This is a genomic window from Streptomyces sp. NPDC001858 (genome assembly GCF_053594615.1).
In genome coordinates this window covers 286553-344223 of the sequence record NZ_JBSFEV010000003.1, presented here as the reverse complement: position 1 = coordinate 344223, position 57671 = coordinate 286553, and the positions used below count along the sequence as shown (strand labels likewise).

Genomic DNA, 57671 nt, shown 5'->3' with positions numbered 1-57671 from the left:
AACGAGGAGATCCAGGCGACCTCGCCGTACTCCGCGAACACCACCAAGGAGACGGCCCTGGCCGACGACAGCATCTACGACGACGGCGGCGCGTCCTCCGGGCTGCTCACCCTGACCGCCCTCGGCTCCAGCGTGTCCGACGGCTACAAGGCGACCCTGACCGTGGGCGTCGACTCCGCCTGACGCCTGACCGGCACGCGCGAACCCCCGCGGCGCGAACCCCCGCGGTGCGAGCCGCCGCTTCACGAGAGCGGCGGCCCGCACCTCGGCTGGGTCGTTCGGCTGCTGCGCCGTCGTGGCTGGTCGCGCAGTTCCCCGCGCCCCTAAAAACGCCTAGGGGTTCTCCCAGGCCGCGGGTTCCGCTGCCAGGTCCTTCACCGGGGTCGGCAGGGCGTCCGCGGCGATGTCGGCGATCGTGACGCCCTCCAGGACGCGGCGCACGTTCGCCCGCAACGCGATCCACAGCGGCAGCAGGGGCTGCGCGGAGCCCGTGTACGTCAGGCCCGTGGGACGTTCGCCGCGTACGGACACGATCGGGCCGTCCACCGCCCTGATCACGTCCGCCACGGTGATCGCCGCCGGATCACGGGCCAGCCGGTAGCCGCCTCCGCCGCCGCGTCGGCTGTCGACGATCCCGCCGCGCCGCAGATCGCCGAGGATCCCCTCCAGGAACTTGTGCGGAATGTCCTGCTCGGAGGCGATCTGCTCCGCCTTCACCGGGTCGCCGCCGCCCTGCCGCACGGCGAGCTCCAGCACCGCCCGCACCGCGTAGTCCGCCCTTGCCGAGATCCTCATGCCCCCTATTGTGAGGTCATCCCCGCACCGGATCCCGTCAGGCCAGCCTGATCACGTTCCAGGACAGCGGCTCCAGCGTCGCCGTCAGCCGGCCGTCCGTCAGCGCGGTTCCCTCCGCCGGGTGCGGGGCGACGCGGTCGGGGTCGGCGAGCGTGTTGCGCGCGTCCGGGTCGGCGTCCGCGAGCACGCTGTGCTCGACGACCGTCGTCAGGTCCAGCCCGTTCAGCCCGACCTGGAGGGGCAGCGCCTCGGTGCGGCTGCGGTTGACGGCGAAGACGGTGACCGTGCCGTCCTCGGCGCGGACGGCGGTCGCGTGCAGCAGGTCCGCCTCGCCGTACTTCGCCGTCTCGTACGTCGGCGAGTCCACCCGCACGTCGAGGACCGTGCCGCGGCCGTACTTCGAGGCCTGCGCGAACGGGAAGAACGTCGTCTGCCGCCAGGCCGGGCCGCCCGGCTCGGTGAGGATCGGCGCGATCACGTTGACGAGCTGGGCGAGACAGGCGACCGTCACCCGGTCGGCGTGCCGGAGCAACGCGATGAGGAGCGAGCCGAAGACGACCGCGTCCATGACGCTGTAGTTGTCCTCCAGGAGGCGGGGAGCCTCCTCCCAGTCGCGCGCGCCGGAGTTCTCGATCGCGTGCCACCCCGAGATGTACCAGACGTTCCACTCGTCGAAGGAGAGGTTGATCTTCTTCTTCGACTTGAGCTTCGCGCCGATGTGGTCGCAGGTCGCGACGACGTTCTCGATGAACGACTCCATGTCCACGGCGGAGGCCAGGAAGGAGTCGACGTCGCCGTCCTGCGGCTCGTAGTAGGCGTGCAGGGAGATGTAGTCGACCAAGTCGTACGTCTCGGCGAGGACCTTCGCCTCCCACTCGGCGAAGGTCGGCATGGACTGGCTGGAGGAGCCGCAGGCGACGAGTTCCACTGACGGGTCCAGCTGGCGCATGGCGCGAGCGGTCTCGGCGGCGATGCGGCCGTATTCCTCGGCGGTCTTGTGGCCGGTCTGCCAGGGGCCGTCCATCTCGTTGCCCAGACACCACAGCTTGATCCCGAAGGGGTCCTTGTCGCCGTGGTCGGCGCGCAGTTCCGAGAGCGCCGTGCCGGCCGGGTGGTTGGCGTACTCCTGGAGTTCCAGGGCCTCCGCCACGCCCCGCGTGCCGAGGTTGATCGCCATCATGGGCTCGGCCTGCGGGCCGACCTTCTTCAGGAAGGCGATGTACTCGGAGAGTCCGAAGCGGTTCGTCTCCGTCGAGCGCCAGGCGAGGTCCAGGCGGCGCGGGCGGCTCTCCACCGGGCCCACCGAGTCCTCCCACTTGTAGCCGGAGACGAAGTTGCCGCCGGGGTAGCGGATGGCCGTGACGCCGAGTTCGCGGACGAGCTCCAGGACGTCCTGGCGCAGGCCGGCCTCGTCGGCGGTGGGGTGGTCCGGTTCGAAGAGGCCCGTGTACACACAGCGGCCGAGGTGTTCCACGAAGCTGCCGAAGAGCCGGGGGTTCACTTCGCCGATGGTGAACGCGGGGTCGAGGGTGAAGTGGGCGGTGTGCATGTGCGCCTTTCGTTCTGTTTCCAGTCGGCAAGATTGTTCGACATTTCGGATCACGCTCGTGGCCTCGAACGGACCGTAAATTTCGAAGCGCTTGCACGTCAATGCTTTCGACAGGATCTCTGATAGCGCTTTCTACCGTGGAGTCCTCGACGACTTCTCGTGACGGGGACACGACCAGCCGCGTAGTCTCGAACAGGCCGCCGTACAGCGGTCGAGAAGGGGGAGCGATGGACGTCGCGGGCGCGCGCGGGAAGGCGGCCCGGATCGCCTCGGTACTGCGGCGCGCGAGGACCGGACCCGCCATGCGCGAGCTGACCGGCGTTCTCTCCGCCGCGTTGCGGGCGCGCCCCTGCCGGCCCTGCGGTGTACGGGACGTCTGCCGGGCCCTGTGCGAGGAGATGGCCGCGCTGCGCGGCGGACGGCCCGTCGAACTGCGCTTCGAGCGCTTCCCCGACGCCTTCGAGGTGACCGGGCTGTGGGTGGAGTTCCAGGACTTCGACCTGGTCATCGTCGAGGAGCGGGCCGAGGACGTGCAGCAGCTGGTCATCCTCGGCCATGAGCTGTGGCATCTGCACGCCGGGCACCGGCATCACCACCACGGCGTCGGCACGGCCGCGGCGGGCGTCCTGGCCGACCGGATCGCCGACCGCTCCGACTGGGCCTCCATCGCGCTGACCGTCGCCGCCCGCAACGGCTCCCGGGCGGACGACGAGGCCGAGGCCGACGACTTCGGGCACCGGCTCGCCGCCCGCGTCCGGCGCTACCTGACCGACTCCCCGGCGACGGTCTCCGGGCCCGCCCGATCCGCGGGACACACCGGACCGGCAGGGTCGGCAGGGTCGATAGGACCGTCGGGCTCCGCCGACCTCGCCGCCGAGACCTCCGCGGTCCAGCGGACCCTCGGCTACCGCGGACGCCGGGGTGCGACACGGTGAGCCACGGGATGTACATCTCGTTCTGGCTGCCGACCGTGGTCCTGGGCGCGGCCCTCGCCATCAAGCTGCCCAGCATCCTCAAGCTCTGGCGGGACCCGCTGCTGCGCGCCGTCGGCGGTCTGCTGGTGTTCGCCTGCGCGGTGTTCGTGTTCGCGGCCCCGAAGACCATCGCCTGGACCAACCGGGTCACCGGCGTGCCGAACATCGCGGCCCCCTGGGTGTACTCCCTGCTCACCGCGCTGTCCGCGTCCTGGCTGCTGCTGATCATCGCCTGGCGCAACGGCCGCACCGAGCGCTCCGCCCAGACCCGGCGCGCGACCCGCTGGGTGGTCTCCGTCTACGCGGGCGTGGTGGTCGCGCTGTGGGTGCTGTTCGCGCTCGCCGACGTCCCCGTGGAGCAGATCCAGGACCTGGACACCTACTACGCCAACACGCCGTTCATGCGCGAGGAGATCCTGCTCTACCTGCTCGCGCACACGGTGGCCTGCTCGGTCACCGCCCGGCTCGTGTGGAACTGGAGCCGCACCGACGGCCTCGACGCCTGGCTGCGCTGGGGCCTGAGGTTCCTGGGGGCCGGCTATGTGACGAACCTGGTGTTCAGCGCGGCGAAGCTGACGGCCGTCGCGGCCCGTTGGACCGGACACGACCTGGACTGGCTGAACACCAGCATCGCGCCGTCGGCGGCCTGTATCGCCGCCACGCTGGTCGCGATCGGCTTCATCGTCCCGCACGCCGGGCAGTACCTCCAGGAGCGGTGGCGGATCCGCCGCCGGTACCGCAGCCTCAAGCCGCTGTCCCGGCTGATCCGGTCCGTCGCGGGCGGGCGCGAGCCGTTCGACCTGCGCGCCACCCCGGAACTGCGGCTGATCCGCCGCGAGACGTTCATCCGCGACACCCTCCTCCAACTGGCCCGGCACCTCGACGACGACCTGCGCGCCCGGTCCTACGAAGCCGCCGTCGCCCTCGGCTTCGAGCGCGGCGTCGCCCAGACGCTGGCCGCCGCGGTGACGCTCCTGGACGCCGTCGAGGCGAGGGAGCAGCAGTCCCGGCCGCCCGCACAGCCGCCCGCGCAACTGCCCGTACAGCCGCAGCCGCCCGCGTCCGTGCGGAAGCCCGTGCCGGAGCGCCCCGCCTCCACGGCCGCCGCTCCCTCCCCCCTCTCCACCTCACCCTCCCCCTCCCCCTCCGCCGCTTCCCCGTCCTCCCCGCCCTGCGCCGACACCACCTACCTCCTGCGGGAGATCCAGGCCGTGTCCCTCGCCCTGCGCCATCCCGACGACATCCAGGCGGTGCGCGCCCGCGCGAACGCCCCGGCAGAGAGCTTGTCCACGCATGAGTGAACCCTCCAACCCCGCCAGAACCGCCGTAGTCCTGGGGGGATCCCATGCGGGCATGCTCGCGGCACGCGCCCTGACGGGCCTCGCCGACCGGGTCGTCGTCGTCGAGCGGGACGTGCTGCCCGACGGCCCCGCGCCCCGCAAGGGCCTGCCGCAGGCCCGCCACGCCCACATGCTGTGGTCGGGCGGGGTGCGGGCGGTGGCGGAGCTGCTGCCGGACGTCGTCGAGGCGCTGCAGGCCGCCGGGGCGCGCCGGTCGCCGGTGACGACGGACATGGTCGTGCTGGGCCCGCGCGGCTGGTTCCGCCGCTGGCCCGAGTCCCACCATGTGATCCTGGCCGGCCGTGACCTCCTGGACGCGACGATCCGCGCGCAGGTCGTCGCGGACGACCGGGTCGAACTGCTGTCCGGAACCGAGGCGGTGGGGCTCGTGGGCGACGCGGGGGCGGTCACCGGGGTGCGGGCGCAGGAACGATCCGGCGTGGAGCGGGTGATCCCGGCCGGGTTCGTCGTCGACGCGACCGGGCGGGGATCGCGGGCCGAGGGGTGGCTGGGGAAGCTCGGGCTGCCGCCGGCGGAGCGGCGCGAGGTGGACTCCGGGCTGGCGTATGCGAGTCGGCTCTATCTCGCGCCCGAGCAGGCGCGGTCCGGGTACCCGATCGTCAACGTGCAGCCCGACCCGCGGGACGGCCGGCCCGGGCGGGCGGGGTTTCTGCTGCCCATCGAGGACGGCCGCTGGATCGTCACCCTGAACGGCACCCGGGGCGGCGAACCCTCCGCCGCGAACGACGACTTCGTCCGCTTCGCCCGTGAGGAACTGCGCCACCCCGTCATCGGGCAGCTCCTGGAACAGGCCGAGCCGCTGTCCGACGTGTCGTACACCCGGACCACCGTCAACCGCCGGCACTTCTACGAGCGGATGCGGGCCTGGCCGGAGAACTTCGCCGTCCTCGGGGACGCGCTCGCCGCGTACAACCCGCTCTACGGCCACGGTCTCGCGGTCGCCGCGCAGAGCGCGGTGGCCCTGCGGGACGTCGTCCGGCGGCACGGGTGGGGTTCGCCCGGGCTGGCCCGTCGCGTCCAGAAGGCGGTGGCCCGGCCGGCCCGGGCCGCGTGGGACCTCGCGGTCGGCCAGGACGTGTTCTACCCGGGCGCGACCGAGAACGGGCCGACGCTGCAGGACCGGCTCCAGTCGGCGTACGTCGGCCGCCTGATGCACACGGCCACCGGCAGCGGCCGGATCGCCCGCCGGGTGACGGACGTGACCTCGCTGGAGCGCGGCCCGCAGGTGCTGTTGACTCCGTCGGTCCTGGTGGCCGCCGCCGTGGGGTCGCTGAAGCCCGCGTTGAGCGGACCGCCGCTGTCGGGAGACGAACTGAAGCGGGCGGGGTTGCAGTAGCGCGTGCCGCCGGGGCCGGCGTGTGCCGGGTGCCGACCTCGGTGGGTCGGAAGCCGCCCCGGCGGCACGACTGGCCGTGGCCGCGGGGTGTCAGCCTTGACGGGGATGCGGTACCGCGGTCCGCCAGGACACCGGGGAGAGCCCGCGGGCCGGCGCGTGCCGGTGCCGACCTCGGTGGGGCGGCTTCCGCCCCGGCGGCACGACTGGCCGCAGTCACGAGCTGTCAGCCTTGACGGGGATGCGGTACCGCGGTCCGCCAGGGCACCGGGGAGGGCCCGCGGGCCGGCGCGTGCCGGTGCCGACCTCGGTGGGTCGGAAGCCGCCCCGGCGGCACGACTGGCCGTGGCCGCGGGCTGTCAGCCTTGACGGGGATGCGGTACCGCGGTCCGCCAGGGCACCGGGGAGGGCCCGCGGGCCGGTGCCGACCTCGGTGGGGCGGAAGCCGCCCCGGCGGCACGACTGGCCGTGGCCGCGGGCTGTCAGCCTTGACGGGGCTGCGGTAGCGCGGTCCGCCAGGGTGCGCGGGCCGGCGATTGCCGGGGGCCGCCGCGCCCTCGCTCCCCCCGCTCTCGGCTTCGCCCGAACAGGGGGACCCCATCGCCCCGGCGGCACGGCGGTCTGTGGCTGCGGGGTGTCAGCCGTTGAACGGGGGCTGGGCCACGCCCTTTCCCGCTCCCGGGATCACCAGGAGGGAGCCCGCCACCGGGTGGGGGGCGGTCAGGCCCACCCGGGCCGTGGTGATGTACAGGTCCGTCAGGTCCGGGCCGCCGAACGCGCAGGCCGTGACGCGGGGCGTCGGCAGGGCGATCACGCGGTCCAGTGCGCCGTCCGGGGTGTAGCGGCGGACCGCCGCCCCGTCCCACAGCGCCACCCACACACAGCCGTCGGCGTCGACGGTCAGGCCGTCGGGGAAGCCCGCGCCGTCCTCGATCTCGACCAGGGGACGGCGGCCGGACACCCGTCCGTCCGGCGCGCGGTCGAAGACGTCCACGCGGCGGGTCGGCGAGTCGATGTAGTACATCAGCGTGCCGTCCGGGCTCCAGCCCGTCCCGTTGCTCACCGCCACGTCGTCGAGGATCGGCTCGACCGCGCCGTCCCCCGTGAACCGGGACAGGGTGCCGCCGCCGGGCGCCTCGTCGTAGCGCATGGTGCCGGCCCACAGGGAGCCGTCGGGGGCCACGGCCGCGTCGTTGGCGCGGCGGCCGGGGACCGGCTCGTGGTGCAGCCAGCGGAAGCCGCCGTCGGCGTCGAGCAGGCCCACGCCGTCCCGCAGATTGAGGACCAGGCCGCCGCCGGCGCGGGGCTTGGCCGCGCCCACGTGCTGGTCGGTCACCCGGACCGTGCGGCGGCCGGTCGCGGGGTCGTAGGTGTGCAGCCGGGAGCCGAGTATGTCGAGCCAGAGCAGCCGGCCGGCGGACGGGTCCCAGGTCGGGCCCTCGCCGAGGGTCGCCTCGGCCCGGACCGCGACCTCGTAGGACGTGCGGGTCGTCGTCATGCCACGCTCCGGTAGCCCAGGAGCTCGGAGAGCTCGGCCGCGCCCTTCATGGCGAGCTGCTCCAGCTCGACGCGGCGCTCGTCGCTCCAGCGGATCATCGGCACCGAGATGGACAGGGCGGCGACGACCTGACCCGTGCGGTCGCGCACCGGGGCCGCGACACAGCTGACGTCCGGATTGGACTCGCGGCTCTCGACGGCGACCCCTCGCTCGCGGATCTCCGCCAGGGCCGCGCGCAGGGCGTCGGGCTCGGTGATGCTGTTGGGGGTCATCCGGACGAGGTCGGCGTCGGCCGGGATGCGCGCGCTGAACTCCGGCTCGGAGAGCGAGGCCAGCAGCATCTTGCCGACGGAGGTGCAGTGGGCGGGCAGCCGGCGGCCCGCGGCCGAGACCATCCGCACCGCGTGCGTCGAGTCGACCTTGGCGATGTAGATGACGTCGGCGCCCTCGAGGATCGCCACGTGGACTGTCTCGTCACACGTTTCAGCGACGGTGCGCGCGACCTGCTGACCCTCGGCGGCGAGGTCGAGCTGCTCCGCGTAGCGGCTGCCGAGCTGGTACGGGCGGACGCCCAGTCGGTACCGTCCGGGCTGTCCGGGCACCGGAACGATGTACGACCGCGCCGAGAGCGTGGTCACGAGTTCGTGCACGGTGGTGCGCGGAAGCTGGAGCTTGCGCACTATGTCGGGGGCGGAGAGCGAACCGTCCCCGTCGAGGAAGAGCTCGAGAATGTCGAGCGCTCGGGTCACGGCAGGTACGAGGCGTCCCATGTCCGGCCCCCTCCCTTAGCTGGTGGTCTCAGGGCCTGTGTTCGAGATTTCAACAGGCGATCGGCATGACGAACACAGGCTGTCATATGGCTTTCCGCTGGGCAATGGTCGTGAAACGCGCGGGTGGGCCAGGATGGGGGGCATGCCGACCCAGAAGCGCCTTGCCGGCTCTTTCGCAGCGTTCGACTTCCAACTCGTTCTACTCCGCCGCATGAACGACCACAACCCGGAAATGGTGGACACGGCACGCCGCGGACTCGGCGTCTCCCTCACCCAGATGCGGGAAGCCAACCACCGTTGGCAGTCCATGACCCACTCCCCGCACTCCCGGGGCGCGCCGGCCCGCTACCGCACCGTCCTCGGCGAACCGGTGTCCAGAACCCCCCGCCGGATCGGCGACCTCGACTGCGAGGCCTGGCGCTGGCCGGTCCAGCTCTGGCCCGAGCTGCAGTTCGAGTTGCTGATCGCACCGAACGGCACGGCCTGGAACGAGTGGCTGGTCCGCGCCCCGCAGGCCGAACCGCCCACCCTGACCAGCCTCGCCGACCTCACCCCCTGGTCCTGCACGATCGACGAGGTCGCCGCGGCCTTCCCCCCGGCCCACCCGCTGGAGGGCACCGCCCCCACCCGCTCGGGCCTCGCCTACACCGCACCGGACGGCCGGGGCGTGCGGCGGGACGTCATCTCCGAGTTCACCTGGGGCCTGCTGCAACGGACGACGCTCAGGCAGTGACGGCCGCCGCCAGGATCGCCGCCGCCACGGCCGACACCGACTCCGGGTGCAGGAACAGGAAGAGGTTCGGCTCGACCAGCTCCAGCTCCATCACGCGCGGTTCGCCGTCGTCGCCGTCCACCAGGTCGACCCGCGCGTAGAGCAGCTCGGGCGCGTCCGGCACGGCGGCCAGGGCGCGCTCGGCGACGGCGAGCTCGGCCCGTGTCGGGGTCCAGGGCTCCAGGCCGGGGTGGGCGACCTTGTCCGCGTCGAAGGCGGTGCCGGGAGCCAGCACCGCCTGCTTGCGGCTGGCGTGCAGGAAGCGTCCGCCGAAGAACTGCAGGGCCCGCTCGCCGCCGGTGTCGATGGCGCGCAGATACGGCTGCACCATCGCCGTCAGCCCCTCCGCGTGCATCCGCGCGAGGTGCCGTACGGCCGTCTCGTGCTGCTCGGGCGTGTACCGGGCGGCGTAGCGGGCGCCGGCCCCCGACGCGGGCTTGACGACGTACTCGTGGTCGCCGGGCAGTCCGTCGGGGCCGGCTGAGCCGTCGAGGCCGACGGGCTCGCCCGGGGCGAGGTAGCGCGTGGGGACCGTGGGCACCCCGGCCGACGCGAGCTCGCCGAGGTAGCGCTTGTCGCTGTTCCAGCGCACGACGGCGGCCGGATTCGCCAGCCGCGTCAACTTGCCGCACCGCTCCGCCCACGTCGTGAACTCGTCCGCACGCCAGCTGTAGTCCCAGGTCGAACGGATGACGGCGAGGTCGTAGGAGGCCCAGTCGACCTCGGCGTCGTCCCAGACCACGGTGTCGGCGTCGGCCCCGGCCGCCTCCAGCGCGGCTCGCAGCACCGGAAGATCGCGGTCCTTGCTCGGCTCCGGCCGGGGGTCATAGGTGACGAGGGCGACTCGGGGCACGGCGGGACTCCGTTCCAGTGCTTCAGCACGTCTGTACATGTGTACGCCTTTCGCGCACCCGTGCAGGGTACGCGTCCGCTGGAAGTGCCGGGATGGGCCGTCGTTTTGCTGCGGCGCCGTCGTGGCTGGTCGCTCCCCCACTCTCGGCTGCGCTCGAGCGGGGGGACCCCCATCGCGGCGGAGCCGCATATGTCAGCGCCCCGCGCCCCTAAAGGGGCGCTGCCGACTCGCCCCGTGGTGGTGTGGCCGGTGGCGGTCGTGCCAGGGTTCGGGTAGGCCCGGCCGCCGAAAGGCAGCAGGCGCAGGCGCAGGCAGCGACAGCTAAGGAGCACGACGCGTGTCCTCTCTCTTCCCGGCCCTGACGGACGCCTCGGCGGGGCGGGCCGCCCTGAGGTTCGGCGACCGCTCCCTGACGTACGCGGAGCTGGCCGCCGCGACCGGCGCGCTGGCCGGCCGCCTCGCGGGCCACGACCGGGTGGCCGTCTGGGCGACGCCGGAACTGGAGACCGCGGTGGCCGTGGTGGCGGCGCTGGAGGCGGGCGTCGCCGCCGTGCCGCTGAACCCGAAGTCCGGGGAGAAGGAGCTCGGGCACATCCTGAACGACAGTGCGCCGACCCTGGTGCTGGTCGCGCCGGGCACCGAACTTCCCTCTCCGGTACGGGACTTGGCACGGGTCGAGGTCGACGCGCACGGCACGGGCGGCGGCGCTCCCGGGAGTGGGGCGTCGGCCGAGGCCCCCGCCCTCGTCGTCTACACCTCCGGCACCACCGGCCCGCCGAAGGGCGCCGTCATTCCGCGCCGGGCGGTCGCCACGACCCTGGACGCGCTGGCCGACGCCTGGCAGTGGACCGACGAGGACGTGCTGGTGCACGGCCTGCCCCTGTTCCACGTCCACGGCCTGGTCCTGGGCGTTCTCGGCCCGCTGCGGCGCGGCGGCTCGGTCCGTCACCTCGGCCGGTTCACCACCGAGGGCGTGGCCCGGGAACTGAACGCCGGCGCGACCATGTTGTTCGGCGTCCCGACGATGTACCACCGGATCGCCCAGGACCTCCCCGAGCAGCCGGAGCTGGCCGCGGCGCTGGGCGGGGCCCGGCTCCTGGTGTCCGGTTCGGCCGCCCTGCCGGTGCACGACCACGAGCGGATCCGGGCGGCGACCGGACGGCGGGTGATCGAGCGGTACGGCATGACGGAGACGCTGATGAACACCAGCGTCCGGGCGGACGGGGAGGCGCGGGCGGGGACCGTCGGGGTGCCGCTGCCGGGCGTCGAGCTGCGGCTCGTGGAGGAGGACGGGACCGTCGTGACGGCGTACGACGGGGAGAGCGTCGGGGAGATCCAGGTGCGCGGGCCGAACCTGTTCACCGAGTACCTCAACCGTCCCGACGCGACCGCCGCCGCCTTCACCGCCGACGGCTGGTTCCGCACCGGGGACGTGGCCGTGCGCGATCCCGACGGGTATGTCCGGATCGTGGGGCGCAAGGCCACCGATCTGATCAAGAGCGGCGGGTACAAGATCGGGGCCGGTGAGATCGAGAACGCGCTGCTGGAGCATCCGGGGGTGCGCGAGGCCGCCGTCACCGGGGAGCCGGACGCGGATCTCGGGGAGCGGATCGTCGCCTGGATCGTGCCGTCGGATCCGCAGTCGCCGCCGGACGAACGGGAGTTGGCCGATCACGTGGCCCGTCGGCTCGCGCCGCACAAGCGGCCCCGCGTGGTCCGGTATCTCGACGCGCTGCCCCGCAACGACATGGGGAAGATCATGAAGCGGGCGCTGCCGTCATGACGACGCGGCAGCGGGCGAGCGCCCGGGAGATCATCGCCCTCGTCGCCGACGACTTCCGTGAACTCCCCCACGAGGAGCGGGACTTCGGCCCCGACGGACCTCTGGCCTGGCCCGGGTACGACGACGCGCGGGCCCGCGCCGCCCGGCGCACCGGCGAGTCGGAGTCCGTGGTCTGCGGCGTCGGACGCGTCGAGGGCGCGCAAGCCGTGCTGATCGCCTTCGAGTTCGGCTTCCTGGGCGGTTCGCTGGGCGAGCGCACCGGCGACCGGCTGGAGGCCGCGTACGCGTACGCCCGTGAACACCGGCTGCCGGTCGTGCCGTTGGTGGCCACCGGCGGCAGCCGGATGCAGGAGGGCATGCTCGCTCTCGCCCAACTCCAGCGGGTGGCCCGGCAGTCGGCGCTGACCCGGGAAGCCGGGCTGGCCCAGATCGCGGTCCTGCGGGATCCGACGACCGGCGGCGGCTGGGCCACCCTGGGCGCGGGCGCCGACGTGGTGCTGGCGCTGCCGGGCGCGCAGGTCGGCTTCGCGGGGTCGCGGGTCCGGCCGGCGGACGCGGACCCGGCCGCCTACACGGCCGAGGCGCAGGTCGCGGCGGGGTCGGCGGACGCGGTCGTCCAGCCGCAGGAGCTGCGGGCGACGCTGGGGCGCTGGCTGCGGCTGCTGACGGGCGTCTCGACCGACCCGGCTCCGGTGCCCGAGGCCCTCGGGGCGACGGACCTCCCGGCCTCCGGCTGGGATGCCGTGGCCCGGGCCCGTTCGCCGCAACGCCCGGGTGCCGCCCGTTACTTGGACGCCTACTTCACCGAGCGGCTCGCGATCTCCGGCGACCGGTGCGGCGGCGCGGACCCCGCCGGCATGCTGTGCGGCTTCGGCGCCCACCGGGGCCGTACGGTCGCGTACGCCGCGCAGACCGGGGCGGCGACCCGGCCCGCCGGTTACCGCACGGCCGCCCGGCTGATCCGGCTCGCGGACCGGCTCGGCATCCCGGTGCTCACCCTGGTGGACACCCCGGGCGCGGCCAACGACGCCGAGGCGGAGCGGCAGGGGGCGGGCGCGGCGATCGCGGAGCTGTTCGGCGTGGTCGCCGGGGCCCGCACCCCGCTCACCACGCTGGTGATCGGCGAGGGCGGCTCAGGCGGCGCGCTGGCGCTGGCCGCTCCCGGCCGCACCTGGGCCACGCCGGACAGCTACTTCTCGGTGATCGCCCCGGAGCTCGCCGCCGCGATCCTCAAGCGCCCGGAGGCGGAAGTGGAACTGACGGCGGACCAACTGCGCATCCGGCCGCAGGACTTGGCGGAGCTGGGAGTGATCCGTCGCACGCCGCCGCACTGAACGCGGGACAATCCCGAGTACCGTCCGTGACAATGGATGCGCGCAGAGCCGCAGGGCGGCAGAGCGCCGGGAGCGGTACGGGAACGGCATGGGAACGGAAAGGGGCTACGGGGGCGTAGTGGAAGAACTGGTGGAGTTCAGGACCGACAGCGGCGCGGTGGTCGCCGTCGAGGCGGTCACCCAGGCGCGGCCCGGTTCGCGGCTGGTGGCCCGGGGCGACGGCACCGTCCAGGCGGCCCGCACCTTCGAGGGCGCCCTGGAGGGCGTGCGCGCGGCCGCCGAGTCCGCGCTGCGGGTGTTCCGGGACGGGGCGCTGAAGCCGGACGGGGTGGAGATCGAGTTCGGGGTGAAGCTGTCGGCGGAGACGGGCGCGATCATCGCCAAGGGCACGGCGGAGGGGCATCTCGTGGTGAAGCTGACCTGGTCGCCGTCCTCCGTGGAGGAGCCGGGGCCCGCCGCCGTCTCATGAACAGCGCCGAGTGGCACGCCCGGATCGAGAGCGCCGGCGAGGTGGCCGGGGCGGGCTTCCTGATCACCCCGCGCAAGGTGCTGACCTGCGCCCATGTCGTCCACCGGGCCGCCGCGGGCGCGCTGACGGTGACGTTCACCGAGCGCCCCGGCGCGCCGGCCGTGCCGGCCCGGGTGGTGGCCGACGGCGGCTGGGGCGGCTCGTCGACCGACCTGGGCGACCTGGCCGTCCTGGAGCTGGCCCACGAGGTCCCGGTGGCCCCGGCCGCGCTGGCCCCCGTCGGCGACGCCCACGCCCACCGGTCCGACCGGCCGCGCAAGCTCGTCGTGTACGGCTTCCCGGTCGGCTTCGACGAGGGCACGCTCGCCGAGTACCGCATCACCGCGACCCAGTTGCTCAACCGTGAGTGGATGCAGCTGGAGGCCTGGCAGCCCGGCGGGCAGCCGCTCGCGCCCGGGTTCAGCGGCGCGGCCGTCACGCTCGCCGACACCGGCGAGGTCGTCGGCATGGTCACCGCGGCCGCGGGCGACCGGGGCGTGCACAACGGGCGGATGATGCCGGTCGAGGTCATGGCCCGCTACTGGCCCGACCTGGCGGGTCTGGTGCCCACCTCCGACCACCGCACCGCCGACCGCGCCCGGCTGCGCGAACTCGTCGAACGCGCCGTCCGCGAGGGCCTGGACGGCGATCCGGGCGCTCCCGGGCGGCGCGTGCGGCTCTACGAGGCGGCCCGGGGTCCGCTGGACCCGGACGCGCCCGACGAGGGGTTCGACTCGCTGTGGTCGGCCGCCCTGTTCGTGCTGTGCGAGGTCGACGGCGCCGACGCGGCGGCCACCGTCGCCCGCTTCACCGCGCACGTGGAGTCGATGTTCCAGGCCCCCGTCGAGACGGCGGCGGCGCCCGACTGGTCGCCGATCCTCGTCGACCTCCAGCACAGCGGCGCGGGCGACGGACACGTCCGCGTCGAGGTGTCCGCGTACAGCGGGGGCCGTCGGCATCCGGTCGGCTCCGACACCGTCCCGCAGGCCGGGCTGCGCGCCTATGTGCAGGACCGGATCGAGGCCGCCTTCCGGTATCTGACGCCCGGCTGCGACGAGTTGATCGCGTTCGCGCTGCCCCGCGACTGGATCGACCTGCCCGTCGACCGCTGGGCCAGCGCCCCCGACGACGACACCCCGCTCGGCTGTGTGTACCCGCTCGTCGTCACCGACCAGGCGCGCCGCAGGGCGAGCGTGCGCCACCAGCTCACCCGGGCGTGGAACCGGCTCGACTCCGCGCCGGGCGCGCGGGTGCACCGGGTCGAGTGCGGCGGCCCCGAGGAGCCCCGCCGGCTGCGGATACGGCTGCGCCAGGACGACGCCTGCCTCGCCGGTTTCGCGACCGCCCCGGGCGTGCCCCGCACCCGTCCGCACTTCGACACCTCGCTCAACGCGCCCGCCCCGATAGTCGTCTGGTCCCGCGAGGGCTGCGCCGACGGGCCCGACGAGCCCTGCGCCGGCGGGGACGGGTGCGCGGGCAAGACGTTCCTGGACGAGCTCGACGTCTGTCTGTCCCAGGTGCCGCCCGCCGAACTCCCGCGCCGGATCCTGGCCTTGCGCGAGGAGGCCGACGCGGAGGACGGCCACTGGGCGCACGACATCCAGCTGCTGTGGGACGACCCACGCGTCTTCACCGACCCGCACGGCGGCGCGCCCGCCCATGTGCACTCCCCCGTGGCCTGAGCCGCCGCCCCGCCCCCATGTTTCGGAGATCCATGCCCCACTGGTCCGTCTACACCGGAAGCAGCGAGCCGCACGACGGCATCGACCGGCTGCCCGCGCCGCCGCCCTGGCGTGCGTTCGACGGCGCGCCGGTCGTGCCGCCGCCCCGGGACGCCGACGACGAGGCGGCCGTGTCGCCCGACCGCGTCCACCGCGCCCGCAGTTACGTCGCCACCCCGGAGAGCGTCCAGCTCGTCAACGCGGCGCTGGTGCTGCGCCGCCCGCTGCTGGTCACCGGCCCGCCCGGCACCGGCAAGTCCTCCCTGGCCTACGCGGTCGCCCGCGAGCTGGGCCTCGGCCCGGTGCTGCGCTGGAACATCACCAGCCGCTCCGCCCTGGCCGACGGCCTCTACCAGTACGACCCGCTGTCCCGGCTGTACGCGGCCCGGCAGGCGGCGCGGACGGGGGCGGGGGCGGAGGCGGACGTCGAGACCCCGGGCGGCGGGGTCGAGGACCATCTGCGGCTCGGCCCGCTCGGCACCGCCCTGCTCCCCTACGACCGGCCGCGCGCCCTGCTCGTCGACGAGATCGACAAGAGCGACCTAGACCTCCCCAACGACCTGCTGAACGTCCTGGAGGAGGGCCAGTACGAAATCCCCGAACTCATGCGCGCCGCCCGCCACTCCGCCGCGGACGCCACGGCCGAGGTGCTGTCCGACGGCTCGGACACCCCGGTCGCCGTCACCCGCGGCCGGGTCCGCTGCCGCGCGTTCCCGTTCGTCGTCCTGACCAGCAACGGCGAGCGCGAGTTCCCGCCCGCGTTCCTGCGCCGCTGCGTCCGGCTGCGGCTGCGCCGCCCCGACCGCGCCCAGCTCACCGACATCGTCCGGGCCCACCTCGACACCCCGAGCGGCGAGGCGGAGCGCCTCATCGGCCGCTTCCTGACCCGCGCGGCCGACGGCGAACTCGCCACCGACCAGCTGCTGAACGCCCTCTACCTCACCGGCGTCACCGGCCTCGACGCGGACTCCCGGGATGCGCTGGCCGAACAGCTGATGCCCTACCTGAGCACGACGGCGGACGGCGATGGCTTCTGAGGAGCCCCCGGCGCGCGCGGCCGAGGACTCCTCCGCCCTCGCCCGGCTGACCGCACTCCTGACGGCCACCGCGCAGACCCCGCCGACCCCGCGCGAGCTGGCCGAACTGCTCTGGCTGGCCGGGCAGTCGGAGGCGGGCGAGGACCGGGCCACGGAGACCGCGGACGGAACGGCCGACGGGTCGGCGGACGGGACGGCGGACGGGACGGGAGAGAGTGCGACCGGTCATACCGCGAGCGGGACACCGCCGACCGCGCGGCCGGACCCGCCGATCGACCCCGCGGTCCCGGCCGCTCCCGCCGCTCCCGCCGAGCGCGTCCCTCTCCGCCTGCCCGGCGCCCGGGGCGGCACGGCCGGCGCCGGCAGCCGGCCGCTCCTCGCGCCCGCGCCGCCGATGCTCCCCCGCCCCCTCGCCCTCCAGCGCGCCCTGCGCCCGCTGAAGCGGACCGTGCCGTCGGCGCGCGACCGGCAGCTCGACGAGCGGGCGACGGCCGACCGCATCGCCCGGCTGGGCGCGCACCCGGACATATGGCTGCCCGTCCTGCGCCCGGCGCGCGACCGCTGGCTGCGGCTCCACCTCGTCCACGACACGGGCCCGACGATGCCGGTCTGGCGGCCGCTCGTCCGCGAACTGCACACCGTGCTGGTCCAGTCGGGCATCTTCCGCACGGTCACCCTGCACCCGGCCACGCCCGACGGCCGGGCCCGGCACCTCCCCGCCCCCGCCGACGGGCGGACCGTCACCCTCGTCGTCAGCGACTGCATGGGCCCGCAGTGGCGCCCCGGCCCGGCGGGGACCCGCTGGTACGACACCCTGCGGCACTGGGCGACCCGGATGCCGCTGGCCGTCGTCCAGCCGCTCCCCGAACACCTGTGGCCGACGACGGCGCTGCCCGCCGAGCCGGGTCTGCTCGCGTCCCCCGCCATGGCGGCCCCGCTGACCGCGCTCGCGTTCACCCCGTACGACACCGACACCGACACCGACCCCGAGGCCGGTCGGCCCGTGCCCGACGGGGCGCTGCCCCTGCCGGTGCTGGAACCGGGCGCACCCTGGCTGGCCAACTGGGCGGCGCTGGTGGCCGGGCCGGGCGGCGCCCGCACCCCCGGAGCGGCGGCCTGGCTCCCGCCGGCCCCCGTCGCCCCCGCGTCCATCGAGCGGGAGGCCTCCGACCCGGCCGCCCTGACCGCCCAGGACCTGGTCCTGCGGTTTCGCGCCACCGCCTCCCCGGAGGCCTTCCGGCTGGCCGGTCATCTGGCGCTCGCCGTGCCGTCCGTGCCGGTGATGCGGCTGGTCCAGCGTGCCGTGAACCGCGACCCGCGGCCCCAGCACCTGGCCGAGGTGATCCTCAGCGGCATGCTCACCACCGTCCCCGGCCCAGCGGGCTCCTACGACTTCCGCCCCGGCGTCCGCGACCTCCTGCTGCGCACCCTGCCGCGCACGACCCGCGGCCGCGCACGCGAGCTCTTGGAGCGCATCGGCGGCCTGATCGACGAACGAGCGGGCCGCACGGCGGGCGAGTTCCGCGCCGAGACCGGCGGCGACAGCGGGAACGGCGACGGCCCGGCGTTCGCAACGGTGAGCGCGGAAACGGTGACCCGCCTGGGCGGAGACGAGCCGACGAACCCCCCCACCTCATCGCCCGAGCCCACCGCCACCACGGCGCCTTCGCTTACACCCGCTCCCGCTCCGGCTCCCACGCCCGCTGCCACGACCTCCCCTACGCCCAGCCCCACTCCCTCCCCCGCTCCCGCTCCCGCTGCCACGCCCACGCCCAGCCCCACGCCCATGCCCGCCCCCACCCCCTCCGACACACCCAGCCCCGCGCCCACGCCCACGCGCGCGCCCTCCCCCACGCGCGCTCCCACGTCCAGCCCCATCCCCTCCTCCACGCCCACGCGCGCCCCCACGCCCAGCCCCGCTCCCTCCGACACGTCCTCGCCCGGTCCCACCCCCACGCCCTCATCCTCCGTCACACCCAGCCCCGCGCCAGCGCGCACGTCCGCCTCCACTACCTCCCCCGCCCCCACGCTCCTCTTCACCACCGATGCCGATCTCTCCACTCGGCCCGAGACGCGCATCACGCTCGAAGTCGCCGTGCACGAAGTGCTGGCGCGGGGGGCTCTCAGCCCGCAGCAGTACGAGATCCGGGTTCGGGGGGACGGCTACCTCGTCCGGTTCCATCCCGACGCCTATCTCCTCCCCGTCCTCGCCGCCGCCCTGCGCTGGCTCCCGGGCCCGCTGGCCGATCTGGCCGAACCGCCGCGCCTGCGCGTGACGTTCCAGGAAGGGGCGGAGTCCCCACGGCCGGCACAGGGCGACGCGCCCGTCCTCATCACCGTCCCGCCCGCGCTCTACGACGACTTCGCCCACAGTTCCGCCGCCTCCGGCCCGCACCGCTTCCGCCCGCTGTACGGCGACGCCGAGGACGCCCCGCCGCTCGCCTGGCACTGCCCGCTGCCCGCGCCGCGTGCCGTGGAGGACGAGCGCGACCTGGTGCGCGGGCCGCTGCTCACCCGTGACCTCAGACAGCTCGGCATACCCGCCCCCGGCCGCACCGCGATCGTCCACACACGTCCCGACGGCCCGCTCACGCTCCTCAACCCCGCCGATCCGTACGGCGGACGCCCGCCCGCTCCGACCACCTACTACGAGGTGGACCTCACGCCCCAGCAGACCGTCCACCGCGTCTCCCTGCCCAGCTCCGGAAAGGGCGCGTTCGCGGCGGCCGTGCAGCTGTCCTGGCGGGTGGCCGACCCGGTGGCGTTCGTGCGCGCGGAGGCCGTCGGCGTGTCCGAGCGGCTGCTGGCGCACTTCCGGGAGGCGGGGGCCCTGATCACCCGCCACCACTCCGTCCGGCGGGCGCCCGGCGCGCAGCGCGCGGTGAACACGCAGCTCGGCCGCTGGACGGCGCCGGGGCTGGCGGTGACCTGCGCGGTCACGCTCGCGCCGGACTACGCCCCGCCCCCCGAGCCGCGCCGGCCGACCGGATCCGCCGACCGCCCGCCGGCGGACCTGCTGGCCGACTCCGAGACCGTGCTGTTCGGCTTCGACGGCCCCCTCGCCCGCCTGTTCACGGCGACCTCCGCCCGCGCGGCCGCCCTCGACCTGCTCGCCGTCGTCGCCGAACACCGCCACCCCGAGGACGCCCTGGCGGGCCGTCCGCCGGTCGAGCCGGGCGGGTCGGCGGGCCGGGAGCTGTTCGTGCACCCGCTCGACGTCCTGCGCACCTTCGCCCACGACCGCCGGCTGGCCCCCGTCCTGCGGGCGCGCCTCGACCGACTGGAGCTGGACGCCGTGCCGGACGCGCCGACCACCCACCACTCCGTGGCCCTCGTCCGCGCGCTCCGCGACTCCGGGCGCCGGGTCGCCGTCGCCACGGACGTGCACGAACCCGCCGTCCGCCGCCATCTGGAGTCCTACCGGCTGCTGCCGCTCCTGGAGGGCGTGCACGGCCGCGACGACGACCTCGGCCACCTGATGCCGGATCCGCACTGTCTGCTGCGCGCGCTGAGCGCCCTGGGCGCGCCCGCCGCCACGGGGTTGGTGATCGGCTCCACGCTCGCCGAGCTCGCCGCCGCACAGGCCGCGGGCCTGCGCTTCATCGGCCTCGCCCGCAACCCGACGGTCGAGCAGGCCCTGCTGCGGGCGGGCTGCGATGTGGCGGTCCCCTCCCTCACGCCGGTGCTGGAAGCGGCCCGCGCGCGATAAGACCGACCGGCAAATGGGGGGTGGGAGAAGGAGCGGGGCTGGGTGCGTGCAGCTGCAAGGCGGAGGAGGGAGGCAACGCGGAGCGATGGGGGTCCCTCCCGCTCGAGCGGAGCCGAGAGTGGGGGAGAAGCCGAGCGTGGGGGAGACCGACGACAACGCCGCTGGGGGCCCCCTCTGGGGGTGGGGGTACCCCCTCTGGGGGAGCGTGCCCAGCCCCGCGACGCCGCCCCCCATTTGCCGGTCGGTCCAAGAACCCCCATTCGGCCGCGCCCCGCCCGGCCCACCCGAAAAGGCGCTCCGCGCCCCGCCCCCGCACGATGCGAGGGAGGCCGACCGATCGCCCGGCGGCCCGCCACGGTCTGTGCTCTCGGGAGGAACCGCCATGACCGCCAGTCTGGAGCAGCTGCGCCGTTGCCACTTCGCCGTCGATCTGGGAGCGGCGCGGACGCGGGTGTACGTGAAGGGCGCCGGGCTCGTCGTCGACCAGCCGTCCGCCGCCGCCGTCAACACCCGCACCGGTGCGCTGATCGCGGTCGGCGAGTTCGCCGAGAAGATGACGGGCCGCACCCCGCACTACATCCGCGTGATGCGCCCGGTCTCCGGCGGCACGGTCGTCGACATCGAGATGGCGCAGCGCATGCTGCGCCATCTGCTCGGCGACAAGATCCGCCGTCAGCTGCGCCGCAAGCCGTTCCTGCGCGCCGCCGCCTGCACCCCGCACGACGCCGACCCGCTGGCCCAGCGCGCCGCGATCGAGACCCTGGTCGGTCTCGGCGCCCGGCGGGTGGAGCTGGTCGACACGCTCATCGCCGCCGCCGTGGGCTGCGGGCTGCCCGTCGAGCGCCCCGAGGCCACCATGATCATGGTGTGCGGGGCGGCCGCGACGCAGGTCGCCGTGCTCTCCCTGGGCTCGATCGTGACCGCCGAACGCATTCCGGTCGGCGGCGAGGCGGTGGACCACGCGATCGTCCAACACCTGCGCCACGAGCACGAGTTGATGCTGCCCAGCCAGTCGGTCCGGCCGCTGCAGCTCGCCCTGTCCGGCAACGGCCTCACCCCGCACGGGCCGGCGTCCACCGAGATCCACGGACGGGACGTCGCCACCGGCCTCGCGCGCTGCGTGCAGGTCGACACCGCGGCCGTCCGGGACGCCATCGAGACGCCGCTGACCGCCGTGCTCGACGGCATCGGCAGGGTGCTGCGCGAGTGCCCGCCGGACCTGGTCGCCGACCTCGCGGACCGCGGGATCATGATGGTCGGCGGCTCCGCGCTGCTGCCCGGCTTCGACCAGATGCTCCGTCAGGCCACCGGCATGCCGGTGCACATCGCCGAACGCCCCGACATCTGCGCGGCCCAGGGCCTCGGCGCAATGCTGGAGGGCAAGATCGAGCCACTGACGCTGAACCCGCTGGGCGCGTGACACGTACCCCGACGCCTCGGCGCGCCGGGCCGCCGCCCCGAAGACGAGCGCACCCCGAGCGGGATCCTCGCCCTCCCGCGCGGGGGCACGTTACGTGTGCGAAACCTTGACGATCACCAGCCCGGGTGCCACGATTCCGGCGCCGCTATGTTTACGTAAACATCTGCCACTGCGGGCCTTCATGTTTACGCAAACATGAACTTGAAAGGGCTAGTTGATGCGCAAGTCCCCCACCAGAGCGTCCTCCCTCTCCCCCCGACTGCGCGCCGCCTGCGTCGCGGTCGCCGTCGCCGCCGTCACCGGCGCGACCCTGGCCGGCAGCCCCGCCTCGGCCACCTCCGCGCCGGCGAGCGCCGCCGCGCCGACCCTCGACCCGACCCGGTTCAAGGGCGTGAACTGGGCCGACCCGCGGGACAACTTCGCCGACGACTACCTGCAGTTGTCCGGCCTGTCGACCTCGGACACCTACCGGCAGACCTACGCCAAGGCGAGCCGGATCATCGCCGCGTTCCGGGCGAACCTCGGGGCGAACACCGTCCGGCTGCCCATCAACCCCTACACGGTCAACGGCGCCTACTGGAAGTCCTACCGCGGAGTCATCGACGCGGCCTCGGACCAGGGGTTCAAGGTGATCGTCTCCTACTGGGAGGGCACCGGCGCGCAGAAGGACGGCTTCATCGACGACACGGCCCGCTACTGGCCGATGTGGGACACCGTCGTCAAGGCGTACAAGGACGACCAGCGCGTCTACTTCGAGCCGATGAACGAGCCGCACGGCTACACGGACGCCGAGTGGGCCGACCTCGCGGCCAAGTGGCTGTCGACGTACGCGAAGGTCCCGCGCAACCGGGTGTTCGTCAGCGGCGCCGGCTACAACGACCATGTGACGACCGTCTGCGCCGACCCGCGTCTGAAGGGCACGTATCTCTCGCTGCACCACTACGGGTTCTGGAAGGAGTACGCGACCTACGACCAGTGGGTGGCCGACCTCAAGGTCCGCATCGGCGACTGCGTGGGCCGGACCGTCGCGGACGAGTTCGGGGCCCCGATGACGACCGGCCTGGACTACAACGTGAAGACGCCGGACGACAACTTCGTCAACTACGTCCAGGCCGTCACCGACACCTTCCGCGAGCTGAAGATGGGCTCCGTGTACTGGCCGGGCCTGCGCACCGACGACACCTACTCGCTGCAGACCCTCACCGGCACGACCGCCCGCCCCTGGCTGGCCACCACCAACCAGTCCGGCGCCGACCGCCTCGCCTGGGCCTGGGGCCGCGGCAAGCCCGTCAAGGACTGACCGGCATGACCGTTGCGAAAGGCGAGCCGGCTGTGACAGACGTGCGGATCGGCGTCATGTACGACCGCGACTGGGCGCCCGAGGGACTGCCCGGGTTCGCCCGGCAGGCCGAGGCGCTCGGGGTGGACGACCTCTGGGTGGTCGAGGACCTCGGCTGGAACGGCGGGGTGTCGGCCGCGGCCGTGGCGCTGGGCGCGACCGAGCGGCTGCGGGTGGGCATCGGCATCGCGCCCGCCCCGCTGCGCAGTCCCGCGCTGCTGGCGATGGAACTGGCCACCCTGGCCCGGGTGTTCCCCGGCCGGCTGGTGGCCGGGATCGGGCACGGGGTGCGGGAGTGGATGGAGTCGGTCGGCGTCGCGCCGCGCTCGCCGCTGACCCTCCTGGAGGAGACGATCACCTCCGTGCGCGCCCTGCTGCGCGGTGCGCGGGTCGAGCTGGACGGGCGCGAAGTGCGGCTGGACGGCGTCCAGTTGGTGCATCCGCCGAGCCAGGTCCCGCCGGTGGTGGCCGGTGTGGTGCGGCCCCGCTCCCTCGAACTGTCCGGCAAGGTCGCGGACGGCACGCTGATCGCCGAGGGCCACGGCCCGCAGGACCTGGCGAACACCCGGGCGCTGACGGCCAAGGGCGGCGCCGGCGCCGACCACACGCTGACCGTCCTCGCCTTCGCCTGCGTCGGCGACGACCCCGACGCCGTCGCCCGCACCCTCCATCCGCACACCGAGGGCCACGGCGCCTGGCTCGGCCGTCCGCAGGAGGACGTGTTCACCGTCTCCGGCACCGCGGCCGAAGCCGTCGGACGCATCGGCGAGCTGGCCGCGGCCGGCGCCGACACGGTCGTCCTGCGCCTCGTCGGCGAGGAGCCGCTGCGCCAACTCGCGGGCGTACTCGGCGCCTTGGGACGCGAGGGCGGTCGCTGACGCAGGAGCACCGGGGGCGCGGGCGGACGGGTAGGGGCCATACGATCAGGAGGTCCCTACACGGAAGAACGGGGTGTTTCTGCATGGCGCGGGTACTCATCATCGGCGGCGGGATCGCGGGCACGGCGGCGGCTCTGGCGCTGAGCAAGGCGGGGCAGGAGGTCGCCGTCTTCGAGGCGCATCCGGACACCGCGGAGGACATCGGCGCGTTCCTCACGCTCGCGAGCAACGGTCTGCGGGCGCTGGCGCAGATCGACGCGACCGACGCGGTGACCTCGATCGGCTTTCCGCTCACCTCGATGCGCGTCGTCGACGCGACGGGCGCGGAGGTCGTGCGCGCTCCGCTGGGCGAGTTCGGCGACCCCCGGCTGCAGTACCGGTGTCTGCGGCGCGGCGAGCTCAACGCGGCGCTCCAGGCGGAGGCCGTCCGGCGGGGGATCCGGATCGTCCACGGGGCGCGGCTCGTCTCCGTCCAGGACGGGCCGGACGGCGTCACCGCGCACTTCGCCGACGGCAGCACGGCCACGGGCGAGCTGCTGCTCGGCGCCGACGGTCTGAACTCCACGGTCCGCCGGCTCACCGCGCCCACGGAGGCACCCGTCCAGCCGTGTTACGCGGGCCAGCGCGTCTTCTACGGCTACACCGGCGCCGCGCCGAAGGCCGACGGGGACGACAGCGCGTGCATCACGATGACCCGCGGCAGCGGGGCCGCGTTCGGCCATATGACGTCACCCGGCGGGGAGACGTACTGGTTCGTCCGCGTCGACGCCGACGCGCCGCTGGCCGCCGAGGAGATGGCCGACGTCGCCCCGGCCCACTGGCGTGACCTGCTCGTTCCGTTGCTGCGCAAGGACCCGACCGGCGTCGCGGAGATCGTCGCGGCGACCACGGAGCCCGTGCTGGTCACCAACGCCACGGAGATCCCGAACGGCACCCCGTGGCGCCGCGGCCGGACCCTGCTCGTCGGGGACGCGGCCCACGCGGCCTCCCCCGCGACCGGGCAGGGCGCGTCCATGGCGCTGGAGGACGCGGTGATCCTCGCCAAGTCCCTGCGCGACGCCCCGGACCTCGACTCGGCGCTCTCCCGCTACGAGGAGCTGCGGCGGCCGCGCGTGGAGCACAACACGACCGTCAGCGGCAACATCTCCCGGGGCGCGGCGGTGCCGCAGCCCCGCACGCCCGGCCCGCCGCCGCCCGCGGCCCAGCCCGACGACGCGGAACTCGCCCGGCAGTTGACCTGGGCGTCGAGTCTCTGAGCTCGCCCGCTGGACGTGCCACGATGTGCCGTCGTTTTGCTGCGGCGCCATCGTGGCCGGTCGCGCAGTTCCCCGCGCCCCTTCAGGGCGCTGCCGCACCGCAGCCGACCTCGCCCGAGCCGCTCAGCCTCGCATCAGGGCCGCGACGCCGCCCGCCAGCAGGAAGGCTCCGCCGACGATGGCGATGCCGGCGAGGACGGCCAGGAACGAGGGACGCAGGATCAGCTGGGCGGACGCCCCACCGGCCCCGCTCAGCTGCTTGCGCCGCAGCGCCAGCGCCCGGATCCCGGCGAACACTCCGACGACGCCGATGATCAGATACTGCATGTGCGTCAGCCTCCTGGCTGTCGGGGCGTTCGGGACGTTTCGGCCATGGCCATATGTACACCCAGTTCGTCGCGCGAGGCCGCCCCTCGCCGGTCCGACCGACCCGACGGACTCGACCGGCTCGACCGGCTCGACCGGCTCGACCGGCGCAGAAGCGACCACCAATACTGTCGACAGTTAAGGCCGGAATCACCGAAGTAGCCATTGACGACCCCCTAGTGTCGACACTAGGAAGGTAGTGCTGCCCCAGTAGTCACACCGACCACGTCGAGCACGCCTGCCGCGACACAGGGAGTTCGTTGTCCATGAGGTCCATGACCATGCGAGCCCGCGTGCGGGCCCTCGCCCTCGGGGCGTCGGCCCTCGCGCTACCCGCCGCGCCCGCCCGAGCCGCCGCCTCGAACGGGGACACGCTCTCCGTCGGCGCCGGCGAGACCTACCTGCTCAGTACGACGACCCGGCTGGCCGCCCTCTCGATCGCCGAGGGCGGCACGCTCGCCGTACCGGCCGGCTACAGCCTGACGATGACCGTCGACGGCGTGGAGACCGGCTCGGTGCTCACGGCGACGCTGGCCACCGGCACGACCCTCGCGCCCGGCGCGTACGAGGGCGACATCGTGCTCACCGTGGCCGAGCAGAACACGGCGACGTTCGCGAACGTGACCTTCCCGATCCGGCAGGCCCTGTACGTCGGCGCCGCCGGGATCGTCACGGCCAAGTCGGCGCTGTCGGCGGTGACCGGGGGCCTGGTGACGCACTCCGAGGCGAGCGCGGTCGGCATCGTCTCGAACGGCGAGGCGTTCAATGGGGTGTACGTGGCGGGCGGCGGCGCCTACACCCTGCGCGGCTCGGCGATCGCCTTCACCGGCAACGGGCGCTGCGACTTCATCGGGGACGGCACCGCCGTGGTCGGGACCGGCGCGGGCACGAGCCTGGTCCTGGACGGCGTGACCATCATGAACAAGGGCGTCGTCCGCAGCGGCGTCGTCGCCGCGGACGGCAGCGCGCTCCTGGTCAAGAACTCGACCGTCCGCTGCCTGAACGGGATCCTGCCGGCCGACTACGTCCCGGCGGGCGGCGCGAACATGCTGGTCGTGCCCTGGCGGCTCGGCATCTCCGGCAACGTCCGGGCGACCAACCTGCTGGGCGCGAACACGACGGCCACCTATCTCTCCTGCACCGTCGAGTCCGAGACCTGGGGCGCCTTCTCCGTGGACTCGACGTCGAACTCGAAGGCCACGGCCGTCAACTGCCGGATCGCCAACCTGGGCGACGAGGGCTACGGCACGTTCGCGGACGGAAACGTCGTGGAGCGCCTCCTGGGCTGCGAGATCGACGCGGGCACGTACGCGACGATCATCGGCGCCTCCAACGCCACCGTGACCTACGGCGACAGCACCGCGGAGGCCGTCGCGGCCCTCGACTCCGAACTCGCCCTCGGCCTCTCGGACACGGAGCTGGCCGACCTCCCGGCACGGGGCTCGCAGATCGCGTCCCGGGGATTCGGCGTGCTGTGGCACGGGGCCGGGACCCTGCACATCCACGGCTCCACGGTGCTGACGACCCGCCACACCGTCTTCCTCGTCAAGGCCGTCCGCGCCACCATCACCGTCGACGGCTCCCAGGGCGCCCGGATCACCGCCGGCGACGGCGTCGTCCTCCAGCTGATGGAGACCGACAACCCCGGTTCCCTCAACGGCGTGTACACCGAGCCCACCGACGACCCGGTACGCGACGAGGGCTTCGACGTGACGGCGGTGCACGACGCCGACACCACGGCGTCCTTCACCGCCATCGCCGTCCGGGGCGACTTCTACAACGCGCGCCGCAGCGGGCAGAACCTGGCGCTGGCCTTCGACGGGTCGACGGTCGAGGGCGTCCTGTCCGCCTCCGTCTCCCGGCACGCCGTCGACTCCATCGGCTCCGCCGAGTACACCGAGCTGGGCCATGTCACCAACACCGTCGGGCCGGTCGTCAACAACGGCGTCCTCGTCACCCTGACCGGCGGTTCGGCGTGGACGGTGACCGGCACGTCGTACCTCAGCGCGCTGACGCTCGACGCGGACTCGGCGGTGACCGCCCCGGACGGCTCCGCCGTGACGATGACGGTGGACGGGACGCCGACCCCCGTCGTGCCGGGCGGGACCTACACCGGAGCGATCACGCTGACGCCGTGACGGCCTGATGCTGTGACCCCTGTGTCGCTTTGAGTGCGAAAGCACGGTCCTTATACACGTGCATCACAGCAGACGCCCCTAATTTCCAGACAGGTACATGACAATCCCACCTCCAGCAGTGAAGGGGCTCGCTCTCATGAACAACCACAGGAAACGCAAGGCCCGGCGCGTTCTGGTCCTCGGCACGGCCGGCGCCCTGGCGATGGGCACGAGCGTCGCGGCCCTGGCGTCGGCGACCGGATCGCTCGCCGCACCGACCGCCGCCTGCTCGTCGCTCGCCTTCACCCGATCGGCCACCTCCCTCGACGTCGGCGACAACCCCCGCCATGTGGTGACCGGCGACCTCGACGGCGACGGGAACGCGGACGTCGTGGCCGCCGACAACGACGGCGACTCGCTCTCCGTCCTGCTGGGCAACGGCGACGGCACCTTCGGCGTGGCCACCGCATACCCGGTGGGCGACCAGCCCTACCAGTCCGTCATCGCCGACTTCGACGACGACGGCAACCCGGACCTCGCCACCGCCGACTTCACCGGCGGCACGGTCAGCGTCCTGCTCGGCACCGGTGCGGGAGCCTTCGGCACCGCCGTCCAGTACACCGTCGGCGCGGGCGCCCGCTCCCTGGTCCCGGGCGACCTGGACGGGGACGGCGACCTCGATCTGGCGGTGGCCGAGGAACAGGGCGGCGGCGTCAGCCTGTTGACGGGCGACGGCGAGGGCGCCTTCACCGTCGACGTCGAGGCGGTGACCGTGACCAGGCCGCACGGCCTGGTCCTCACCGACTTCGACGACGACGGCGACCTGGACATCGCCACCGCCAGCGTCGCCACGGCGGGCGGCGTCAGCGTGGCGCTCGGCAACGGCGACGGAACCTTCGGCGCGGTCACCGAGTACGCCAGCGTCGCCCGCCTCTACTCCATCGCCCACGGCGACTTCGACGGCGACGGCACGACCGACCTGGCGACCATCAGCAACGGCTCCAACACCCTGGAGGTGTTCGCGGGCAACGGCGACGGCACGTTCGACGACTCCGTCGCCTCCACCACGTCCGCCCTGCCGGTGGCCGTGGGAGCCGCCGACGTGGACGGCGACGACGTGACGGACGTCCTCGTCTCCTCCCTGAAGGGGAGCTCCGTCAGCGTCTTCCAGGGCACCTCGGGCGGCGGACTGACCGAGCTGACCGAACTGACGTCCGACGGCGCCTACGAGGCCTCGGCCGCCGACCTGACGTCCGACGGCACCCAGGACCTGGTCGTGGCGAGCAGCAACAACGACCAGGTGGACGTCTTCACCGGCTCCTGCGGCTGAGAAGCCACCGGTGCCTCCACCGTGCGGCGGCCCGGTGGAGGCACCGCGGGTCGCCGTGGTCGCCGTGCTCGCCGTGGCTAAGAGGCCTGTCGGGCGGTGAGCGGCGTCGAGTCCCAGAAGGAGCACTGGTGTTCCGCGGCGTACCGGTCGTCGTCGCCGAGGACGCTCCGGCCGCCCGCCCGCAGTGAGAGCATGCGACCGCCCGTGGCCTCGCGGTAGCGGGGCCAGGCGCGCTGCCCGGCGACGTCCGGGCGGGCGTTCTTCGTGAACGCGCCCCAGTACTGCACCATCTCGCGGGCGAGCCGGCGCTCACCGGCGTCGAACAGCGGGGCGATGGGCGTGCCGTTGTCGAAGCTCGGCCAGAGGTAGGCGAGTTCGGCGGCGTGGCCGGCGCCCCACTCGTAGCCGGGGATCTGCGTCAGGCCGGGGCCCGTGCGGTGGTCGAACTCGTACGCGTAGGTCGGGGTGTACCGCTCGAAGCTCTGCGCCAGCGAGCGCAGCCCGCAGCCGCCTATCCCGCTGATCATTCCCGAGTCGGTCATGATCGCGCCGACGAGGTACGCGGCCGTGAACCGGTCGGACGTCTCGGGCCAGGGGTAGCGGGCGAGGGCCTCCTCGGTGCGGTCGCCTGCGACGCTCCGGACGAAGCCGAGGTACGCGTCCTGGCCCGCGCCGATGAAGCCGGTGGCGAAGGTGCGGCCCTCGTCGCGGGTCGCGCCGACGACCACGGGGACGCGGGTGAACTTCCCGCTGTCCACCGCCTCGCGGACGCCGACGGGGAACGTCGGGGTGCCGGCGGTGAACTGGGCCGGGTAGCCGCTGCTCGCGTCGAGGAGCGCGCCCGCCGGAGCCGACCGCAGACAGCTGAGAACGGCCCCCTGGTCGGGGCCGGCGCAGCCCGCCCGCTGCGCGAACGCCGTGCCCGCGCTGTCCGCCTGCGCCTGCGTGCGGCTGACGCAGGACCCGCTCTGGATCATGGCGCGGGCGAACAGACCGCGCGAGCCGGGCGACACCAGATGTCCGCAGACGGACCAGCCGCCCGCGGACTCGCCGTCGACGGTGACCTCGGCGGGGTTCCCGCCGAACGCGGCGATGTTGCGCTGCACCCAGCGCAGGGCGGCCTGCTGGTCCAGGAAGCCGTAGTTGCCGGACTCGCCGCTCTCCTCGGTGAGGCCGCTCAGGCCGAGGAAGCCGAAGACGCCGAGCCGGTAGTTGAGCGAGACGCCGATGACGCCGGTCTCGCCGACCAGCTTCGACTCGTCCATCTGCGCGCCGCTGCCGTTGGTCAGACCGCCGCCGTGGAGGAACACGTGCACCGGAAGCCGCGCGCCCGCCCGGACGCCCGACGGCCGCCACACGTTGACGGCGAGACAGTCCTCGGTCTCGCTGCGCGGCCCGTTGCCGCTGGGCAGCACGGGACAGGGGTCGCCGAAGTCGGCGGCCTCGCGCACCCCGGTCCAGCGCGCCGCGCGCTGCGGCGGCTTCCAGCGCAGCGCCCCGGTGGGGGCGGCGGCGTAGGGGATGCCGAGGAACCGCTCGACGCCCTTCGAGGTCGCGCCGCGCACGGCGCCCCTGTCGGTGGACACGACGGTCGACGACTTCACGGTCGACGCGCTCGCGGTCGACGCGCTCGCGGTCGACGCGCTCGCGGTCGACGCGCTCGCGGAGGCCGTGGCGGGCAGCAGCCCGCCGACGGAGAGCGCCAGGGCGAGCGCGGCGCCTATGGCGTTGCGGAGCCTACGGGCAGTCATGAACACCTCTGCTGTGGGGGGAGGAGGGAAACCGGCCGGGTCCGACAGCCGGGTCTAACGGGTGACGTGCACGCTGCCGTGCAGGGGGAGCGTCCGCGACGAGCCGCCGACCCACACGCCCCGCTTCCCGGTGCCGAGCGCCCAGGCGTCGGCGGTCGTGTTCCAGTACTTCAGCTGCTGGGCGTCGACCCGGATCCGGACGGTCTTGGACTGACCGGCGCGCAGCTGCACCTTCTGGTAGCCGGCCAGCGAGCGCACCGCCTGCTGCGCGGTGGTGTCCGGGCTCGCGCCGACATAGACCTGGGCGACCTCGGCGCCGTCGCGCGTGCCGGTGTTCTTCAGGGTGAAGGACACGGTGAGCTCGCCGTGCCGCTGCCGCACCTGGAGGTCGCGGTAGGAGAACGAGGTGTACGACAGCCCGTACCCGAAGGGGAACAGCGGTTCGGCGCCTTCCTTGTCGTACCAGCGGTAGCCGACGTGGACGCCCTCGGAGTAGTTCTCCTGGTTGTCCACTCCGGGATACCGGAGCGGGTCGCCGGCGACCGGGGTGACCGACTCGTCGGCGGGGAACGTCTGGCTGAGCTTGCCCGACGGGTTCACATCGCCGTAGAGCAGCCGGGCGGTGGCCTCGGCCCCGTTCTGGCCGGGGTAGTACATGTCGAGGACGGCCTTGACCTCGGACAGCCACGGCATGGTGATCGACGATCCGGTGTTGAGGACCACGATGGTGTTCGGGTTGACGGCGGCCACCGCGGAGATGAGCCCGTCCTGGTCCGCGGGGAGGGAGAGGTCCTTGCGGTCGACGCCCTCGGTGCCGTCGTCGTAGGCGAAGACGACCGGGGTCCGCACCTGGCGGGCGAGGGCGACGGCCTCCTCCCGGGCGGCCTGCGCGGCCTGCGGGGTGACCCAGTTCAGCCGTACCTTCGTCGGCGCGCCCTGGATGGCGAGGGCGCCGGCCGCGAAGCTGTGCGCGCCGGCCGTCAGATGCACCCTGGCGGTGCTGGTCCCGAGGAAGCCGGTCAGGACGTTGCTGCCGTCGATCAGCACCGCGCCATAGGCCGCGGGCAGGTCGAAGACGAAGGAGTAGTCGCCCTCGGTCGGCACGGTGAGCGTGCCGCTGTGGAAGAAGGACTCCTCCGGGGTGACGGTGACGGCGCCGTCCGGGCCGACCGGCAGGGCGGGGCTGAGGGCCGTCGCCGGGATCGGCAGGCCCGTGCTGTCGCCGCCGGCCGCGTAACGCACCGTGGCGCCCGCGCCGGCCCGCTCGGTGATGGTGTCGAGCGGCGAGGCCGCGAAGTCCGGTACGACGTTGGAGCTGCCGCCACCGGTGACCTTCGGCGTCTTCGCGGTCGGGCCGATCAGGCCGATGCTGGTGTCGTCGCCGGTCAGCGGAAGCGACCCGGCGGTGTTCTTCAGCAGGACCGCCCCGGCCTCCGCCACCTGCTGGGCGGCCCTGGCGCCGCCCGCCGGATCGCGTGCGGGCCGCTGGTCGGCCTTGCCGTCGAGGAGGCCGAACTGCTCCATCCGGCCCAGGATCCGGGCGACGGAGTCGTTCAGCTCCGCCACCGGGACGGTGCCGTTCTCGATCGCGGTCTTCAGTTCCGCGCCCAGATAGGCGGCGGTCGGCATCTCCTGGTCGAGGCCGTCGACGATATCGGTCGTCGCATGGGTCGCGCCCCAGTCCGACATGACCCAGCCCCGAAAGCCCCACTGCTCCTTGAGGATCGAATTGAGCAGTTCGTCGCTGCCGCAGCCATGGCTGCCGTTCACCGAATTGTAGGAGCACATCACCGCCCCGGCGCCGGCTTTCACGGCGGCCTCGAAAGCGGGCAGTTCGATCTCGCGCAGCGTCTGCTCGTCCACGTTGACGTTCACACCCATGCGGTTGTCCTCCTGGTTGTTCGCCGCATAGTGCTTGACGGTGGCGATCAGTCCCTGGCTCTGGACGCCCGCGATCTCGCCGGACACCATGCGGGAACTGAGCAGGGGATCTTCGCTGAAGGTCTCGAAGTTCCGTCCCGCGTACGGCACCCGGATGATGTTCGTCATCGGCGAGAGCAGGACGTCCTGGCCGAGCGCACGGCCGTCGCGCCCGATGACCTGGCCGAAGGTACGGGCCAGCCGGTCGTCGAAGGACGAGGCGAGGGCGACCGGCGCGGGCATCGCGGTGGCGTGGGCGTTGACCCGGACGCCGGCCGGGCCGTCGGTGAGCCGCAGTTCGGGGATGCCGAGGCGGGGCACGCCGGGGATGTATCCGGCCTGGCCGAGCGCCTCGGGGTCGGTGTCGCCGTGGACGAAGGACAGCTTCTCGTCCAGCGTCATCCGCGCGATGAGGGCGGCGACGCGGTGGGACGGACCGCCGGGAGCGCCGGGAGCGCTGGTCGCCCCTGGGGCCGGGGCCGTGCCCGCGGCGAGGAGCAGCACGCTGAGTGCGCCCATCAGGGCCGTGCGCCGTAACCGTCGTCGGGCCGGTCGATACAGCTCCATATGGGCTCCAAGAAAGATCCCTTGCGTATCGGAGTTACCCATCGGAGCAGGAGATCGACGAAATTGCCACACTCGGGGCTCGTAATCCGACCGATCGATTGCAGATTTCGCCGCGCACGTCTCGTGTTCCGCCACGATTTCGATCACTTCGGAAGCACCCGCTGCGGGCGCGAAAGCTGACACTACGGTGTGGATTCCTGCCCCGTCCCGGGGCGGACGGGGTGGCATGCACCTGGGGGGATCCATGTTTCTGTCGCGCAGGACGAGGAGTTCGCGGCCCGTGGTGCCGGTTCCGGAATCCGCCGCGCAAGAGGGCGGCCGGATCGACGAATGGGACGAATGGGCTGTCCTGGAATCGCTCGGACGGGACGTCTTCACCGTGCTGTGCGGCGATACGCGCGCCGACTACGCGGAGTTGTTCGAGGAGTTCCGCGAGGATCCGCAGGGTGTGGTGCGGCCCGCGCTCACCCCGGCCGTGGCCTCCGGCATCACCGTGTCCTCGGCGCTCCCCTACATCCTTCCGGTGACGGCCTGGCTGTTGAAGGTGGCCACCGAACGCCTCGCCGTCCAGGCCATGGACGCCCTCAGCGACGCCACCCGCGAGAAGATCGCCCGCCTCCTCCGACGCCGCCGGTCCCGGACCTGCGCCGAGGGGACGGACGACGCGGCGACGCCCGTCCCGATGGACGCCGACGAGGAGCAGGCGGCCCGCGCGGCGCTGGCGGCGTGGGCCGAGAGCATCGGCGCGGACGCCGCCCAGGCCTGCTCGGTGGCCGAGGCGATCATCAGGGTCCTGCGTGCGGGCGAAGGCGGAGGACCGGGTCGGTGACGGTCAGCGAGAGCCGTGCGGCCGCCGAGACGGCAACCCGGGCGGAGCCGGGGACCGAGGCCGAGCCCGGGCGTCGGCCCGGGCGGGTCCTGTCCCCCACCGGCGCACGCTATGTGCTGCTGATCGTCACCCTGGTGCTCGCCGGCGCCTTCGCGGGCCAGGTGATCCACGGCCTGGTGCTCGGCCCGTCGTGGGCCGAGGATGCGCTGCGGTGCTGGGAGGAAGGCCGCCGCCTGTTCCCCGACTCCGGCCAGCGTCAGGCCGAGCACTGGAGCCGTTGCACCGGACCGCTGCAACGGCGCCAGGCCCTGGTCTCCGTGGCCGGGGCGGCGGCCGTGCTGCTGCTGGGGCTGGCGGTCATGGGGATCCTGCCGCGCCGTCTGCTGCGCGGCGCCGGGCCGTTGAAGACCGCACCGGCTCAGTGGCAGGAGCGCGCCGGCCGGATCGCCGCCGAGATGGGCGTCAGGCGCCCGCCGTGCGTGATGTGGGGCGGGCCCCGGGTGCGGGAGGCGTTCGCGCTCGGCCGCGGCAGCCGCTCCCGGATCATCCTGCCGCGGGACATGCGGCTGCTCGGCGACGCGGAGGCGGAGGCGATCCTCCGGCACGAGACGGGGCATCTCGCCGCGGGCGACGTCACCCTGGTCTGGCTCACCCGCGGCGTGTGGTGGGCGCTCCCGCCCGTCCTGCTCACCGCGCCCCTGGTGGCCGCGGTGCAGGGTTGGCGGTCGCCGGACACGAGCCCCTGGCGCATGCTCGCCCAGCCCTTCTGGGCCGAGTACGCCGTACGGGCTTCGGTGCTGGCGGTGATCGCCACGCTCGTCGCCCAGCTGATCATGCGATCGCGGGAGCACGAGGCGGATCTGGCCGCCGTGCGCGGGCAGTCGGCAGCTCCTTGGGAGACCCTGCTCGGCGGCCCCCTGCCGGCCCCGCGCAGCCGGCTCGACGCAGCGCGCGCCAGCCATCCCACCCACCTGCGCCGGATGAGCGTGCTGCGCGCCCCGCACCTGCACCTGGCCCCGACCGTCCTGGACACCCTCGTCGTCGGGCTGCTCGCGGCCGTCCTGCTGGACTCCGTGCACGGCCTGGCCACCCTGGTGCTCACCGGAACCTCGTGGAGCGCGGCGGGCGTCAGCGCGCCGGCCGCCGGTCTGCTGCTCGCCGTCGGCTGGGGCCTGCCGGTGTGGCGCGCCGCCCTCGCCGGGCGCAACGGGGCCGCTCCGCCGTCGCGTTGGCTCCACCTGGTCCTGGGGGCGAGTGCGGCGGCCGGGCTGCTGGTGCGTCTGCAGGGCGCGGGCACCACGGCGAACGGGCCCATGCTCGGGTGGCCGCTGCTGGTCGTCCTCCCCCTGGCGGTCGTGGGGGCCGCGGCGCTGAGCACGGCGTTCGCGGGGCTGTGGAGCCGGCGGCGCGGGGCCGGCCGCAGCACGGTCCGGGACCGGCTGACGGTGATCGCCGTCAGCACGCTGCTGTTCAGCGGCGCGTTGTGGCTCGCCATGGACTTCTGCGTCTTCCTGAGGCTGTTCTCCGCGGACCCGGTGCTCGGCGCGGCCCTGCTCACCGGTCCCTACTCGCCGTCGGGCGCCCACAAGGCCGCCGCGTCGGCGGCGGTCGCCGGGGCGGCCGTGTGGTGCGTCGTCCGCGACTCCCACCGGCCCGGACCCGGTCGCCGGCTGCGCCGCTGGCTCCCGGCCCTGACGGCCGTCGCCGCCGCCGTCGCCGCGACGGCGACCCGTCTGACGTACCGGTCGTCCGCGACGGCGGGCGACTGGACGGGCACCTGGCGACTCGATCTGCTGACCGCGCTGTGCGCCGGGTCCGTGTGCGCCGTCATGCTCGTCGCGCTCCGGGGATCCGGCGGGCTCGGCCATGCCCTGTACGCCGCTCCCCTGACGACCGTGCTCACCGTGACCGCCCTGTGGGCGGCCCGCTTCGGCTCCTGGAAGCATCCGTTCGAGGTGTGGAGCAGCGTGCTCGTCGAAGGCTCCTTGGCCGGACTCGTCGTCGTCCTACTGGTGTTGGCCGTTCCCGCGGGGCTCCTTCCCGCGTGGGACAGCGGCCGCGCAGCGGTGCACATCGCCGTGCCGGCCCTGGCGGTGATCGTGGCGGTCGCCGCGGTCCTGGCGGTCCAGCACTCGGGGGACGCGTTGCTGCTCCGCTGAACCCGCGCCGCCGTTCGCCGGCTCGCCTCACCCAAACGGATCGGGGGAAGTCGGCTGCGGTGCGGCAGCGCCCTGAAGGGGCGCGGGGAACCGCGCGACCAGCCACAACGGCGCCGCATCGGAAAGACGGCACACCGCGGTACTCCCAGCGGGGCGCTTGGTCGCCTCACCGGCTCGCCTACGGGGACGGTCTCCGTGGCGGACCGTCACAACCAGTCCACGCTGCGCTCTCGCCGGGAGCCCGGCGGATGCGTAGGGTTTTTCTCAGGCTCGGCGTGCGTGATCCGGCCTTCACCGGGGGAGGGTACGCCCGCGAGCCTGGAGGGGGGTGCTGGGTCGTGGGCAATTGGCGCGTTCGGATCATGGGTCCCGGCGGGAAGAGCCTGAGCGGCGCGGGCGTCTTCATCGGCGACGGCCTGATCCTGACGTGCGCGCATGTCGTCACCGAGGCGCTCGGACGCACCGAGCAGGAGACGGTTCCCGCGGGCAGCACGGTGGTGGTGGACTTCGCGCCGTCCGGCGACGCGCGACCGCGGCCCGCGCGGACGGTCGACGGCGGCTGGTTCCCGGTCCGGCCCACGTCCGGCGACATCGCGGTCCTGGAGCTGACCCGGGACGGACCGCCCGCCGAGGTGCGTCCGGCGGTCCTCTTCGCGGGCGACGGCGCGCAGCCGGCCGAGGTGAGCGTCTACGGCCATCCACGCCGTGGGCTCGACGACGGGGTGTGGGTCGAGGTGACCGCGACCGGGCCCGGCGGGCCCAACCCGGCCTGGCGGCAACTGGACGGCAGGGCGCACGGCGTGGCCGTCCAGCAGGGGTTCAGCGGGGCCGGGGTGTGGGACCGGGGGCTCGGCGGAGTCATCGGCCTGGTCGTCGCCGCCTACAGCTCGTCCGTCGAACGGGTGGCCTGGATGATGCCGCTGGCCGCCGTGGCCCGCGAGTGGCCGCCGCTCGCCGCGCTGATCGAGCGGACGGGGTCGACGGCGGCCGTTGAACTGACGGCCCCTCAATGCGCCGAGCTGGCCCGGCTGATGGCCTCGATCCGGCACTTCGGGACACTCGGCGGCCGACAGGATCTCGTCTCCCTGCTGCCCACGGAAATCGGCTCGGTCATAGCCGAACGCCCCGAGCCGCACGCCCACTTGTACAACGTGGTGCGCACGAGTTCCGAATACGAAGGAGGCATGGACGAACTCATCGGCGCCGTGCGGACGTTGGTGGGCGATTCCCGCGCCGTCCGATCGATCGCCGCCGAGTTGCGGCGTTTTGAGGAGGAGGGGCGCCGGTGACCGGACATTCGACACTCTGCGTGGCCGGACTCTGCGTGGCCGAGCCTGTCCACGCCTGGACGCCTTACGGGAAAACGGGGATGACGGACACAATCGACGACCCATCGGGCTGGGTGCGCACCAGCAAGCTCGTGGAGGTCCTGGAACGCACCAGACCCATGGGGGACCCGGAGCTGCGACGCCAGTGCCTGGAGGTGGCGGGGGGCCGGCTGAACGTCGATCTCACGGGGCTCGTACTCCAGGGCGTAAACACGCGAAGCCAGCTCTACGACGTCGTACGGCTTCTGGGCGACATCCCCGGCGGCCTCATGGTGCTGGCCGAGACCGTCCGCTTCTTCGCCCCGGGCGCCCGGCCCACGGAGGCGTTCCATCACCTGGTGCGCTCGACGTTCGTGCAGCCGCCGCTGACGGAGGCCGGACTGCGCGACGTCCAGGAGCTGTTGCGGCAGGCTCCCAAGGTGCCGGTCGGCCGGATCCATCGGGCGGCCCGGGGCGCCTACGACCGGCTTCCGCCCGGGCACGACGACATCGTGCTGGCCTTCGACCACCTGGTGGAGGCGAACGCGCGGGCGGACGGCCTGTTCCCGTTCATGCTGTACGTCGAGCATGTCGCCGTGCTCTCGCCCGATGGGCCGGCCCGGCGGTTGCGCGAGTGGAACGCCACGGTGGCCGACGGCCTCGGGGTGCGCGACGCGCTGGACGCGGCCTGCGCCGCGCTCGTCCCCGTACCGCCCGAGCACACCGAGAGCGTGGCCTACCTCGCGATCCAGATCGAACGGGCGGACGACGGCCACGAACACGGCGACGGACACGCGGATCCATACGGCGACGAACACGGGGCCGGATATCTCGTGTCCTCGTGGACGAAGGAGGACCTCTCCTCCCCCGCCTGCCCGGACTTCCTCGACTTCGCCTGCTCCGACGGCGATCTGGAGATGACGGTGGAGCGCGCCATCTCCAGCGGCGAGGCCGCCCTGGCCGGCCTCGACACGCCCGTGCAACTGGAGTTCGTGCTCGGCCGGGACCTCGTCGACCTGCCCGTCGAGGAGCTCTCCACCCACCGCTCCTCCGGTCTGCCGCGCTCCCTGGTGCGCCACTACCAGACGGTGATCCGCAGCCTGGAGCGGCAGCGCGACCCGTCGATCCAGCGGGTGCTGAAGCGACGCTGGCGCAGCATGCGCGACACCCCGCAGGAGTGCTCCTGGCACGCGTGCGGCGGGGCGGGCGGCCTGAGCCCCTCCGATCTGCAGGACCTGCTGGGCCGGGACCGCAACGGACGGGTGGTCGCGGTCGCGCTGCTCGACGCGCCCCGCAAACCCGAGCCCGGGATCGTCCACCCCTACGACATCGCGCTGCGCGAGGGCGTCCCCGCGATGCTGTGGACCCGCTCCGCCCGTGCCGACCCCGGGCTGGGCGATCTCGCCGGCCGGCTGTTCACGGCGAACCAGCTCAACGCGCTGGCCGCGAAGGTCCACGAGTCCCGGGGATCGCTGCTCTCCGACGGGTTGCTCGTATTGATCGACGACCCCGAGAACCTCTATGTACCCCTACGCCGCTACCAGTCGCCGCAGAAGGGAAGGACGCAGTCTTGACTTCCTCCTCCGCCTAGAGGCGGTGGATTCCAGCGGTCGCCCGCTGGGGTTCCTGCTTCACCGACGACCGCCCCGTCCGGGAGGACTCCCGTTGAGGTCTTACACCGTCTCCACAGGCAGACGCCGCCAGCCCGGCGGCCAGGATGTTGCGTGCCGCGTTCACGTCGCGGTCATGCACGGTGCCGCAGTCGCACGTCCACTCGCGGACGTTCAACGGCAGCTTCTCCCGGACCGTGCCGCAGTTCCCGCACAGCTTGCTGGACGGGAACCAGCGGTCGATCACGACGAGTTCACGCCCGTACCACGCGCACTTGTACTCCAGCATGGAGCGCAGTTCCGTCCAGGCCGCGTCGGAGACGGCGCGCGCGAGCTTGCCGTTCTTCAGCAGGTTGCGGACGGTGAGGTCCTCGATCACGACCGTTTGGTTCTCACGGACGAGCCGAGTCGACAGTTTGTGCAGGAAGTCCCGGCGCCGGTCGGCGATCCGGGCATGGATGCGGGCGGCCTTCACACAGGCCTTGGCCCGGTTGTCGGAGCCCTTGGCCTTGCGGGACAGCTCCCGCTGCGCCCGAACAAGGCGTGCGCGGTCGCGGCGCTCGTGCCGGGGGTTGGCGATCTTCTCCCCGGTGGACAGGGTCACCAGGGAGGTGATGCCCGCGTCGATGCCGACCGCGTTCGCCGTGGACGAAGCCGGGGCGATGCGGTCATCGCACAGCATCGACACGAACCAGCGTCCGGCGCTGTCGCGGGACACGGTCACCGTCGTGGGCTCCGCCCCCTGCGGGAGGGGACGCGACCAACGGATGTCCAGCGGCTCCGCCATCTTGGCCAGAGTCAGCTGCCCGTCACGCCACTTGAAGGCACTGCGCGTGTACTCCGCCGACGCGCGGGACTTCTTCCGGCTCTTGTAGCGCGGGTACTTCGCACGCCTGGCGAAGAAGCTCCCGAACGCGCTCTGAAGGTGGCGGAGCGCCTGCTGGAGCGGCACCGAGGACACCTCCGTCAGGAAGGCCAGCTCCTCGGTCTTCTTCCACTCCGTCAGCGCGGCGGACGACTGCACGTAGGAGATCCGGCGCTGCTCGCCGTACCAAGCACGAGTGCGCTCCTCCAGCGCCTTGTTGTACACCAGGCGGACGCAGCCGAACGTGCGCGACAGCTCCGCCGCCTGCTCGTCCGTGGGGTAAAAGCGGTACTTGAACGCCCGCTTGACCTGCTGCATCACGCCTCACACAATATCGGCTTCCGTGTGAGTGGCGGGGGTCGGTCGGTGGTCGCATACGGCGAACTGCCCTGGCGGCGATCAACCTTTCCCTTCCCTGCTCCGCAGGGGCTTCGTTTCTCCCCCGCAAGCGGGAGGCACCCCCACACCGGCCTGAAGGCCGGGGTATCCACGAAGGAGCCTCGATGAGCGACGGCCGGCCCGCCGACGGCGGGTCCGCTCCGGACACCGGGCAGGACCCTCGTCCCCAGAACCCCGCGCCGTGGTGGGTGTACCACGGCGACGGGCGCACTCTGGCCGCCCGTGATCTCGACGATCTGCTCATGGGCCCGCCGCCCTGGCGCACGTTCGACGGCGGCCCGCTGCAGCCGCGCCCGGCGAAGGACGAGGCGGAGACGACCCGTCGCATCGGGCCGCCGCTGCGCGACGGCGATCCGCGCCGGCCCGTCGACGTCGACGAGGCGGACATGGTGAACGCGGCCCTGTATTTGCGTCGGCCCTTGCTGATCACGGGCCGTCCCGGCACCGGCAAGTCGAGCCTCGCCTACCGCGTGGCACGCGAGTTACGCCTGGGCCGCGTCCTGCGCTGGCCGGTCACGACGCGTACGACGCTCAAATCGGGGCTCTACGAGTACGACGCCATAGGGCGGGCGCAGGACGCCGCCGCCTACCGCGCGGCGACGGAGGCGGCACCGGGGCCCGCCGACGGCCGGACCCGGATCGGTGACTACATCAGGCTGGGCCCGCTGGGCACGGCGCTGCTGCCGTACCGGCTGCCCCGGATCCTGCTCATCGACGAGCTGGACAAGAGCGACATAGACCTGCCGAACGACCTCCTCAACATCATCGAGGAGGGCGAGTTCGACATCCCCGAACTGGTCCGCATCGCCTCCCGCGAGCCGGAGGCCGAGGTGCTGACCGCCGACCCGGGCGCGTCGGCCCGGATCGCGGGCGGCCGTGTGCGCTGCCGCGCGTTTCCGCTGATCCTCATCACGTCGAACGGGGAGAAGGAGTTCCCGCCGGCGCTTTTGCGCAGGTGCCTGCGCCTCGAACTGCCGCCGCCGGACATCGACCAGCTCGCCGCGATGGTGGCGGCGCGCTTCGGCCAACGGGCCGGCGCCCGCGGGCAGGAGCTCGTCCGGCTCTTCGTCGCCCGCAGCGCGCGCGAGGGCGGAATGTCCGCCGACCAGTTGTTGAACAGCGTACATCTGGCGACGTCCGACCGGTTCGAAGGCGACGAGCACTGGGAGCGGCTCGTCGACTCGCTGTGGCGCAGCCTCGACACGACGAGGCCGTGATGGCTGCCGCCCCCCGGCCTTCGCCGCCGGCGCCCCGTCCGCTGGGAAGCGCGGAGCTGACGCCGTACGAGCTCTCCGACGGGCTGTGGCTCGCCATGTGCCTGGCCCAGCGCACCCGCCCCCGGGACGGCGGGCCCTCCGCCCTGCGGCGACGCCGACGGGGTGCGGCGCGCCCCGCCGAGTCGCCGCGATCCGCCGAGTCGCCGCGCCCCGCTCCGGCGCCCGCGGCGGACCGGGAGGGCGAGCCGTCGGCCGAGCCCCGGCGGCCGTCACCGCCGGGGCCGGAGCCGATGCCCCGGGCGCCGGCCATGCCGGCCTCTTTCGTCGACCCGGCCCAGTCCTCCCGGTCCCCGGCCGTCGACGCGGTGGCGGCCGTATGGACCTCCGTCCCCGGTCTGGAGAACCGGCGGCTGCTGGAACGGGCGCTGCGCCCCTTCCGCCGTACGGTCGCCTCCGCGCACGGGCGGGAGCTGGACGAGGAGCGGACCGCCGAGGCCCTCGTGGAGGCGGAGCCCCGGCTGCCCCGGTACCGGCCGGCCCGGGACCGCTGGCTGGATCTGGTGCTCGTCGTGGACGCCGGGGTGTCGATGGCCGCCTGGCGGCACAGCGTGCGCGAGTTCGCCCGGCTGCTGAGCGGCCTGGGCGCCTTCCGCACGCTCAGCATCCGGCTGCTCGGCACGGACCGGGAGCCGGACGAGGAGCTGCGGCTGTACGGACCCGGCCCGGCCGGCCCCGAGTTCGGCCTGTCGGCCCCCACGCTGCCGCCCCGGCGGCGGGCCGTCGTGGTGCTCACCGACGGCGCGGGCGCCGCCTGGCGCACCGGAGCCGCCCAACGGCTCATCACCCACTGGGGTGAACATGTGCCCGTCGTGGTCGCCCAGCTGCTCCCTCAGCGCTCCTGGCACCGCACCTGGATCGCCACCGACCCCGCCCGCATCCGGGCCACCGGGCCGCTGCCCTGCGGCCCGCACTGCACGGCGAGCGTCAGCGGTGCGGGCGGCGCTCCCCTCGCCTCGGCCGTGCCCGTCGTCGAGCTGGCTCCGGAGCGGCTGGCGCGCTGGGCGCAGCTGCTCATGGGCGACGGCGGCGACTGGCCGGGCGCGCGGGTGCTGTCCGTGCAGTCCGGTGCGCACGGCGGCGATCCCGAGCCGGACCGGGAGTTCGACCCGGCCCGGCCGCCGACGCCGGCCGAACGCGTCCTCGAGTTCCGCGCCGGGGCCTCCCCCACCGCCTTCCGGCTGGCCCAGCATCTCGCGGTGGCGCCGTTGGAGCTCGCCGTGATGGAGACGGTCCAGCAGCTCACCCAGCCGGGCTCGCGTCCCGCCCATATGGCCGAGGTCCTCACCTCGGGACTGCTCGTCACGGAGGACGGCCGGGCCGTCGACCCGTTCGCGGCGACCGCACACCGGTACTCCTTCGTGCCGGGGGTGGCCGAGGAGCTCCTCGCCACCAGCGGGCGGACCGCCACCGCGGAGGTGATGCTGCACGTCATCGTCCGGCTGGCGGTGTCGGTCCCCGAGCTGCGGGACCTCGCCCACGTGCTCACGGCGCCCTGGGCGGAGCGGACGGTGGAGATACCGAGGGAGTCGAGCGGCGACCTCGCCCCGTTCATCCGCACCCTGCGTTCGTTGTCCGGGCCCTATCGGCCTTGGGCGGACCGATTGAGCGCGAGGGTCGAGCGTTTTTCGGCACAGGACAACGGCGTTGATCCCCTAGAATTTGGCGGGTCATCCATGCCGGACGGACCTGTGCCCGACTCTTGTTCAAAAACGGTCACACACCAGCAATTATCGGCCGTTCCCGAACACATGACACCGAGGCCCGAAGGACAGGCAGCGGCGGACAGAGGAGAGCCAGGTTCTATGAGCGATGCAAACGTACGACCTCTGGGGCCGGTGGAGCGGGCGATCGCCGAACGGCGCAAAGTGGGCAGTCCCCCACCCGTTTGGGGGAATGTGCCACCCCGGAATGTGAACTTCACCGGACGGGTGGACGCTCTCCAGGACCTGCATGCACGGCTCACTCAGGGCACTACGGCGATTTTACCCGAAGCACTGCACGGCATGGGCGGCGTCGGCAAATCCCAGATTGCCATTGAATACTCCTATCGCCATAGTTCGGACTATGACATCGTTTGGTGGATACCCGCTGAACAACCTGCCCAAATCCGTGCCGCCTTCGTGGACCTGGCACAACGCCTGCGACTGCCCACCAGCGTCGAAGCCAACACCGCCGTTCCAGCCGTTCTGGAAGCCCTCCGACTGGGCGAGCCTTATCGCAATTGGCTCCTGGTGTTCGACAATGCTGAAAGCCCGGAAACGGTCACATCCTTCTTCCCACAGGGCGGCACCGGCCGGATTCTCGTCACTTCCCGAAACGGACAATGGGTCAACATGGCACGGACCATCGAGGTGGATGTTTTCGCACGCGCGGAGAGTGTCGAGCTTTTGCGACGCCGGGGCCCGGAGCTCACCGACCACAACGCGAATCGACTGTCCGAAGCGCTCGGCGACCTTCCGCTCGCCATCGAACAGGCCGCCGTCTGGCTCACCGAGACCGGAATGCCGGCCGAGGAATACCTCGAACTCTTCGAAGGAAAAAGGGAAGAGTTCGTGAACCGTCGCGCCGAGCTGTTGGAACTCGCCCCGCCGATGGACTATCAATTGCCGGTCGCGGCGGCCTGGAACGTCTCCCTCGACCGCCTGCGGGACACCAACCCCAGCGCCCTCCAACTCCTCCAGGTCTGCTCCTATTTCGCGCCCGAGCCGGTCTCCCGCAGCCTCTTCATGGCGGGCCGCAACGCCAACCTGCCCGGGCTGCTCGGCGAGGTGCTCAGCGACCCGATCCGCCTCGGCCAGGCGCTGCGCGAGGTCAACCGGTACGCGCTGGCGCGCATCGACCACCGCACCAACAGCATCCAGCTGCACCGGCTCGTCCAAGCGGTGCTCATCGACCAGATGACTCCCGCGGAGCAGGCGTCGATGCGCGAGGCGGCCCATCTGCTGCTCGCGGGCGGCGACCCGGGCGAGCCGGGAGTGACCTCCAACTGGCCCCGCTACGCCGAGCTGTTGCCCCATATCCGGGCGTCGCGCGCGGTCGAGTGCGAGAACCACTGGGTACGCAATCTCATCGTCAACACCGTCACCTACCTCTTCGCCTGGGGCGACCACGACGCCTGTCTGGAACTCGCCCAGGAGGCGCTGGAGACCTGGCGGGCCAACATCGGCCCCGACGACCCCCAGACGCTGAGCGTGGCACGCTACTGCGCCCACGCCCTACGGGCGCTCAGCCTGTACTCCGAGGCCGCACAGCTCAACGAGGACAGTCTGGAGCGCCGCCGCAGGACGGTCGGCGACACCCACGAGGACACACTGCTCGCGGCCCGCGCCGTCGCCGTCGACCTGCGCGCCGCCGGGGACTTCGCGTCCTCCGCCAAGCTCAACAAGGAGACCTACGAACAGGCCGTGCGCTCGTTCGGCGAGCGTGATCCGCAGGCCATCGCAGCGGCCGTGGACTACGGGACGGCGCTGCGCCTCACCGGCGAGTTCACCGCCGCCCGCGACCTCGACGCGGTCAGTCTCCAGCTCGCGGTCGACGTCCTCGGCGAGGACGGACTGCTCACCATGATGCTCGTCAGCCTGCTCGCGGTCGATCTCCGGGAGTGCGGCGACTACGTGGGCGCCTGCGAGATGCAGGAGAACAACTCGATCCGCTTCGAACGCCTGGCGGGCAGCGAGACCCCGGCCACCCTGATGGCGCTGCGCCATCTGGGCGAGGCGCGCCGCAAGGCGGGAGACCACGAGGGCGGACACGCGGCCTGCCTGGAGTCGTGGGAGCGCAACCTGCGCCGCAACGGCGAACGCCACATCAACACCCAGTGCGCGGCGTCGAGTCTGGTGATCGCGCTGCGCCAGGCGGACCGCCTGGACGAGTCCGTCGAACTGGGCGAGAGGACACTGGACCAGTTCAAGCGGAGCCTCGGCGAGGGGCACCCCTTCACCTTCGGAGTCATGACGAACCTGGCGGTCTCGCTCCGCCGCAAGGAACAGACCGAGCAGGCGCTGATCCTGAACCGGCAGGCTCATGACGGCCTCATGGCCACCGTGGGCCCGAACCACCCCTACACCTTGTCCGTGGCCATCAACCTGGCCAGTGATCTCTTCACCCTGGGAGACGCCCAGGCCGCGGCCGAGCTGGACGAGGAGACCCTTCGGCGCACCACGCAGGAGTTGGGCGAGCTGCACCCGACCACCTTGGCCTGTGCGCTCAATCTCTCGGCCGATCTCCGGGTCCTGGGCCGGGCGAAGCGGGCGGAGTCGCTGTACGCCGGCACGCTGAGCGCCCTGCGTCAGGCGCTCGGGCAGGAGCACCCGGCCACCGCGGCCGCGTCGCGAGGCGACCGGGCCAACTGCGATGCCGAGGTGTACGTCATCTGAATCCGACGGAGCGCTACGCGAGCCGAGGCGGCGGTGAGACCACGACCGCCGCCTCCCTCTCCCTCTCGTGCTCCCTCTCGTGCTGAAGACCCACGTACTCGGCCACCGCGAGCGGATCAGGTGTCGCGGCGTCGTCAGCCAGTCGCAGATGGACGGCTCGCACCAGCTCCGGCCGTTCCAGCAAGGCGGTCGCGGCCCGGGGGCGTCCCGTGGCCTTGGCCGCCAGTCCGAGGCCCACCCAGGGACTCGACGCCTCGGGCCGACTCGCCACCTCGTGCGCATAGCCGCGCAGCGCCGCGCCGAAGTCGCCGTCCGCAAGGGCGATGTCGGCGGAGGTCGCACCGACCGAGTCGGGATTGCGGCGCAGCCAGTCGAATCTCCGGGGATCCTCCCACCTGAGTTTCACCAGCTGGGACCGGACAGCCGGTTCCCGGGGCAGCACATCGGCGCGTACGACGGATTCTCCGGCGCAGAAACCTTCCGGCTCCAGACCGCTGTGCCAGCGTTCCACCAGCCGCCGGACACCGGACGGGGACGGTTCGCTGTTCCGCAGCCGCCACATACCGCGATGATCGGCGGCGACCAGGCCCGCGTCGGACTCCGCGAGAGGTGAGAGAGGCTCCTCGCACCACGGCGCCATGACCGACCGCATGGTGGACACGAAGGAAGCGCCCAGGTCCGTCAACTCGCCCGATGCCAGCAGGTCGTCCAGGACGGCCAGGGTGCCGTGACGCCACAGCGCGTAGCCGAACTCGGCCCAGAGGGCCTCTTCGTCGGAGGCCGTCAGCCGGTGGCGGCGCCAGAAGGCGACGATGCCGAGATGCGCGTACGCGCCCTGCAGCAGCCCGTAGACCGGGCGGGGGTCACCGCGCCAGGGCGCGTAATGGACGCTGCCGAGTTCCTCCCTCGTCAGCGTGACCAGGTCCAGGAGCGCGCCCAGTTTGATGTGCTGGAACTCGTGGACCAGGCAGACGGCGAGAGACGTGGCGGTCATCGGCAGTGCCATCATCGCGGCGCCGAACGACTCGGGCGACGTGGCGCTGTACGGCTCCGTCCTGGTGGCGGGCGGCAGCGGGACGAGGGTGCACATCGCGTCCGCGAGGCTGTCGGCGGTCTCGGCATGGTTGTCGACCAGGGTTTCCCATGCCTGTTCGACCAGGATCTGCCACCGAATCCGGCTCTGGGTGTTCAAGGCCGCGGGTTCCAGCGTTGATTCGAAGGACCCGTAGGGGTCGACGTCGTCCAGCGAGAGCCGCAGGGCGTGCCGACCCACGGCGGCTCCGACGCCGGGGAGCGGACGCCAGTTGGGCGCGGCCGATTCCAGGCGGTCCGGCAACAGCACGCACGCCCCTTTCGGGGTGATGACCGCCGTGCTGCCGGCTCCTCGGCCGGCCCGCCGCACCGTGGCGACGTGGGGCTGCGCTTCCTCCCCGCCACTGCTGTGCGGAAGCACGACCGTGCCGAGCGAGGGGAAATGAACCAGGGCGCCGTCCCGCACCGGCACCTGGGCGGAGAACTCGACACCGGCCCGCATGGCGGCGGCGGCCGCCAGCGTATGCAGGTAGCCGACCTCCACCCACAAGGGAACGTCGCTGGACGTGACGCCTCGCATGCGCCGGAGAACGTGGGCGGCCCATACGCCGGTCGAGGGGTGCATGAATACCGCGTCAAATGCACTCGCGCTCTCGTACTGGACCCGGCCGAGCAGCTTCCAGGCGGAACTCACGGACGGGAGAGATCCCATCACGGCGGGATCCGCCGTGACGGCTTCGAAGACCATGCGGAGCACCACGAGGCGCTTGCTTCGCTGCCCGTCACGGAGCAGGCCGACGGTTTCGAGATCACCGCCCCCTGCCGAGAGTTGGGCGATTGCGCTCATCGGCAGACGGTGCACGGCAAAGGAATCCTGCCGAGTCGGCCGCGTCTCACGCGAAGAGAAAGCAAGCCGTAATTCAGGCCCCTTCTCCCCCCTCAACTACCGGCCTCCCGCCTGCGCGGTGGCCCCTCACCGACCCGCCGGGGCGAGCCGCTCAGCACGGCGGCGCCGTCTGTGACGCTATCAACGGCTCCGGCAGATCCACCTGACGAAGAATGCGCCGCACCGACCGATCAAGATCTCCCGAAGGGCACAGCATCAGCTCGTCCAGGGAAAGATCAGCCACGTTCACCAGTTCTGTCGCGATGTGGTGCTGGTGCTCCGGGCGATTCATCCGACCAAACCCCCTGTCCGGTGCGGTCTTTGACAGACCGTCACTCTCATGATGCCCGCGTACGGACAACGAGGGAAGGGGACCCTGTCCTCGTGGCCGAGGTCATTCGTCCCCGGGGTCACGGCTCCACTCCAGCGTCACCACGAAGTTGGCCTCCGTCGCTCCGCGGGCGACGATCACTCCCGCTTCCGCCGACAACTTGATGCCGAATTCGACGCTCACCCGGTCCGGGGTCTGCGGCAGATCCCGCAGTTTCTCCCACACCGCGGCGGCGACGGGACGGATCCTGTCGAGGGACCGCTGAAGGCTCTCCTGGGCGACTGCCGCGACGTCCCCGGGCCGTGCGACCCGGACGATGCCGTCGGTGTCCTCCGCCACCTCGACCCGAATGGATTCGCCGCCGTCGACCGGAACCTCGATCACATATGCCACGATGCCCACTTCGTTCCAGCCCGCTGAATCGGTCCGAACCACAGCAGAATAGGGCGCGCCGACGAGGATCCGCCATGGTGCGCACCGCTTCGCCGTGGTCCGTCCGCCTCAGCCTTCGAGGTAGGCGAGTACCGCCAGGATCCGGCGGTTGTCGTCCTCGGACGGTTCGAGTCCGAGCTTGGTGAAGATGTTGCGGCTGTGCTTGCTGACGGTCTTCTCGCTGACGAACATCCGGGCGGCGATGGCGGCGTGGGAGGGGCCCTGGGCCAACACCTCGCGGAGGAGAGCGGCAACCCGAACCGCTACGGTCTCGGCCTGGAGAAGAAGGGCAGCGCCCCCGAAGGGGCGCGGGGAACTGCGCGACCAGCCACGACGGCGCCGCAGCAGAACGAGATGGCACCTCGCCGCACTTCCAGCGGAGCGTTCAGCGCGGCGGCTACCGCAGGGTGTGCGCCTTCTCCATGGCGTCAGGCCGGGTCCGGTCGGTGTGCCGGGGGCGTTGGGCCCAGCGGACGGCCGGCGGTGCGGCCAGGCCGGTGAGGGCGAACATGGCTCCGACGACGTACCAGCCGGGGCGGCCCCAGTTGATGCACAGCGCGATGAGCAGACCCGGCCCCAGAGCCTCGGCCAGTCCGGCGCCCAGGCCGAACACGCCCAGGTACTGGCCGGTGGCGTGCTTCGGGGCGAGGGCGAAGGACACCTCGAAGCCGGCGGCGGCGTGCCAGAGTTCGCCGACCGTGTGGATCACCACGGCGACGATGAGCAGCGTCGCGGCGGCCCATGCGGGGATGCCCGCGGACAGGGAGATCAGCGAGCAGGCGATGAGGAAGGCGACTCCGGCCCGGCGGTAGGCGCGGCCGCCGGCCGCGGGGGAATCGATGTCGCGGCTGGCGCGCAGCTGGAAGGCGACGACGATGACCGTGCCGGTGAGCATGGTGCCCGAGATGAGCCAGTGCGGGGCTGTGGTGGCGCCGACCAGCCAGAGCGGGATGGCGACGGTGAGCACCTTGAACTGAACGGCCATGACGCCGTCGAGGACGGTGAGCAGCAGGTAGGGGCGGTCTCGCAGGGCGATCCAGCGGGGGCCGCCGGCGGCCGGCACCGGTGCGACCGGGGGGAGCAGGATCAGGAGCGCCGCGGAGACCACGAAGGCGATCGCGTTGCCGACGGCCATGAGCTGATAGGCCGTGAGGGTGCCCACCTGGACGACCCAGCCCGCGCCCAGAGCGCCGAGGGAGATCCCGACGTTGGTCACCGCGCGGAGATAGGCCCGGAACTCCTGCGGCCGGTCTCCTCCGTAGTGCCGGATGAGCGGGGAGCGGGCGGCTGTTCCGGCCGCCTTCGCCCCGGCAGCCGCGCCGACGGCCAGCACGAACGGCCAGAAGCCGTCCACCAGCACGAAGCCCGCCGTGGCCAGCGCCTGGACGGCGAGGGTGGCCGCGTAGACACCGCGTGCTCCCTGCCGGTCCGCCAGATGACCGACCGCGACGCCGAGGGCGAGTGCGACCAGTCCGGCGATGCCGAGCCCGAGCCCCACCTGGTCCGCCGGAAGGTGCACCGCCTCGGTGAAATACAGCACCCCGGCGGTCAGATAGAGGCCGCTGCCGACGGTGTAGACGAAGTTGGAGGCCGCGAGGACGCGCTGCGGTCCGGTGTCCGGAATCAGGCGGGGCATGGCGGGACTCCCACGTCGCAGGCGGGCGGCAGAGGCATTGTGTGCGGGGCGCCGCCCATGGAACGGACGCTGTCAGGCTTACGGCACCCCGCACTATTGCAATCTATAAGCTATTGCGAAGCATTCGCAACAGCTGCCTTCGGGGCCACGAATACGCGTAGGTCCCACGGGCCGAGGTCCAGCGCCGTGCCTGCGGGGAGGGGCGTGCCGTCCAGGGCGTCCGAGAGGTCGGCCGGCGCCGCCACGCGAGCGGGCTCCCAGCTCCAGTTGTGGACGATGTGCACCCGGCGTCCGTCAGGGGCCGTGCCGGTCGTCGCCGTGACGGAGGCCGGCAGGTCGCCCCAGCCGCTGCGGGCGGCCGGCGCCAGCCACTCGGCCAGGGCGCGCGCGAGATCGCGGCCGGGCACGGTGCCGACGTACGTGACGCGGCCCTCGCCGTGGCGGCGGGTGGTGACGGCGGGCCAGCGGCCGAAGTGCGGGTGGTCGTACGCGGCGAGGACGTCGGCGTCGGCGACCGTCAGGCCGTCGGCCCAGTGGGTCGCCGTCGCGGTGTCCGGCAGCAGGAGGGGGCTGCCGGGCACGGCGCGGACCGGGACGGCGTCGGCGAGGTTGCTGAACTCGTCGTACGACACGCCCGCGGCGTCGGTGAGGCGGGCGGGGGCCGTCTCGTGCCGGGCCCGTGCCTCGTGGTCGGCGTAGCCGGTGCGCGGGCCGAGGACCAGGTGGCCGCCGGCTTCGGCGTAGGCGGCGAGCCAGTCGAGCGTGGTGTCGTCGGCGAGGTAGAGGGCGGGGACGACGAGGACCGGGTGGCGGCGGACGGCCTCCTGGGGCGCCAGCCCCTCCCGCTCCCCGCGCGGGTCGTGCAGCTGGCGGGCGTGGACGATGCGGACCTGCCGGCCGGCGTCGAAGGCGCCGCGGTAGAAGGGGTCGAGGATGCGGTGGTAGGCGGCCGGGTCCGGTTCGCCGTCGGGGGTGGCGAGCGGGGGGTACTTCTGCATCAGCCACTTGCTGGGGGTGGAGTAGACGACGGTGATGTCGGCGTCCGGTTCGAGACCGGCGACGAGCGGTCCGGCCGTCTCGAACTCCGCTCCCAGGGCGGCCAGTTCGGCGTAGGTGCGGCCCGGTCGGCCGCTGTGCGGCAGGACGCCGCCCCAGTAGGTCTCCGCGCCGAAGCGCAGGGTCTGCCACTGCCAGTACTCGATCATGCGGGCCCCGCGGCCGACGAGCGCCCAGGCGGCCTGGCGCCACTGGCCGTCGTAGGCGGGGCGGTTGTCCCAGGGGTAGCCGATGGACGACGCGTTGGTCTCGGTGACCAGGAAGGGCTCCTGGCGTGAGGAGAACATCCAGTCGGCGGTCTGGTAGAGCGCCCACAGACCGGTCGTCAGCCAGCGCTGCTCGTGCTCGTCGGGGGTGGGGTCGGGCAGCAGGAGGCCGTCCTGCATGGCGTAGTACGGGTTGCCGGTGGCGATGTCGAGGCGGTCGGTGAGTTCGTCGTCCTCCACGGCGGGGCGGGTGTACGAGATGCAGGTGGTGACGAACTGCCCGGGACGCGCGTACTCGCGGACGAGGTCGGCCTGCCAGCCGATGAACTCGGTGCACTGACGGGCCTGGAACTCCCGCCAGGCGACGTCGTACTGGGGCTGGACATTGCCGTCGGGCGTCCACAGATCGGCCCAGGTGGACAGACGGTGGGACCAGTAGACCAGGCCCCATTCGCGGTTGAGGGTCTCGACGTCGCCGTACTTGCCGCGCAGGTGGTCGACGAAGCGCTGGAAGACGCCGTGGTTGTGGAAGAGCTCCAGGCCCGGTTCGTTGTCGACCTGGAAGCCGATGACCGCCGGGTGGTCGGCGTACCGGGCGACGACCTTGCGGATCACGCGCTCGGCGTGGAAGCGGAACCCGGGGTGGGTGAAGTCGACCTCCTGCCGCGCGCCCCAGCCGATGCGCTCACCGGTGCGCCGCTCGCCGGTGATCTCCGGGTACTGGCGGGCCAGCCACGGCGGTACGGCATAGGTCGGGGTACCGAGGATGACGGAGATGCCGCGTTCGTGCGCGCCGTCCAACACCGGCTGCAGCCAGTCGAGTTCGAAGCGGCCGTTGTCCGGCTCCCAGGTCGACCAGACCGACTCGCCGACCCGGATCACGGTGAAGCGGGCGTCGGCCATCAGGTCGAGGTCGGTCTTCAGCTGCTCCTCGGGCCGTACGTCGGGGCCGTACGCGGGCTGGTACTCGTGGTAGTAGGCAGCGCCGAACAGAACGCGGGCGGGCAGATCCGCCATGGACAAACCTCCATAGACAAGGGAGTCGAGGGGAGCAACGGGGAGTCGAGGAGCGGGAGTTACTGCTTCACGCCGCCCGTGGCCAGGCCGCTCTGCCAGTACCGCTGGAGCAGCAGGAAGGCCAGGACGAGCGGGAGGATCGAGAGCAGGGAGCCGGTCACGACGAGGGCGAGCATGTCGCTGCTGGCGCCCGCGCCGCCGTTCTGGGCCTGAGCGGCCCAGGAGGAGAGCCCGACCGTGATCGGGTACAGATTCGGGTCGTTGAGCATGATCAGCGGCAGGAAGTAGTTGTTCCAGGTGGCGACGAGCGTGAACAGCACGACGGTCACCAGACCGGGGGCGAGGAGCCGCAGCGCGATCGTGCAAAAGATCCGGAACTCTCCCGCGCCGTCCATGCGGGCGGCCTCGATGAGGCTGTCGGGGACGGCGTCCTCGGCGTAGATCCGCATGAGGTAGAGGCCGAACGGGCTGATGAGGGAGGGCAGGATGACGGCCCAGGGCGTGTTGACCAGCTCCACCTTGGCGAAGAGCAGATAGGTCGGGATCGCCAGCGCGGTGGTCGGGATCATGATCGCGCCCAGGACCAGGTTGAAGGCGGTGCCGTGACCGCGGAAGCGGTACTTGGCGAACCCGTAACCGGCCGCCGCCGCGAGCAGCGCGGCGCCGACCGCGCTGACGCCGGCGTACAGGACGGTGTTGAGCATCCAGCGGCCGAAGACGCCGTCGTCCTGGGTGAAGGTGGCCTTGATGTTCGACAGCAGCTGCGGGGCGTCCGAGAACCACAGGCCGAAGCTGTTGAACAGGTCCTGGGTGCTCTTGGTGGAGGCGATGAGCAGCCAGCACAGCGGCAGCAGGAAGTACGCCAGGACGGCCAGCATGGCGATCGTGAGCGGGGTGCTGCGCCGGTCGGCCGACGACGGCCGGCGGCGGGTCCGGGCCTCGGCGGGAAGGCGCTTCGCCGTCGCGGGGGTGGTGGCCGCGGGGGGCGATGGGGGTCCCCCCTGTTCGAGCGAAGTCGAGAACTTGGGGGAGGTCATGAGGTCCTCCTGCGGTTGGCCGTGAGCAGGAAGGCGTACGACACGATCACGATGACGAGTCCGAGGATGAAGGACACCGTGGCCGCGTAGTTGGTCTGCTGGCTGATGAAGGCGACGGAGTAGGCGTAGAGGTTGGCGGTGTAGGAGCTGTCGATGACGTCGGGTGCGACCTTCATCAACAGGTTGGGTTCGTTGAAGAGCTGGAAGCTGCCGATCACCGAGAACAGCAGGGTGAGGGTCAACGCCGGGCGCAGGGCGGGGAGTTTGATGGACCAGGCGATCCGCCAGGCCCCGGCGCCGTCCATGGCCGCCGCCTCGTAGAGCTCGCCGGGGATGGTGCGCAGGGCGGCGTACAGGATGATCATGTTGTAGCCGACGAACTCCCAGGTCACGATGTTCGCGAGGCTGCCGAGCATCCAGCCCTCGCTGAGGAAGTGCGGGGCCGGCAGGCCCAGATCGCGGCTGATCTGGGCGAAGGGGCCGAAGTCGGGACCGTAGAGGTAGCCCCACATGAGGGCGGCGATCACGCTCGGGACGGCGTACGGGACGAAGATGCCGAGCCTGATCACCCGGGCGAGCCGCAGCAGACCGCTGTCCAGCGCGAGGGCGAAGAACAGGGCCAGCAGCAGCATCACGGGGACCTGGACGACGAAGAACAGCGCTACGCGGCCGATGCCCTTGAGCAGGAGCGGGTCCTTCAGGGCCGTCACGTAGTTGTCCAGGCCGACGAAGGTCGAGCCGCCGATCAGCCGCTCCTGGAAGAGGCTCAGGTAGGCGGCGTAGCCGAGCGGGGCGAGGAAGAGCAGCAGGAACAGCGCCATGAACGGGGCGATGAACAGGGCGCCCGCCGTGCCGTGACCGCGGCGGGCCGGGGTGGTGGCCATCGTCATCCTCCCTTGACCGTGAAGCCCTGGCTCTTGGCGAAGGTCGTGATGCGCGACTGCCAGGAACCGAGCGCGCGGACGGTGTCGGACTTGGCGGCGAGGGACTTGCCGACGGTCTCGGTCCAGTCCGTGGCCACCCGGTCGAGGAACGGCGGCCACTGGAAGGAGGGGTCGACCTGGGCGCTGATGTCCGCGAAGACCTGGTTGACCTGCTGGCCGCCGTAGAAGGCGGGCGCGTCCGCGAGGAAGGAGGAGTCGGCGAGCAGCGCCTTGGTCGCCGGGAAGAAGAACTGCTCGGTGGCGAACATCTTGGCGCTGGCGGGGTCGCTGTTGAGGAACTGCGCGAACACCGCGGCCGCGACGGGGTTCTTGGTGGAGCGGATGACGGCGGTGGTCGAGCCGCCCCAGTTGCCGGCGCTGGGCTTGGCGGCGTCCCACTGCGGGAGCGGGGCCACCCGCCACTTGCCGGCGGTGGCCTTGGCCGAGCCGGAGAGGAAGGCCGGGCCCCAGGCGCCGGTGAGCCAGGTGGCGTACTTGCCCTTGTTGAGGGCGGCGTACCAGCCGTCGGTGAAGTCCGGCTCGACGCCGATCACACCCTCCCCCGCGAGCCCGCCCCAGAACGCTCCGAGCTTGCGGGAGACCGCGTCGTCGACGCTGACGGCGATGTCGCCCTTGCCGGAGGAGACGTAGGGCTTGCCGCCCGCCTGCCAGAGCAGGCCGTGCCAGGCGGCGGGCTGGTTGGCGGCGAGGTTGGTGAGGTACACGTCCGGGTCGGCCTTGTGCAGCTTGCGGGCCGCCGCGGCGAACTCGTCCCAGGTGGTGGGGACTTCGATGCCGTGCTGGTCGAAGATGTCCTTGCGGTACAGCATGCCCATCGGGCCGGTGTCCTGGGGGATCGCCCAGACCTCGCCGTCGCTGCCGCTGACCTGGCCCCAGGTCCAGTCCACGAAGGTGGACTTGAGCGCGGCGGCGCCGTACGGGCGCAGGTCCAGCAGGCTGTCGGTGACGGTGAAGGTCGGGATGGCCTGGAACTCGAGCTGCACCAGGTCCGGGGCGCCGCTGCCGGCCTTGAGCGCGGTGCGCAGCTTGGTGTACTGGGGCGTGCCCTGGCCGGCGTTGACGACCTTGACCTTGACGGCCGGGTACTTCTTCTCGAAGAGCGCGACCTCCTTGTCGATGTTCGGGACCCAGGTCCAGAACGTCAGTTCGGTCGGGGTCTTCATGGCCTTGTCGAGGTCGGCCTGGCTGACCGGCTGGGCGGAGGAACCGCCGGTGGAGCCGCCGTCGCCGCCGCACGCGGTCAGGGTGGCGGCCAGCGACAGCGCGCCGGTGGCGGCGAGGAAGCCGCGACGGCTCAGGGGCGACGGAGAGGGGATGGCGAAGGGTCCGGACATGGTGAACTCCCGCAGAAGGTGTGAGGGATCGGCACACCGGGCGACGGCGTGCTGAATTCGGGTGGTTGTGCGTCTGGCTGAGAAGGGCCACGCCGCTGCGGGCGCGAGCAGGAGCGGCGGCGGCCGGTGCGGAGCCTGTTCGAGGCCCGGGGATCGGTCGTACCCGCTGCCGGGGAGCCGGGGCGACGCCGGGGGCGGCTGTTGCGCGGGCGTCGCGGGGCTGGAGTGGTGCCGGGTGCCGGGGTGCCGGAGTGGCGCTCAGGCGGGCGTGGCGGTGCGAGGGGTGCGGGTGAGTGTGGTGGGGGCGGGCCTCCGTCGGTGGGCGGGACCGGGCGCGGTCCGGGTGCGGTCGGGTGCGGTCGGGTGCGTGCGGTCAGGTGCGGGGGGAGGTTGCGGCCCGTAGGGGGCGGCCCGGTGTCCCGTCGGGCCCCGGGGGCGTGGACGCCGAGGCGCGGACGACGAGTTCGACCGGTGGGTCGGTCATCGGCAGCGGGTCCGCCTGCGGGTTCTCGATGGCGTGCACCAGGAGTTTCAGGCCGTCCTGCGCCATGGCGTCGAACGGCTGACGCACCGTCGTCAGCGGCGGGTTCACATAGGCGGCGACCGGGATGTCGTCGAAGCCGACGACGCTGACGTCCTCCGGCACCGGCCGCCCGGCCTCCGTCAGCGCGCGGATCAGGCCGATGGCCATGTCGTCGTTGGCGGCGAAGACGGCGGTCACGCCCAGGTCGGAGGTCAGCTCACGGCCGGCCGCGTAGCCGGAGGCGGCCGACCAGTCGCCCACGACGACCGGCGGTTCCACCCGGCCGTGTGCGGCGAGCGCCGAGCGCCAGCCGTCGAGCCGGTCCCGGGCCGAGTACCAGCGCTGCGGACCGGCGAGGTGGTGGACGGTGGTGTGGCCCAGCTCCAGCAGATGCTCGGTGGCGGCCCGCGCCATCTGGCTGGAGACGATCCCGGCCGTCACGACATGGGGGGCGGCGATCGGCGGGGGTGCGCCGAGGACGAGGACCGGCACGTCGACGCGGGCGGAGAGATCCGCGCCGTCCCGCTCGTCGATGGGCTCGGAGATGACGATGCCGTCCACGCCCTGGTCGAGGAGCGAGTCCACGGCGCCGGCGATGCCCGCCGTCTCGCCTTCCACGGTGTTGACGACACGGAGGGCGTAGCCGTTGTCCCGCACGGCACGCTCGACGCCCATGAGCAGCGAGGCCGGACCGTAGAGGGCCGTGCCGAGGGTCACCACGCCGATGGACCGGGTGCGGCCGGAGGCGAGGGCGCGGGCCGCGTTGTTCGAGCGGTAGCCGAGCGAGTCGGCGGCCGCCAGGACCCGACGGCGCACGTCGGCGGAGACGTAGGGCTCGTCGTTCATGACCCGGGACACGGTCTTCTGCGACACCCCGGCCAGGCGCGCCACGTCCACGCTGCGCGGCGCGGCCCCTGCGCCGCGCCCTGCCCCTGATGCCATGGTGTCTCCCGATCGTCGGCAGCCGGATCCTGATGCCAGTCCGACGTATGACTGCGCTGTCATGACTGCGCTGTCATATGTACGCAACGGGGCGGGGCGCGTCAAGACTTCGCGCAGGATCTCTTCACCGCGAACGCGTCCCGGCCGACGCCCGTGCGGGAGGTGACCGCCGGGACGTCGGCGAGATGGTTGCGCGTGTCTGCGGACGGCTCAGGCGTTGGTGCCGACGTGGAGGGTGCCGTTCGGGGTGGCGGTGGCGTAGGTGCCGAAGATCGCGCCGTTGTCGTCGACCAGGCTGCTGACCGACCAGTTGCCGGTGGTGCCCTTGCGCACGCGGTCCCACACGTCGCCGTTGACGACGGCTTCGACGTGCAGGTCGCCGTTGGGCAGGCCGGCCGAGGAGATCTGCTTCACCGCGCCGCCGGCGTCGATCTTCGACGAGTTGCTCCAGGCCCCGCCCTCGGAACGGGTGCGGTCCCAGACCTCGCCGCCGACGAGGGCCTGCACGTGCAGGGTGCCGTCGGGCAGCGCC

Annotated in this window: 42 protein-coding genes and 1 pseudogene (2 of these 43 running past the window's edge); 23 read left to right on the top strand and 20 right to left on the bottom strand. The window is 72.8% G+C overall.

Translation table 11 applies throughout. The features are described from left to right. Positions 1-183, top strand: the end of a protein-coding gene (locus ACWCPF_RS06190) for an intradiol ring-cleavage dioxygenase (protein ID WP_451043759.1). Its footprint begins 660 nt before the window's first position; only the last 183 of its 843 coding nucleotides appear in the window; its start codon lies off the left edge, out of view; it ends in the stop codon at positions 181-183. Between the two features lie 150 nt (positions 184-333). On the opposite strand, the gene ACWCPF_RS06185 is transcribed toward ACWCPF_RS06190, so the two are convergent. Then, entirely contained in the window at positions 334-795 is a 462-nt protein-coding gene (locus ACWCPF_RS06185; RefSeq protein ID WP_451043758.1) for an RrF2 family transcriptional regulator, read from the bottom strand. A 37-nt stretch (positions 796-832) separates the two neighbouring features. After that, complete coding sequence (gene arfA, locus ACWCPF_RS06180; protein ID WP_451043757.1) at positions 833-2344, bottom strand: arabinosylfuranosidase ArfA; 1512 nt, start codon at positions 2342-2344, stop codon at positions 833-835. 227 nt (positions 2345-2571) lie between these two features. Here arfA and ACWCPF_RS06175 point away from each other — a divergent pair, with 227 nt between their 5' ends. Genes ACWCPF_RS06175 through ACWCPF_RS06165 form a run of 3 tightly spaced genes read left to right on the top strand, consistent with a single transcriptional unit; the run spans position 2572 to position 6015 of the window. Next, a complete protein-coding gene (locus ACWCPF_RS06175) occupies positions 2572-3279 on the top strand; it encodes a toxin-antitoxin system, toxin component family protein (protein WP_451043756.1) in 708 nt (235 codons plus the stop codon). 8 nt (positions 3280-3287) lie between these two features. Next, entirely contained in the window at positions 3288-4619 is a 1332-nt protein-coding gene (locus tag ACWCPF_RS06170) for an MAB_1171c family putative transporter (RefSeq protein ID WP_451043865.1), read from the top strand. Further along, positions 4612-6015: an NAD(P)/FAD-dependent oxidoreductase gene (locus tag ACWCPF_RS06165; protein WP_451043755.1), complete on the top strand. Its 1404-nt coding sequence runs from the start codon at positions 4612-4614 to the stop codon at positions 6013-6015. The genes ACWCPF_RS06170 and ACWCPF_RS06165 overlap by 8 nt, the downstream gene beginning before the upstream one ends. A gap of 634 nt (positions 6016-6649) precedes the next feature. On the opposite strand, the gene ACWCPF_RS06160 is transcribed toward ACWCPF_RS06165, so the two are convergent. Beyond that, positions 6650-7510 carry an SMP-30/gluconolactonase/LRE family protein gene (locus ACWCPF_RS06160; protein WP_451043754.1) on the bottom strand — a complete coding sequence of 287 codons (861 nt, stop codon included), beginning with the start codon at positions 7508-7510 and terminating at the stop codon, positions 6650-6652. Continuing rightward, complete coding sequence (locus ACWCPF_RS06155) at positions 7507-8280, bottom strand: IclR family transcriptional regulator (RefSeq protein WP_451043753.1); 774 nt, start codon at positions 8278-8280, stop codon at positions 7507-7509. Before ACWCPF_RS06155 ends, ACWCPF_RS06160 begins: the two co-directional genes overlap by 4 nt. Before the next feature lie 142 nt (positions 8281-8422). On the opposite strand from ACWCPF_RS06155, the gene ACWCPF_RS06150 reads away from it, so the two are divergent. Continuing rightward, complete coding sequence (locus ACWCPF_RS06150; RefSeq protein WP_451043752.1) at positions 8423-9013, top strand: hypothetical protein; 591 nt, start codon at positions 8423-8425, stop codon at positions 9011-9013. Here the strand turns inward: ACWCPF_RS06150 and ACWCPF_RS06145 are convergent. Beyond that, positions 9003-9905, bottom strand: a complete 903-nt coding sequence (locus tag ACWCPF_RS06145; protein ID WP_451043751.1) for an ATP-grasp domain-containing protein — start codon at positions 9903-9905, stop codon at positions 9003-9005. The two genes, ACWCPF_RS06150 and ACWCPF_RS06145, sit on opposite strands and share 11 nt — an antisense overlap. Positions 9906-10242: 337 nt before the next feature. On the opposite strand from ACWCPF_RS06145, the gene ACWCPF_RS06140 reads away from it, so the two are divergent. The 10 genes from ACWCPF_RS06140 to ACWCPF_RS06095 all read left to right on the top strand — a co-directional run bounded on the left by ACWCPF_RS06140 (position 10243) and on the right by ACWCPF_RS06095 (position 24890). Then, positions 10243-11688, top strand: coding sequence for an acyl-CoA synthetase (locus ACWCPF_RS06140; protein WP_451043750.1), 1446 nt, complete (start codon positions 10243-10245; stop codon positions 11686-11688). Further along, a complete protein-coding gene (locus ACWCPF_RS06135; protein WP_451043749.1) occupies positions 11685-13022 on the top strand; it encodes a carboxyl transferase domain-containing protein in 1338 nt (445 codons plus the stop codon). Before ACWCPF_RS06140 ends, ACWCPF_RS06135 begins: the two co-directional genes overlap by 4 nt. Positions 13023-13140: 118 nt before the next feature. Then, complete coding sequence (locus tag ACWCPF_RS06130) at positions 13141-13491, top strand: CU044_2847 family protein (RefSeq protein WP_451043864.1); 351 nt, start codon at positions 13141-13143, stop codon at positions 13489-13491. Then, a complete protein-coding gene (locus tag ACWCPF_RS06125) occupies positions 13488-15212 on the top strand; it encodes a VMAP-C domain-containing protein (protein ID WP_451043748.1) in 1725 nt (574 codons plus the stop codon). Before ACWCPF_RS06130 ends, ACWCPF_RS06125 begins: the two co-directional genes overlap by 4 nt. A gap of 32 nt (positions 15213-15244) precedes the next feature. Further along, on the top strand, positions 15245-16288 hold the full coding sequence (locus ACWCPF_RS06120) for an AAA family ATPase (protein WP_451043747.1): 1044 nt from the start codon (positions 15245-15247) through the stop codon (positions 16286-16288). Then, positions 16278-19997 (top strand): SAV_2336 N-terminal domain-related protein, encoded by a 3720-nt coding sequence (locus ACWCPF_RS06115; protein WP_451043746.1) that lies wholly within the window; start codon positions 16278-16280, stop codon positions 19995-19997. The genes ACWCPF_RS06120 and ACWCPF_RS06115 overlap by 11 nt, the downstream gene beginning before the upstream one ends. Before the next feature lie 382 nt (positions 19998-20379). Further along, complete coding sequence (locus ACWCPF_RS06110; RefSeq protein WP_451043745.1) at positions 20380-21417, top strand: rod shape-determining protein; 1038 nt, start codon at positions 20380-20382, stop codon at positions 21415-21417. 217 nt (positions 21418-21634) lie between these two features. After that, complete coding sequence (locus tag ACWCPF_RS06105; RefSeq protein WP_451043744.1) at positions 21635-22717, top strand: glycoside hydrolase family 5 protein; 1083 nt, start codon at positions 21635-21637, stop codon at positions 22715-22717. A 32-nt stretch (positions 22718-22749) separates the two neighbouring features. Further along, the gene (locus ACWCPF_RS06100) at positions 22750-23634 is read left to right on the top strand and encodes an LLM class flavin-dependent oxidoreductase (RefSeq protein ID WP_451043863.1); all 885 of its coding nucleotides are present in this window, start codon (positions 22750-22752) and stop codon (positions 23632-23634) included. Between the two features lie 83 nt (positions 23635-23717). Continuing rightward, entirely contained in the window at positions 23718-24890 is a 1173-nt protein-coding gene (locus tag ACWCPF_RS06095; RefSeq protein WP_451043743.1) for an FAD-dependent oxidoreductase, read from the top strand. A gap of 123 nt (positions 24891-25013) precedes the next feature. Here ACWCPF_RS06095 and ACWCPF_RS06090 read toward each other — a convergent pair whose 3' ends face one another. Continuing rightward, positions 25014-25217, bottom strand: a complete 204-nt coding sequence (locus ACWCPF_RS06090) for a hypothetical protein (RefSeq protein ID WP_451043742.1) — start codon at positions 25215-25217, stop codon at positions 25014-25016. A 305-nt stretch (positions 25218-25522) separates the two neighbouring features. Here ACWCPF_RS06090 and ACWCPF_RS06085 point away from each other — a divergent pair, with 305 nt between their 5' ends. Together ACWCPF_RS06085 and ACWCPF_RS06080 are read left to right on the top strand one after the other, a co-directional pair. Next, a complete protein-coding gene (locus ACWCPF_RS06085) occupies positions 25523-27394 on the top strand; it encodes a hypothetical protein (protein WP_451043741.1) in 1872 nt (623 codons plus the stop codon). Between the two features lie 136 nt (positions 27395-27530). Next, the gene (locus ACWCPF_RS06080; protein ID WP_451043740.1) at positions 27531-28703 is read left to right on the top strand and encodes an FG-GAP repeat domain-containing protein; all 1173 of its coding nucleotides are present in this window, start codon (positions 27531-27533) and stop codon (positions 28701-28703) included. 77 nt (positions 28704-28780) lie between these two features. On the opposite strand, the gene ACWCPF_RS06075 is transcribed toward ACWCPF_RS06080, so the two are convergent. Both ACWCPF_RS06075 and ACWCPF_RS06070 read right to left on the bottom strand, forming a co-directional pair. Further along, complete coding sequence (locus tag ACWCPF_RS06075; protein WP_451043739.1) at positions 28781-30454, bottom strand: carboxylesterase/lipase family protein; 1674 nt, start codon at positions 30452-30454, stop codon at positions 28781-28783. A gap of 54 nt (positions 30455-30508) precedes the next feature. Then, positions 30509-32941 (bottom strand): glycoside hydrolase family 3 C-terminal domain-containing protein, encoded by a 2433-nt coding sequence (locus tag ACWCPF_RS06070; RefSeq protein ID WP_451043738.1) that lies wholly within the window; start codon positions 32939-32941, stop codon positions 30509-30511. A gap of 280 nt (positions 32942-33221) precedes the next feature. Between ACWCPF_RS06070 and ACWCPF_RS06065 the strand changes: the two genes are divergently transcribed. The 4 genes from ACWCPF_RS06065 (at position 33222) to ACWCPF_RS06050 (ending at position 38810) form a co-directional block, all read left to right on the top strand. Beyond that, positions 33222-33770 (top strand): hypothetical protein, encoded by a 549-nt coding sequence (locus ACWCPF_RS06065; protein WP_451043737.1) that lies wholly within the window; start codon positions 33222-33224, stop codon positions 33768-33770. Then, positions 33767-35929: a M48 family metalloprotease gene (locus tag ACWCPF_RS06060; RefSeq protein ID WP_451043736.1), complete on the top strand. Its 2163-nt coding sequence runs from the start codon at positions 33767-33769 to the stop codon at positions 35927-35929. The genes ACWCPF_RS06065 and ACWCPF_RS06060 overlap by 4 nt, the downstream gene beginning before the upstream one ends. A gap of 362 nt (positions 35930-36291) precedes the next feature. Beyond that, on the top strand, positions 36292-37218 hold the full coding sequence (locus ACWCPF_RS06055) for an effector-associated domain 2-containing protein (protein WP_451043735.1): 927 nt from the start codon (positions 36292-36294) through the stop codon (positions 37216-37218). Between the two features lie 80 nt (positions 37219-37298). Then, on the top strand, positions 37299-38810 hold the full coding sequence (locus ACWCPF_RS06050) for a VMAP-C domain-containing protein (RefSeq protein WP_451043734.1): 1512 nt from the start codon (positions 37299-37301) through the stop codon (positions 38808-38810). A gap of 13 nt (positions 38811-38823) precedes the next feature. Here ACWCPF_RS06050 and ACWCPF_RS06045 read toward each other — a convergent pair whose 3' ends face one another. Then, positions 38824-40032 (bottom strand): RNA-guided endonuclease InsQ/TnpB family protein, encoded by a 1209-nt coding sequence (locus ACWCPF_RS06045; RefSeq protein ID WP_451043733.1) that lies wholly within the window; start codon positions 40030-40032, stop codon positions 38824-38826. Between the two features lie 182 nt (positions 40033-40214). On the opposite strand from ACWCPF_RS06045, the gene ACWCPF_RS06040 reads away from it, so the two are divergent. Further along, positions 40215-41327, top strand: coding sequence for an AAA family ATPase (locus ACWCPF_RS06040; protein WP_451043732.1), 1113 nt, complete (start codon positions 40215-40217; stop codon positions 41325-41327). Continuing rightward, positions 41327-45763: an FxSxx-COOH system tetratricopeptide repeat protein gene (gene fxsT / locus ACWCPF_RS06035; protein ID WP_451043731.1), complete on the top strand. Its 4437-nt coding sequence runs from the start codon at positions 41327-41329 to the stop codon at positions 45761-45763. The genes ACWCPF_RS06040 and fxsT overlap by 1 nt, the downstream gene beginning before the upstream one ends. 13 nt (positions 45764-45776) lie before the next feature. On the opposite strand, the gene ACWCPF_RS06030 is transcribed toward fxsT, so the two are convergent. The 11 genes and pseudogenes from ACWCPF_RS06030 to ACWCPF_RS05980 all read right to left on the bottom strand — a co-directional run. Further along, positions 45777-47642, bottom strand: coding sequence for an aKG-HExxH-type peptide beta-hydroxylase (locus ACWCPF_RS06030; protein ID WP_451043730.1), 1866 nt, complete (start codon positions 47640-47642; stop codon positions 45777-45779). Positions 47643-47793: 151 nt separating this feature from the next. Next, on the bottom strand, positions 47794-47973 hold the full coding sequence (locus tag ACWCPF_RS06025) for a hypothetical protein (protein WP_451043729.1): 180 nt from the start codon (positions 47971-47973) through the stop codon (positions 47794-47796). A gap of 102 nt (positions 47974-48075) precedes the next feature. Further along, on the bottom strand, positions 48076-48405 hold the full coding sequence (locus tag ACWCPF_RS06020; RefSeq protein WP_451043728.1) for a CU044_2847 family protein: 330 nt from the start codon (positions 48403-48405) through the stop codon (positions 48076-48078). 108 nt (positions 48406-48513) lie between these two features. Continuing rightward, positions 48514-48681: pseudogene (locus ACWCPF_RS06015) on the bottom strand (helix-turn-helix domain-containing protein); the annotation flags it as partial. 160 nt (positions 48682-48841) lie between these two features. Next, a complete protein-coding gene (locus tag ACWCPF_RS06010; RefSeq protein WP_451043727.1) occupies positions 48842-50080 on the bottom strand; it encodes an MFS transporter in 1239 nt (412 codons plus the stop codon). Positions 50081-50190: 110 nt separating this feature from the next. After that, entirely contained in the window at positions 50191-52359 is a 2169-nt protein-coding gene (locus ACWCPF_RS06005; RefSeq protein ID WP_451043726.1) for a beta-galactosidase, read from the bottom strand. Between the two features lie 59 nt (positions 52360-52418). Beyond that, the gene (locus tag ACWCPF_RS06000) at positions 52419-53396 is read right to left on the bottom strand and encodes a carbohydrate ABC transporter permease (RefSeq protein ID WP_451043725.1); all 978 of its coding nucleotides are present in this window, start codon (positions 53394-53396) and stop codon (positions 52419-52421) included. Further along, positions 53393-54280: a carbohydrate ABC transporter permease gene (locus tag ACWCPF_RS05995; protein WP_451043724.1), complete on the bottom strand. Its 888-nt coding sequence runs from the start codon at positions 54278-54280 to the stop codon at positions 53393-53395. Before ACWCPF_RS05995 ends, ACWCPF_RS06000 begins: the two co-directional genes overlap by 4 nt. Positions 54281-54282: 2 nt before the next feature. After that, entirely contained in the window at positions 54283-55674 is a 1392-nt protein-coding gene (locus ACWCPF_RS05990) for an ABC transporter substrate-binding protein (protein ID WP_451043723.1), read from the bottom strand. Between the two features lie 373 nt (positions 55675-56047). Beyond that, positions 56048-57139, bottom strand: a complete 1092-nt coding sequence (locus tag ACWCPF_RS05985; protein WP_451043722.1) for a LacI family DNA-binding transcriptional regulator — start codon at positions 57137-57139, stop codon at positions 56048-56050. 210 nt (positions 57140-57349) lie between these two features. Continuing rightward, positions 57350-57671, bottom strand: partial view of a transglycosylase family protein gene (locus ACWCPF_RS05980; RefSeq protein ID WP_451043721.1) — the final stretch only. Its footprint extends 890 nt past the window's final position; the window shows 322 of its 1212 coding nt (coding positions 891-1212); its start codon lies off the right edge, out of view — the gene reads right to left on this strand; it ends in the stop codon at positions 57350-57352.

What these genes read in the sequence shown, in the direction of transcription:
- ACWCPF_RS06185 (WP_451043758.1), bottom strand. Translation starts at nt 795, where the DNA reads ATGAGGATCTCGGCAAGGGCGGACTACGCGGTGCGGGCGGTGCTGGAG.
- arfA (WP_451043757.1), bottom strand. Translation starts at nt 2,344, where the DNA reads ATGCACACCGCCCACTTCACCCTCGACCCCGCGTTCACCATCGGCGAA.
- ACWCPF_RS06175 (WP_451043756.1), top strand. Translation starts at nt 2,572, where the DNA reads ATGGACGTCGCGGGCGCGCGCGGGAAGGCGGCCCGGATCGCCTCGGTA.
- ACWCPF_RS06170 (WP_451043865.1), top strand. Translation starts at nt 3,288, where the DNA reads ATGTACATCTCGTTCTGGCTGCCGACCGTGGTCCTGGGCGCGGCCCTC.
- ACWCPF_RS06165 (WP_451043755.1), top strand. Translation starts at nt 4,612, where the DNA reads ATGAGTGAACCCTCCAACCCCGCCAGAACCGCCGTAGTCCTGGGGGGA.
- ACWCPF_RS06160 (WP_451043754.1), bottom strand. Translation starts at nt 7,510, where the DNA reads ATGACGACGACCCGCACGTCCTACGAGGTCGCGGTCCGGGCCGAGGCG.
- ACWCPF_RS06155 (WP_451043753.1), bottom strand. Translation starts at nt 8,280, where the DNA reads ATGGGACGCCTCGTACCTGCCGTGACCCGAGCGCTCGACATTCTCGAG.
- ACWCPF_RS06150 (WP_451043752.1), top strand. Translation starts at nt 8,423, where the DNA reads ATGCCGACCCAGAAGCGCCTTGCCGGCTCTTTCGCAGCGTTCGACTTC.
- ACWCPF_RS06135 (WP_451043749.1), top strand. Translation starts at nt 11,685, where the DNA reads ATGACGACGCGGCAGCGGGCGAGCGCCCGGGAGATCATCGCCCTCGTC.
- ACWCPF_RS06125 (WP_451043748.1), top strand. Translation starts at nt 13,488, where the DNA reads ATGAACAGCGCCGAGTGGCACGCCCGGATCGAGAGCGCCGGCGAGGTG.
- ACWCPF_RS06120 (WP_451043747.1), top strand. Translation starts at nt 15,245, where the DNA reads ATGCCCCACTGGTCCGTCTACACCGGAAGCAGCGAGCCGCACGACGGC.
- ACWCPF_RS06115 (WP_451043746.1), top strand. Translation starts at nt 16,278, where the DNA reads ATGGCTTCTGAGGAGCCCCCGGCGCGCGCGGCCGAGGACTCCTCCGCC.
- ACWCPF_RS06110 (WP_451043745.1), top strand. Translation starts at nt 20,380, where the DNA reads ATGACCGCCAGTCTGGAGCAGCTGCGCCGTTGCCACTTCGCCGTCGAT.
- ACWCPF_RS06105 (WP_451043744.1), top strand. Translation starts at nt 21,635, where the DNA reads ATGCGCAAGTCCCCCACCAGAGCGTCCTCCCTCTCCCCCCGACTGCGC.
- ACWCPF_RS06095 (WP_451043743.1), top strand. Translation starts at nt 23,718, where the DNA reads ATGGCGCGGGTACTCATCATCGGCGGCGGGATCGCGGGCACGGCGGCG.
- ACWCPF_RS06090 (WP_451043742.1), bottom strand. Translation starts at nt 25,217, where the DNA reads ATGCAGTATCTGATCATCGGCGTCGTCGGAGTGTTCGCCGGGATCCGG.
- ACWCPF_RS06085 (WP_451043741.1), top strand. Translation starts at nt 25,523, where the DNA reads ATGAGGTCCATGACCATGCGAGCCCGCGTGCGGGCCCTCGCCCTCGGG.
- ACWCPF_RS06080 (WP_451043740.1), top strand. Translation starts at nt 27,531, where the DNA reads ATGAACAACCACAGGAAACGCAAGGCCCGGCGCGTTCTGGTCCTCGGC.
- ACWCPF_RS06075 (WP_451043739.1), bottom strand. Translation starts at nt 30,454, where the DNA reads ATGACTGCCCGTAGGCTCCGCAACGCCATAGGCGCCGCGCTCGCCCTG.
- ACWCPF_RS06070 (WP_451043738.1), bottom strand. Translation starts at nt 32,941, where the DNA reads ATGGAGCTGTATCGACCGGCCCGACGACGGTTACGGCGCACGGCCCTG.
- ACWCPF_RS06055 (WP_451043735.1), top strand. Translation starts at nt 36,292, where the DNA reads ATGGGTCCCGGCGGGAAGAGCCTGAGCGGCGCGGGCGTCTTCATCGGC.
- ACWCPF_RS06050 (WP_451043734.1), top strand. Translation starts at nt 37,299, where the DNA reads ATGACGGACACAATCGACGACCCATCGGGCTGGGTGCGCACCAGCAAG.
- ACWCPF_RS06040 (WP_451043732.1), top strand. Translation starts at nt 40,215, where the DNA reads ATGAGCGACGGCCGGCCCGCCGACGGCGGGTCCGCTCCGGACACCGGG.
- fxsT (WP_451043731.1), top strand. Translation starts at nt 41,327, where the DNA reads ATGGCTGCCGCCCCCCGGCCTTCGCCGCCGGCGCCCCGTCCGCTGGGA.
- ACWCPF_RS06030 (WP_451043730.1), bottom strand. Translation starts at nt 47,642, where the DNA reads ATGAGCGCAATCGCCCAACTCTCGGCAGGGGGCGGTGATCTCGAAACC.
- ACWCPF_RS06025 (WP_451043729.1), bottom strand. Translation starts at nt 47,973, where the DNA reads ATGAATCGCCCGGAGCACCAGCACCACATCGCGACAGAACTGGTGAAC.
- ACWCPF_RS06010 (WP_451043727.1), bottom strand. Translation starts at nt 50,080, where the DNA reads ATGCCCCGCCTGATTCCGGACACCGGACCGCAGCGCGTCCTCGCGGCC.
- ACWCPF_RS06005 (WP_451043726.1), bottom strand. Translation starts at nt 52,359, where the DNA reads ATGGCGGATCTGCCCGCCCGCGTTCTGTTCGGCGCTGCCTACTACCAC.
- ACWCPF_RS06000 (WP_451043725.1), bottom strand. Translation starts at nt 53,396, where the DNA reads ATGACCTCCCCCAAGTTCTCGACTTCGCTCGAACAGGGGGGACCCCCA.
- ACWCPF_RS05995 (WP_451043724.1), bottom strand. Translation starts at nt 54,280, where the DNA reads ATGGCCACCACCCCGGCCCGCCGCGGTCACGGCACGGCGGGCGCCCTG.
- ACWCPF_RS05990 (WP_451043723.1), bottom strand. Translation starts at nt 55,674, where the DNA reads ATGTCCGGACCCTTCGCCATCCCCTCTCCGTCGCCCCTGAGCCGTCGC.
- ACWCPF_RS05985 (WP_451043722.1), bottom strand. Translation starts at nt 57,139, where the DNA reads ATGGCATCAGGGGCAGGGCGCGGCGCAGGGGCCGCGCCGCGCAGCGTG.